The following is a 54488-nucleotide window of genomic DNA, read 5'->3' as shown; positions in this document are numbered from 1 at the left end:
TGCGCCGCATGGCGTGGTGGCCGCTGCCGCGCCGCCGGCCGCAGCACGTCCGTCGATCGCGCCTGGCGCGCGGTTCCGCGGCCGGAACAATCCCTGGGTCTACTGGCCGGGTGGTGGCGGGTTCTATAACGATGGCGCGACGTACAGCGAACCTTTCGCCGATGCCGGGCAGCCGATCTCCAACGACGTGCGCTACACCTACACCTATGACGTTCCCTGGGACTGGGCGCATCGCTTCCCGCCGAACGTCGTGCCGTCCGACCGGCCCTATGTGCCGAGCTGTCCGACGGAGTCCGTGACGGTGCCCGGCCGCGGCGGCGGCGAGCACACCGTCAACATCATGCGCTGCTACTGAGCGACGCGCGCTTCGTTTACAGAATACCTGCCGCGGCCGCGTGATCGCGGTCGGACTGCTTCTGCCTGACGATCGCGAGCTCGCCGCTACAGGCCGTGAACTGGGCCGTGCCCGGTCGCATCCCGAACTGTCCGCAGACATCCCGATCCTCATCCGCAATAAGGCGCACCAACTCCGCCCCGGCGGCCTCGCGCATCGCGGGACCCGAGACGAACAGCGTGTGCAGTCCAAAGGCCGCGACTACGGCAAGGACCAGCGCAGCTGCGAGTGCAGGGCGTGGCAGGTCGCCGGCCGTGGGCGAAGGAGGGCGGGCGTTGCTTCTGGCTTCGGTCATGAAATCCTCTCGTGAATGAAAATATCGACTGCCGAAAAAATGATGGTCGAGAAAATGGTGTTCGGACCGCTTTGAAAAATCAGCGGATCCAACACCAGTACACGCTGCGCAGCTGCGGTGATGTGAAACAGATTACTATGATCCAAGGCGGCGCTAGCCCAGCTCAAAACTGGTCACGCCGAAGACGCGGTCGAGCCGCAGTGACGGGATCGGTCCAGTATACATCCGCGCCGTTTCGAATGTCGGCTTCAGGCCCAAGAATTCCGCAAGCGCGATACCTTCGCGGTTCACCGCGGGGATGTCGAGGATAATCTCGCAACAGCTGGCGCTGGCCAGCAAGGCCTGCACGATCGCCTCCGCCGCAGCGCGGTCGTCGGCGACCAGTGGCCCGATCTTGTGTCCCGTTCGGCACGGCCGGATCACGCCCCATGCGGCGAGCTTGCCATCGCACAGCAGCGCGCGGCCAAGGTGGCCGGGCGTGTTGATCCAGGCCCGCAGGAAGGCGCTGCGTGCCGCCGGGAAAACGGTGGCGTCGTCCGCTTCCACCACCGTGAATGGAATCTTGTCGAGCGCGACGATATCGGCTGGCGGCCGAGGCGGCGCGACGACGACGCCACCATAGCGGATATTGGCGTAAGCAAGCTGGAAGCCGGATTTTTTGTAATTGTCCTGCTGCGCCACGACGCCGTCGAGCCCGATCACGCGGGCACCGGCATGCGCGATCGCCGCGTTCCAGATGCGCAGGCCATGGCCGGCGCCGCGAAAGCCTGCGCGTACGATGTAGAAGCCGAGGAAGGCGAAGCGCTCATCGTAATTGATGCAGGACACCGTCGCGACCGGCTCGCCGTCGATCTCGCCAACGAAAAAGCCCTGTGCGTCCGGGATCGCGAAGCAGGCGCCGTCTGCAAGGCCGGGATTCCAGCCCTCGGCCGCGGCCCAGTCGAGGGCGAGGGAAATTTCCTCGGGGCGCAGGTTGCGAATATGCAAATCGCTCATCTCAGAAGTCGCCATGATGGATGCCCTCGACGGTGGACCTGCCGGCAAGTCTGGCTGTAGAAAGCCCTGATGATAGGCCGGGCCGCCGGCTTGCCTCAACGGTATCACAAGGGATGATCGGTCATGGCAGTAGAGAAGGTCGCACTCGTCACCGCAGGCGGCAGTGGCATGGGGGCAGGGGCTGCGCGGCGGCTCGCGGCCGATGGCTTTCGCGTGGCGATCCTGTCGTCCTCCGGCAAGGGCGAAGCGCTGGCGGCCGAGCTCGGTGGGCTCGGCGTCACCGGCTCGAACAAGTCGAACGACGATCTGAAGCGCCTCGTCGATGGTGCGATGGCCAAATGGGGGCGCATCGACGTGCTCGTCAACAGCGCCGGCCACGGGCCCCGCGCGGGGATCACGGAGATCACCGACGAGCAATGGCACACCGGCCTCGATACATATCTGCTCAACGTGATCCGTCCGACCCGGCTGGTGACACCGGTGATGCAGGCGCAGAGGTGCGGTGCCATCATCAACATCTCGACCGCCTGGGCGTTCGAGCCGAGCGCGATGTTTCCGACCTCGGCGGTGTTCCGCGCAGGCCTGGCGGCGTTTACGAAGATATTCACCGACACCTATGCCGCGGACAACGTCCGCATGAACAATGTGCTGCCGGGCTGGATCGACAGCCTGCCGCAGACGGACGCGCGTCGCGACAGCGTGCCGATGAAGCGCTATGGCAAGGTCGAGGAAGTCGCGGCGACGGTCTCGTTCCTCGCCTCCGATGGCGCTGCCTACATCACCGGCCAGAACATCCGCGTCGACGGCGGGCTGACGCGCTCGGTCTGAAGCGCGCCCTCCTAGCAAGAGCAGATTCGAATCCAAGCTCTCGCGCGCTTGTCCTCATGCGACGCGTGCCGCCGCAGCGGGGAGATGCGTGGCACTTGGGTCACACTCGTCACACTTCGCGGGCCCTCGGACCGCACATTGCGTTACAGTCCCTGCGAACTTCGCCGCAGCCCAAGACGTTGAGTGGTGTGCCGCCTATGCCTCGCCCGTGCCGGATCCACTTGGCCGGCGCATTCGAGAACGCGAGCTTCGATCGCGTGGGGCAAGGAGATTGCAATGAAGAAGTTTTTGCTGGCGGTCGCGTCGGTTGTCTTGGGCACCGCGTCCGCCTTCGCGGCGGACCTCGCGCCGCAGTACACCAAGGCGCCGGTGACGGCGCCCGGCTACAACTGGACCGGGTTCTATGTCGGCGGCAATGTCGGCGGACAATGGGGCAGCGCTGATCCGACCACATCGACCGTGTTCACTCCAACCGGCTATTTCGCAGCCAGCAGCGTTCCTGCCATCGCCGCGGTCGGCGCCCAGAGCGTCAACAGTTCCAGCGTGACCGGCGGCTTCACCGCCGGCTACAACTGGCAGGTCAATCACGCCGTGTTCGGCCTCGAAGGCGACATCAACTATTTCGGCTTCAAGGGCAGTGCGACCGGCTCGGCGCTCTATCCCTGCTGCGCGCCGACCGGTTTCACCGTGTCGTCACAGGTTTCGGCCGACTGGCTCGCCACCATCCGCGGCCGCATCGGCTTCCTCGCCACGCCGAGCTGGCTGCTTTATGCCACGGGCGGTGCTGCGATCGCCGAAGTGAAGGGCAATTTCAACTTCACCGACACGTTCGCGGCCGCGACGGAATCCGCGGCGATCCGCGATACGCGTGTCGGCTGGACCGTCGGCGCCGGCACCGAATACGCCGTTGGCAACGGTTGGTCGCTCAAGGCCGAATATCTCTATGTCGATCTCGGCCGCGCCAGCGCGACCAGCACCAACCTGGCCGCCTTTGTCGGCGCGGGGGCCTTTCCGGGCAACGTCTACACCCACTCGGTCGACATCAAGTCGAACATTGTGCGCGTCGGCGTGAACTACAAGTTTGGTGGACCGGTCGTCGCCAGATACTGATCATCATCCCGTTCCGGTTCTCGCGTGGAAAGCCCCGGCTCAGCCGGGGCTTTCTGTTTTGAGGCTCAGCCCGCGTGCGACGCCAACAGATGCGCCAGCGCCGGGAGGATCTTGTAGCGGGCGATCTCGTGCGGATATTCACCGCGATTGGCCAGCAGCACGATACCGATCCGTTGTGCCGGCACGAGGCCGATATAGCCCGAGGCGTTGTTGAGGCCGCCCGGCTTGTCGACGACGGTGACACCGGGAACGTGCACGGTCTCCCAGGCCATCGCTTGTCCGAATTTCTCGTCGACGCGAAAGCTTTCGTGCTGCGTCATCCGCAACGCTTCGTGCAGATGCGGATCGATCGACCGGCCGTCGACGCTAGCCGCCATGAATGTCGAAAGATCGCGCACGGACGAGAACATCTGCCCTGTGCCGGGGAAGTCGAAATAGCTCTGCTGGTCGCCCGGCGGCCCGATTGCCGTGCCCTGGTCGGAATAGCCTTGCACCACGCGTCGCATCCACGCCTCGTCCATGATCGCGCGATTGTCCGGTCCACGCTCGGGAATGAACGTTGCGTGCATGCCGAGCGGCTTGAGAATGCGGCTCTCGATCAGCTCCTGGATCGGCGTGCGATAACAGCGCTCGAGCACAAGCTGGAGCAGCACGTAACCGGCATGGCTGTAGATGCGCTGCTTGCCGGGCGCCACGCCTGCGGGCGGAATCCAGGCGTTGAGCATCGCGACGAATTGTGCGCGCGTGAAGGATTCGTTGGGCCAGGGCGGATGGTCGGTCGGCAGCAATAGCCCCGAGGTGTGCGTGGTCAGCTCGCCGATCGTGACGCGACGGATATAATCGCCGTCGAGCTCCGGCAGATATTTCGGCAGGGGATCGTCCAACCGCAACTCGCCGCGGAGCTCGCCGAGCGCTACCAGCGTCGCCTCGAATGGTTTTCGCAGAGAGGCGAGATTGAACAGCGTGTCCGGCGTCACCGGTCTTCGCGTGGCGTCATCGGCAAAGCCGTAGCAGCAGAACTCGACGTGGCGGCCGGCATAGAGCGCCGCGGCCAGGCCGCCCGGATGATCTGGCGTCGCGGTCGGCGCGAGTTCGGAGGCAACGATGTCGCGCATCTGCGCGATCATGTCGGAATCGGCCGATGCGCGACGCGGCCAGGCCAGCGCGGCCGCGAAGGGAATGAGCGCAGCCCGGGCGAGGGACCGCCGGGTGATTGGTGATGAGATGACAACAGGTGGCACGTGCTCTGACGAATGATGCGATGCGCCCCCAAGGCTCTTTTTAGCGGGCGGAGCCCTGCGTCCCAATTCACGATTGCGCGTGGTGGGTTCCACAGCAGCGACCCTGCCGAGAAATTACTTAGCCTTAGAGCTAACAATTATTGACGTTGGATCGCGATGGGTTTATAGTTAGCTACATGGCTAACCAATTATCCCAGCTCGACCAGATTTTCGCAGCGCTTGGCGACCCCACAAGGCGGGCGATCGTGATGCGGCTGTGCGCCGGCGAGGCCTCGGTCGGCGAGCTCGCCGATCCCTTCGACATGGCGCTGCCGAGCTTCATGAAGCACATCCACGTGCTGGAGCTGAGCGGCCTCGTGCAGTCGGAGAAATCGGGCCGCGTGCGCACCTGCCGCCTCAGTCCGGATGCGCTGGTCGGCGCGGAGGACTGGTTCCAGCAGCAACGCGCGATCTGGGAAGCGCGGCTCGACCGGTTCGAGGCTTATGTGATGAAGCTCAAGACAGAGAGGGAGGACGCCAAGCGTCCGTCCAAGAAAGCCGACAAGACAACAAGCAAGACAACCAAACGGAAAGGTTCTGAGTGATGACGAGTTCTGCCAATCCCGCATTGTCGCAATGGTCGCTCGACCGCGAGATCGTGATGTCACGCGTGATTGACGCGCCACGCGAGCTGGTGTTCGAGGCGTGGTCCGATCCGAAGCATCTGCCGCAATGGTTCGGTCCGAAGGGCTTCAAGATCGAGACGTTCGAGATCGATGTGCGCGTCGGCGGCGTCTGGCGCTTCAACATGGTCGGCCCCGATGGCACCGTCTATCCGAACCGCATGTGCTTCCGCCGCATCGAGCGGCCGAAGCTGATGGAGATGGACCATGGCGGCGACCAGGACGATGATCCCAGCATGTTCCGCTTCATCCTGACCTTTGCCGAGCAGAGCAACGGCAAGACCGTGCTGATGATGCGGCAGTTGGCGTCGACCGCGGCGCAGCGCGACCACATGATCGGCTTCGGCGCCGTTGAATACGGCTACCAGACGCTGGACAAGCTGGCGGCCTATGTGGCCGACATGAAGAGGTAGGGTGAACGTGTCATTCCGGGGCGCCTGGAGCGGCAACCCGGAATGACCCTGGAGCTGCACGCGGGCTCCCGACCGTCTTCGCAATTATGACAGTGCCGTCACGCAGATTTTTGTCGCGACCAGCTACCTTATTGTGACACTATTGCTACCGTTGGATGTCAATCCAGTTACAACGGAGCGGTCGATGAGGTTGATGTTGCAGGCGCGGTCAAATCCCCTGGCCTGGTGGTGGGGATCGCTGACGCTTGTGAGCAACGTCAACATCCTGGTCTGGTTCATGCTGTACCGGGAGTTCTATCAGCCGGCCGGTGGCAGCATCACTGGACCGTCCGGCATCGGCGTGATGCTGCTGCTCTGCGCCGGCTATGTGTTCGGCTGCGCATTCCGTTCGTTCCTGCCGCGCGCCGACGTGCAGCGCATCTGCCTGTTCGATACCTGGCTCTCCAGCGTCTTCGTCGGCCGTACTGTCGCGACCGTGGCCGAACTCTGCTTCGCCGCGCAATGGGCCGTCATCCTGCATCAGCTCGGCAGCATGGCCGGTGCGGAGACCACGGTGAACGTTGCCTGGGTCATCGTGCCCGTGATCATCATCGCGGAGTGCTTCTCCTGGTACGCGGTCGTGACCACCAACTATCTCTACAACGCGATCGAGAATTCGCTGTGGGCGGTGACCTTCTTCCTCGTTGGGATCGCGCTGTGCCGCTTGATGCCGGAATTCCATGGCCCGGTACGCTGGGCGCTGATCGCGGGCATTGTCGGCATTGCCTGCTTCCTCGCCTTCCTCGTCACCGTCGATGTGCCGATGTATCTCAGCCGCTGGCGGGCAGGGCATGCCGAAGGCAACAAGTTGCTTGGCTTCCTCGAGGGCCTGCATGACGTCTCGACGCGCTGGGTGGTGACCCACGACGTCGCCCACTGGAAGGGCGAACTTACCTGGATGTTCCTGTATTTCAGCGCCGCTGTGTGGTCGAGCTTGGCTCTCTGCGCGCTCTACGCGATGGACGGGTATCTGACGCGCTATCTGACCTGAGGCGTCAAGCCTCACCCAGATCGACCTGCGTCAAAATCCCCTGGCGCAGCGCAAGCCGGACCAGCTCGATGTCGGAGCCGACCCCGAGCTTGTCCTTGATCAGGGAGTGCAGGTTCGCCACCGTCTTCGGGCTGACGTGCAGCGTCTCCGCGATCTCGTCGGTCGTCCGTTCAGCGAGCAGCAGGCGCAGCACCTCGAACTCGCGCGCGGTGAGGACGTCGGCGGCGGAGCTTTCGCCGGCGAGCCGGCTCAGTGCGAGCTCATGGTCGATGTCGGGACTGATCGCGATCTTGCCCGCGAGCACGTCCATCACGGCGCGCACCAGCGTTTCCGGCGGGCTGGTCTTGGTGACGTAACCCCTCGCGCCGGCGCGGATCGCCTGCACGGCGAAGCCGGCATTCTCGTGCATGGTGAAGACGAGGATCTTTGCGCCCTTGTCCCATTGCCTGATCCGCCTGACAGCCTCGATGCCGCCGATGCCGGGCATGCTGAGGTCCATGATGACGAGGTCGGGCCCCTCGGATTTGAAGAGACGGTAGGCCTCGGCGCCGTCGGCGGCTTCGGCGATGACGCGCAGGCCCGGCTGCTTCTGGAGCACCGAGCGATAGCCCTCGCGGACGACGGAATGGTCGTCGACCAGCAGAATGGTCATGTCGGCAGCGCTCATGCCGCGCGCTCCAGAGCCTGCCGATCGGCGGCCGCGAGCGGAATTGCCACACGCAACGCGGAGCCGCCGTGCGATCCAGCCTCGAAGGTCAGGCGGCCGCGCAGAGCGGCGACACGCTCGCGCATGCCGAGCAAGCCCATTCCGGATTTTGCCGCAGGATCGCTCGAGCGTCCGTCATCGTCGATTGCAAGCGCGATCTCGTCGGCGCGCATCGACAATTCCAGGCTGACGCGCGTGGCGCCGGCATGCTTGGCGGCGTTGGTGAGTGCCTCCTGCACAATGCGGTAGAGATTGGCGCTGATCGTGGCCGGCAGGGTCTCGAAGGCGCCGTCGAAACGAATCGAGAAACGCGTCTCGCCGCGGCTGCGCCCATTCCAGCCCGCAACCAGGCCTTCGAGGCTCGCCACGAGTCCGAGCTCCTCGATGTCCGGGGGACGCAGTCGGAACAGGGCGCCGCGCAGCGTCTCCATCATGCCGGTCGCGGTCCGCGCGATGCCGTCGCATTCAGAAAGCAGGGACGGGCAATCCTGTACGGCGGTCAGGCGGGCGGATGAGGCGAGTGCGCGAATGGCGGCCAGAGACTGGCCGAACTCGTCGTGCAGCTCGCGCGCGAGATGGCGGCGCTCCTCGTCCTGGAGTGCGATCAGCTTTCGGGTCAACTCCGCGCGTTCGGCAAGCGCGGTATCGAGACTTTCGGCGAGATGGTTGAAGACGTCGCGAACCGCGGAGAGCTCGGCGAGGTCGAACGGCGGCAGCCGCGCGGTGAGGTCGTTGGCTGCGATCCGCTCGAGGCCGGTGCGGATCAGGCGCGTCGGACGTAGCGCGCGCGCCAGCGCAGCGTAGACCAGCGCGCACAATAACGGCAGCGCAATCGCAAGCGCGATCATCAGGCGGCCCGCTTCGTGCCAGGCCTCCGCTGTCTGCACGGCCGGATCGACCGAGACCACGGTCTCGCCGAGCTTCGCTCCGCGCACAATCACAGGCCGTGCCGCCTCGCGGCCGGGGTCGAACAGGCTGCGATAGAAGGCCGTGAAGGCCTGTGGCGGCAGGTTCGCCGGATTGGGCGCACCGCTACAGAACCGCTGGAGCATCTCGCCGCTCGTGCCACGGAATGCCAGACACAGGCCGGGCGTCATCACGAAGGCCGCAACGGGGTCGAGGTTCGGAAAGTCGGAGCGCGGGTTGGCCACCCACTGGACTTTGCCCTGTTGCAGCTCCAGCGTTTTGGCCACGATGGCGGCGATACCGTCGATGCGCGCATGCGCGGCGCGGTCAGCCGTGATCAGGAAATAGGCGGAGATCGCGGCGAAGCAGGCGGCCGTTATCGCGGCCACGCGCAACGTCAGACGGACCTTGAGATCGAACCTCGGGCGGTTCCACATCGGCGGGCACCTGGCGCGAACGGGTTTGTCGCCTCCGCATTAGACGGCAGAACGCAGGCGACGGAAAGCGCCAGGCTTACTGCGGTGCAACGTCGTGAAATTTTCCCGGCTCTGGTCGGGACCGACGCTGCTGCATGGCCTGAGGCGGCCGTCCAGATTGCCGCGCCGCTCCATCACACGAGGTCCGTATGCGCCGCTCCCGGTTGATCTTCTCCGCATTTCTCCTGCTCGTCCTCCCGGCGGCCTCTTCGCCGGCCAGCGCTGAGACCGCCATCGGCGTAGCCATGGATGACTTCAGTTACACCGATACGTCGGCCGAGCCGGCCAACCAGACCGCTGCCCACGAGCGGCGGCTGTCGGCGTTCATGGCCGCGCTCAGGCGGGATATCGGCGCCGACGAGCGCTATCGGCTCGCGTCATCCACCCAGAACGGCGCGGCGTTCAAGGTCATCGGCGGCATCCAGAAGACGAGCACGCTGGTGCAATGGGCCAAGATCGCGGTGATCGACGTCGGCGCCAAAAAGATCGTGATGGACAAGCTTTACACTTTCCGCGGCGACAATGATGAATCATGGGAGCGCGCCGAGATCTTCGTGTCCCGCGAGATCATGGCCGCGCTCGCGCCGCCGCCGGTCGCACTTGCCGTGTTCGATTTCGAGCTCGAGGATACGACCGCCGCCTCGGCGGGGGCTTCAGCCACGTCCGATGCATCGTATCTGGCGGAGGTCACCGGCAGCGTACGCGAGGCGCTGGGCCAATCCGGCCGTTACCGCATCATCGATGTCGGCACCGCGAGCGGAGAGGCGGCGAAGACGCGCGCCTTGCGCGACTGCGATGGCTGCGAGGCCGTGATTGCGCAAAACCTCGGCGCGGACCAGTCGCTGATCGGTGTCGTGCGGCGGGTCAGCCGCACCGAATACACGCTCGGTTTCCAGGTGCGTGATGCGAGGACCGGCGCGGTGCTGTCACGCGGCGACAGTGGCCTGCGCATGGGGGCCGACTACTCCTGGAAGCGAGGCGCGGTCCGGCTGGTCAGCGACCGCCTTCTCGACGGCGCTGCGCAGCCCTGAGAGTTCAGCCTCAGAACGTCAACTGCACCTTCATCGACTGCGCGCGGTCGCTGGCAAGCTCGAACGCGGCGACCGCGTTATCGAACGGCATGGTGGCCGTGATCAGCGGCTTGACGTCGATCAGGCCTTCGCCCATCAGCCGCACCGCGAGCTCGAACTCGGGGTCGAAGCGGAAGGTGCCGCGGAGCTGCAACTCCTTGGCGACGATGGAGTTGATCGGCAGCGTCATCTCGCCGCCGAGGCCGAGCTGGACGAGTGTCGCACCGGGCCGTAGCACGTCGAGGGCGGTGCGGAGCGCGGCCTGGTTGCCGGAGGCTTCAAAGAGGGTGTCGAACACGCCCTTGCCGGCGCGCCAGGGATCGAGCGCGGCAGCGTCGGTCGCGACATTGATCGCGTGGGTGGCGCCGAGCTTTCTGGCGACCGCGAGCGGCGCGTCGGCGACATCGGTCACCACGATCTCGGCGGCGCCGCCGAAGCGCGACACCAGGATCATCAGCGCGCCGATCGGGCCGCAGCCGGTGATCAGCACGCGCTTGCCGAGGAGGGGGCCGGCCTGCTTGCCGGCATGCAGGCACACCGCGAGCGGTTCAGCGACTGCGGCCTCGGCCAGCGAGAGCTTATCGGCGATCGGCACGGCCTGCGTGGCATCGACCGTGAGGAATTCGCGAAAGCCACCCTGCACATGGGGAAAGCGCATCGCACTGCCGAGGAAGCGCATGTCGAGGCACTGGTTGCGCATGCCTTCCTGGCAATGCAGGCATTGGCCGCACGGCTTGCTCGGATTGACCGCGACGCGCGTCCCCGACCTTACGCCAGTGACGCCGTCACCGACGGCCGCGACGACGCCGGCGATCTCGTGGCCCAGCGCCATCGGCTGCTGGATGCGCACGACACCGAAGCCGCCGTGATGGTAGTAATGCAGATCGGAGCCGCAGATGCCGCCATTGGCGATCTTGACGCGGACCTCACCCGGGCCGGGTGCCGGATCGGGATAGCTGTCGATCCGGAGGTCCTTCGGGGCGTGAATGACGACGGCGCGCATGGGTTCGTTCCCTCAGAGTTTCGCGATCACATCGCGGCGATCATGCCGCCATCGACATAGATGATCTGGCCGTTGACGTAAGTGGAGGCGTCGGACGCGAGGAAGATCGCCGCACCGACCAGCTCGTCCGGCCTGCCCCAACGCTTCGAGGGAACGCGGCCCATCAGCCAGTTGTTGAAGTCGGTGTTGTTGACCAGCGCCTCGTTCATGTCGGTGAGCATGTAGCCGGGTCCGATCGCGTTGGCCTGGATGCCGTGCTGGGCCCATTCCACTGCCATCGAGCGGGTCAGGTTCTTGATGCCGCCCTTGGCTGCGGTGTAGGGCGCGATGGTGGGACGCGCGAGCTCGCTGCCGAGCGAGCCGATATTGATGATCTTGCCATGCTTGCGAGGGATCATGCGCTTGCCGGCCTCGCGGCCAATCACGAAGGCGCTGGTGAGATCGGTCTCGATCACCTTGCGCCACTCGTCGGTGGTGAACTCGACCAGCGGCTTGCGATGCTGGATGCCGGCATTGTTGACGAGAATATCGACATCGAGCCCTTCGCGGTCAAAACGCTCGAAAGCCGCGATGATCGCGGGCTCATCGGTGACGTTGAACGCCGCGCCTTCGGCCTGATGCCCGGCGGCACGAAATTCGGCGACGGCCTGCTCGACGCGCTTGGGGTCGACGCCGTTGATAATGATCTTGGCGCCGGCCTTGGCCATGCCCTCGGCAATGGCGCGGCCGAGCCCGCGGGAGGAGCCGGTCACGAGCGCGGTGCGGCCGGAAAGGTCGAAGAGGGCGGTGCTCATCTCAAGAAATCCTCAGACGTTGGAGCGGCGCACGGTGAGATCGCTGCGGTCGAACACCGCGGGCAGGAGATCGACGCCAAGGCCGGGGCCTTCCATCGGGAAGACATAGCCGTCCTTGATCGTCGGCATGGTGGTGACGAGCTCATTGTACCAGCCCTTGTAGAAGGCGCGCACGGATTCCTGGATCAGCGTGTTGGGCTGGCTGAACGACATGTGGATGGCGGCGATGAAGCCGATCGGTCCGATGCAATCGTGCGGCGCAAACGGCCGGTGATAGGTCTCGGCCATCGCGGCGATCTTGCGGCCTTCGGTGAGGCCGCCGGTCCAGCACAGATCCGCCATCACCACATGCATGGCGTCGCGATCGAGCATGTCCTTGTAGGGGAAGCGCGAGCCCAGCGTTTCGCTGGCGCAGACCCAGACATCGGTCGAGCGCGCATATTCGGCAAGCGCCTGCGGCGAGTTCATGCGGATCGGATCTTCATACCAGGTCGGCTTGTAGGGTTCGAGCGCGCGAGCGATCTGCTTTGCGGTCGGCAGGTTCCACAGCGAATGGAGTTCGACCATGATCTCCATCCTGTCGCCGACGGCTTTCCGGATCTTTTCGAACGGCTCGATCGCCTGTTTCATCTGGGCAGCGGTGATGTAGAGGCCCTTGTTCTCCTGCGCCGCCGGATCGAACGGCCATATCTTCATCGCCGAGATGCCGCTCTCCAAAAGGTTTTCGGCGAGCGCATCGGCGCGGTTCATGAAGCCGTCGAGATCCTCATAGGGACCTTTGTTGGCGCCGAGATTCCAGTTCGACACCGGGCTGATATTGGTCGAGCGGACATATTGCGTGCCGGCGCAGGTGTTGTAGATGCGCTGCTTGTCGCGGCAGAGGCCGCCGAGCATCTGGTGCACCGGCTGATTGCAGACCTTGCCGAACAGGTCCCACAGCGCGATGTCGATCGCGGACGCTGCGCGGTATTCGACGCCGGTGGAGGACTGCGCCATCGGCAGGTTCAGCATGTCGCGATGGATGGCTTCGATGTGCAGAGGATTGCGGCCGAGCAGGCGGCCGGCAAAGGTGTCGTGGATCTGCGCCTCGACTGCGCCTGCACCATAAAAAGTCTCGCCGAGACCGATCATGCCCGTATCGGTGTGGACGCGCACCCAGATGACGTTGGAAAATTCCTCGGTGCGCAGCGTCTCGATCGAGGTGATCTTCACGGCAACTCTCCTCCCGTTACAGGCGCCTCGCGCCCTCGTGTTTTCATTCCGCACCGCAACATGTCGCGCGCCGGCGAAAGTCTTACCTCTGCTTGTAATATATCACAACATGTTTTAGGAGTTTCACAAATAAGGCGCCGCCCTGCAACGAGCGCAGGCCGACGGGAGGAAATGGAAATGGCACGGCGCAAGCGCGCGCTCGAGTTGGTGAGGACGGAGGACGACGGCGAGGGCAAGCCCTCTCGGCGCAACCGTCTCAACTTTTTCGAGTTGGCCTATCAGAGGATCGAAGAGCTCCTCGTCCATTGCGAACTCAAGCCCGGCCAGTTCATGACCATGCTGGAATTGCAGCAGATCACGGGCTTCGGCCGCACGCCGGTGCATCACGCCGTCAATCGTCTCTCCAACGATACGCTCATCATCATTCGCCCGCGCCATGGCCTGCACATCGCGCCGATTGATCTGGCGCGTGAGCGCATGCTGCTCGGTCTGCGTCGCGACATGGAGCGCTTCGTGATCCGCCTTGCGGCTGATCGCGCCAGCCTCTCGCACCGCAATCAGGCGCTGCACATCGAGCGTTTGCTGCGCGAGCGCCGCGCGAGCCTGACCCTCGACGAATTCAACAGCATCGACCGCCGCATCGACGCGCTGGTGCTGGAGGCGGCGGGCGAGCCCTTTCTCGTGCATACGCTGCGGCCGCTGCACACGCTGTACCGCCGCATCGGCTACATCCACCACCGCTTCATGCCTGGGCAAACCGATTTGTCAGGCACGATCGATCACCACCTCGCCATTCTCAGTGCGGTCGCCGGCCGCCACGTCGAGGGCGCCGTGAAGGCGAGCGATGCACTGATCGATTACATGGATCACATGTTCACGGGCATGGAGGCGGGGATCGACCCGCGCCTGCTCGATTGCAGCATCGAGCCGCTACTCGGCGCGTAAAGAGTTTTGAAGAGAGGACCAGACATGTCAACGATGGCCGTGCCACAACCGACCGCGAGCGAAGCCGCGGTCCGCTACCTCATCACGAACTACAGTCCCAAGGGTAACAAGGTCGGCTGGCTGATGATGGCCTCGATCCTGGTCGAAGCCTGGGATCTCTATTCGATCGCCTTCGTGCTGATCTTCATCCGCGAGCAGTTCAATCCCGATCCGCTGATGCTCGGTCTCGCCGCGGCCGGTACCCAGGGCGGCGCCCTGGTCGGTGCGCTGCTCGGCGGTTGGCTCTCCGACAAGATCGGCCGCCGCGTCATGTTCCTGATCACGATGGTGATGTTCATCGTGCTCGCATTGGCGCAGGCCTTCGTGCCCAGCGTCGGCTGGCTCGTCGTGATCCGTTTCCTGCTCGGCGTCCCGCTCGGCTCCGACATCTCGACCGGCTACACCTACATCATGGAATCCATGGCGAAGGGCGAGCGTGAGGTCATGGGCAATCGCTGGCAGTTCATGTTCGCGGTCGGTGAAGTTCTCACCATCGGCGTCATCGTGATCTTCTTGCTGCTCGACATTCAGCACGAGATGCTGTGGCGCGTGACGCTCGGCCTCGGCGCGGTGCCGGCACTCATCATCCTGATCATGCGCCACGACGTGCCGGAGACGGCGGTGTGGCTGGTGCAGAAGGGGCGTTTCCGCGAGGCCAAGAAGGTCGCGCGCGAGATGTTCAACGACGATCTCGCCATGTTGCCCGACCAGGACGTGGTGATGCCGAAGGTCAGCACCAGCGCCTTCATCGCCGATCTCAAGAAAGATCCGATCCGCTGGCGAGCCACGATCTACGGCTGGATCGCCTGTTTCGCCCAAGGCAGCGAGTTCTCGACCTTTGCGTTCTATTTGCCGGTGCTGTTCGTGATGGTCGGCGTGTCGAGCGTGCTCGGCAATAACCTGGTGACGATGGCGCTGTTCTGCTTTGCCGCAGTGTCAGGCTGGGTAGGCCCGCTGCTGACGCCGAAGATCGGCCATCGCGGCATCGCGATCGCCGGCTTCGGCATCGTGCTGGCCTCGCTGCTGGTTGCCGCCTTCGCGCTCTACACCGACAACAAGATCCTGCTGCCGTTCGCGGCCGCGGCCATGCTGTGGGGCCATTACTGGGATGCGTCGAACTGCATGACGATCCCGACTATGGTCGCGAAGCCGAAATACCGCGGCACCGCCAGCGGCTTCGCCTACATGTTCGTGAAGTTGCCGTCGTTCCTGGCGATCTTCCTGTTCCCGTCGCTGTTCGCCGCGATCGGGCAGGCCGGCGCCACGCTGTTCGTCGCGATCTTCCCGCTGATCGGATTGCTCGCCGCAATCTTCATCCTGCCGGAAGTGTACGGCTACGAGAACGACTAGAACGCCTACCTGATCGCGGCCGCCAATGCCGCGATCAGGGCCGGCGGCGTCACCAGCATGCCGAGCTTGAGGAACGGCCAGGCGCCGACCTCGATCTTTTCCCGGCGAAGCGCGACCAGCCACAGGATGGTCGCGAGCGAGCCGGTCACCGACAAATTGGGCCCGAGATCGACGCCGATCAGAATCGCGCTGACCACGGTCGCGGGCAGATGATCGCTGGTCGCGACCGAGCCCGCGACGAGGCCAACCGGCAGATTGTTGCCAATGTTGGTGGCGATCCCCGTCGCAATGCCGACGCTCCAGGCGGCTTGCGGGACGGATTGCGCGACCGCCTCATGCAGTAGCGCGCTGAGCTGCCCGATCACGCCAGTCTTCACCAGCGCTTCCACCATCACGAAGAGGCCGCCGACCAGGGGCAGCACGCTCCAGGAGACGCCTTTCAGCACGGGCAAGGGCGATTGCCGGCTGATCAGCAGCACGATGCCGGCCGTCACCACGCCGCAGATGAAGGTCGGCAGGCCGAGCGGCTTGTCCAGCGCGGAGGCCGTGACCAGTATGACACCGATGGCCACAATGCCTACGGCCGTCAGCTTGCCGCCGCGGCCGAGTTCTGGATGCGGCACGCTGCGCGCGATGGTCTCTTCCTTTAACGCGCGGTGCTGGGTCAGGCGCAGCACGACATAGGTCAGCAGGATCGAAGCGGCCGAGGGCAGGGCGAACAGGCGCAGCCACTCAGTCAGATGCGGCATGCGCGCGCCGAACACGACCAGATTGGCGGGGTTCGAGATCGGCAGCACGAAGCTCGCGGCGTTGGCGATGAAAGCGCAGACGAAGAGATAGGGGAGCGGCTTGGCGCCGGCCGCGCGCGTCGCGGCGTAGACGGCGGGCGTCAGCACGATCGCGGTGGCATCGTTGGAGAGCAGCACCGTCACGAGCGTGCCGACGAGATAGATCAGCAGGAACAGCCGCTGCGGCGAGCCGCCGGCATATTCCACTGCGAGTGCTGCGAGATAATCGAACAGGCCTTCGAGCCGCGCCAATTCTGCGATCAGCATCATGCCGATCAGAAAGAGGTAGACGTCGACGCCCTTCTCGATGCCGGTGAGCGCATCCTGCCAGGGCAGCAAGCCGAGCAGGACCAGCGCGGCGGCGCCGATCATGGCCCAGATCGCCTCGGGCAGGCGGAAGGGGCGGATGATGACGCCTGCGGTCGCGACTACGATGATGCTCCAGGCCCAGATGGCGTCATGCGGCACGCTCGGCACGTTCAGTCCTTGCAATGAGGTTGGCTCATTCGGCAGCGATAGCCGATGCCGGCGCCGGTGTCTTCCCCTCCGGGCGCGGTCCGCCATCGGCGATTTGCCGCGTCTCGGGCAGGGCGATAAGGCAGACGATGGCGCCGATCGCGGCCACCGCGCCGAGCGTGATGAACGCAGCGCTGTAGCCCGCGCCGACCACGACGAAGCCGGCCAGCGTCGTCGACAGCGCCGCACCGATGCTCTGCGCGGTGATGACGGCGCCTTGCGCGACGTTGAAGCGGCCGGTGTTGCGCATGAGGTCGGCGACGATCACCGGAAAGATCGCACCAAAAATGCCGGCGCCGACGCCGTCGAGAAGCTGCACGCTGACCATCCAGAACGGATTGTCGGAGAACGTATAGAGCGCTCCCCGAAGAGGCAGGATCAGCAACGCGGCGAGGAAGAAGCGCTTGTGGCCCCAGCGGTCGGCCTTCGCGCCGACCAACATCGCGAACGGCACCATCACCAATTGCGCCGCGACGATGCAGGCCGACATCAGGCTGGTGCCGATGTTCTTGTCCTGGAGCGCGAGTTTTTGCCCGACCAGCGGCAGCATCGCTGCGTTCGAGAGATGGAAGAGCAGGGCGCAGATCGCGAAGACGAGCAGCGGGCGGCAGGCAAGGAGCACGCCGAGACCGGACGGCTGGTCGTTCTGTGTGTCGGCGTCGTCGAACCCGCGGGCAAGATCGTGATCGATAGCGCGTTCGGGGATCATGAGGATGCTGACGAGGCTTGCGACCGCCATGGCGCCGAGAAGGTAGAACACGACGGTTGGCCCGAACCAATAGGCCGACAGTCCAGCAAGGCCCGCAGCGACCGCGTTGCCGGCGTGATTAAAAGTCTCGTTGCGGCCGATCCGCCGGGTGAAGGCGGCATGGCCAAAGATGCCGAGCGACACGGCGGCGATTGCAGGCGGAAAGACCACGGCGGCGCCCTGTGCAACGCCTTGCGAGATCGCAACCGGCAGGACGCTCGGAAACAATGGCAGCGACAGCGAAGCGAGCGTCACCAGGATTGCGGCTGCGGCCATCACCAGCCGCTTCGCCCGTGTCGTATCGATCAGCGCACCGGCCGGCGTCTGCGCCACGATGCCGGCGATGGTTGCGATCGACATCACGAGGCCGATACGCGCTTCGTCCCAATGCTGCTCCGTGAGGAGATAGACGGCGAGATAGGGCCCGAGACCGTCGCGGACGTCGGCAAGGAAGAAGTTCGCTGCGTCCAGCGCACGGCCGGCCTGTCTCGCTTGGTCGGGGTTTTGGCTCGACATCGGTTTCTCGATCGAGGCTGGAAGCGCCCCGGCAGAAACTGATCTCGCGGCAGCTTTGTTCCGCCTCAAAACTTCACGGCCAGCAGCACCGCGCCGGCGCCGATCATGGCGATGCCGACCCAGCCCTGCGTGGTCGGACGTTCACCAAGGAAGGCGAAGGCAAAAATAGCAACCAGCACGACGCTGAGCTTGTCGATCGGCGCCACCAGCGTCGCAGGCCCGAGTTTTAATGCGCGGAAGTAGCAGAGCCAGGACGCTCCGGTTGCGAGCCCCGACAGCACCAGGAACAGCCACGTTTTTGACGAGACAGCCGACGGCACGGCGAACTGGCCGGTGAAGAACAGCAGCACCGAGAAGGCCAGCAGCACCACGATGGTGCGGATGAAGGTCGCAAGATCCGGATTGATGTTCTCGACGCCGATCTTGGCGAAGATCGCGGTCAGCGCTGCAAAACAGGCCGAGAGCAGCGCCCAGGTTTGCCAGGCGGAGAGGAGGGCGGGTTTCATGAATTACACACTCCGCCTTCGCCGGGACGACAGTTTGCGTTGTAGCTTGCACTCACCGCGCCACCGACAGCTTCTCCGTGATCGCCTTGCGCAAAATGCGCGACAGCGACTCCACCGAATAGGGCTTCTGGATCAGCTCGAATCCGCGATGCGCGTTTTCGGCGAGCACGTTGCTGTAGCCGCTGGTGAGCACGACGGGGAGACCCGGATAGCGCTCGCGGATGATTCCGGCGAGCTCGACGCCGTTCATGCCGGGCATGATGACGTCGGAGAAGACGAGGTCGACGGCGAATTCGTTCTCGCCGAGGATGGCCAGCGCCGCATTGGCATGGGCGACTCGGCGGACGACGTAGCCGAGATCTTCCAGAAGCTCGGTCGAGAATTGGCCGACATCGTCATTGTCCTCGACCACCAGCACGCGATAGCCGCGTCCGGTGGTGGCAGCCTCGTGGGTCAGGGCTGCTGCTTCCTTCTCCGCGGCGGGGCTCTGCGCCTGCGGCAGATAGATGGTGAAAGTCGCACCCTTGCCGGGCGTGCTGGTCACCGCGATGTCGCCCTCGGACTGCTTTGCGAAGCCAAAAGCTTGGCTCAGGCCAAGGCCGGTGCCCTTGCCGACTTCCTTGGTGGTGAAGAACGGCTCGAAGATCGAGTCGAGGTGTTCCGACGCGATACCGCTGCCGGTATCGGCGACCGAGATCGCGACATAGTCGCCGCCGCGCGCCGATTGCGCGCGCAGGCTCGGGATGCCCAAGACCTTGCGGACCGCAATGATGAGGCGGCCTTCGCCCTCCATGGCGTCGCGGGCATTGATGGCGAGGTTGATCAGCGCGGTCTCGAACTGGGCGATGTCGGCGATGGTGAAACAGTCGGCATCATGGACCTCCACAGCGATCTCGATGCGGCCGCCGACCAGCGGCCGGACCAGCTGCGCCACGCCCTCGACCTGGCTGCCGACGTTGAAGATCTGCGGCTTCAGGGGCTGCCGGCGCGCAAAGGCCAGAAGCTGCGCGGTCAGCTTGGAGGCGCGCTCGACGGTGTCGGAGATGGCATCGACATAGCGGCGGCGGCGTTCCTCCGGCAGTTCGCGCCGGCGCAGGAAGTCGGTCGCCGAGCGGATGATGGTGAGGAGATTGTTGAAGTCGTGGGCAACGCCGCCGGTGAGCTGGCCGATCGCCTCCATCTTCTGCGACTGCCGCAGCGCTTCCTCGCCGCGCCGGCGCTCGGTGATGTCGACCATTTCAGGCACGGCACCCGTGATGTTGCCGTGGCGGTCGAGCACGGGGCGCATGCCAAACTCGAAATCGCGCTCGCCGATGGGAAGGCGTAGACGCATCTCCATCCGCACCGCTTCGCCCTTGAACACGGTCTCGAAGGCCTCGCGCACGGTCGCGCTCATGCCGTGAGAACCGGTGAACCAGGGCGTCTCCCAGAACGGCTTGCCGATGACGTCCTGCGCTTCCGCGCGAATGCCGGCGAGAGCGGTCTTGTTGGCGTAGAGCAATTCGCCCTTGAGATTGACGAGGCCCTGATACTGGTTGCTGGTCTCCAGGATGGCGCGCAGCCGGGCCTCGTTGGATTCGAGCTCGACGGTACGCTCGACGATGCGCTCTTCGAGCGTCTCGTTGAGCTGCCGGAGTTCGATCTCGGCCTGCTTGGCGGCGGTGATGTCGTGGGCGACGCCGATGAATCCGATATGCTTGCCGGTCGGGTCCCAGCGCGGCTGGGATTCCGAGCGCAGCCAGCGCCATTCGCCTTTGGCGTCCTTGTAGCGCGCTTCCAGCACGAAGGGCTTTAGCGACGCTTCGCCCTGGACGGATTGTTGCAGCACATGCGGCAGGTCGTCGGGATGCAACACCTTGCGCCAGTCGAAGGCGATGGCCTGGTCGTAGGGCAGGCCGACGAAGTCGACATAGGCCTGGTTGGCGAAGGACCGGGTGCGGTCGAGTTTTGTGACCCAGATCGGCACCGGGGCGCTGTCGGCGATCAGCCGAAAGCGCTCCTCGCTCTCGCGCAGCGTCTCGCGCGCGACCATTTGAGCGGTGATGTCGATATGGGCACCGACGAGGCGGATGGCGCGACCGTCGGCATCGCGCTCGAGCTTGGCGACGACACGGATCCAGCGGGTCTCGCCGTCGCTGGGGCGGACGATGCGGTATTCGGCGGTGTAGTCTTCGCTGGTCCCGGCCAGGGCCTCCAGGAAATGTTTGACGGTCGCATCCCGGTCCTCGGGATGGATGCGATTGACCCAGTCGTCGTGGGACTCATCGGCGGCCTCGGACGGCAGCCCGTGGATCATCAGATATTCCGGCGAGCGGCGGTTCTTGAAACCTTCGCGGAAGTCGACCTCGAGCCCGCCGACCTTGCCGATGCGCTGGATCCGTGCCAACTCCGCCTCGCGCTCCTGGAGCGCGCGATAGGCATTGTCGCGCTCGCGCGCGATCTCTTCGAGGTGCTGGCGCAGCCTTTCGGCGGCGATGGTTTCGGGCAAAGGATCGTTCAAGGCGTTGGCCGTTGTGATGCGTGTGCGCACGTGCCGGACCGATATTCACACAGACGGGGCGTGATGACCATTGCTCGAAGGGGAAAGAGCCTCAGGAACGGTCCCACGCCCTGCCAGACGCGGGAAAAGGTCCATCCGATCAACGTCCGGGCTGGCATTTTGTTCCGGATATTGGAACGATCGGCGATGGGGCGAGTCTTTGCGAGGCACCATAACTCTCATTGATAAAGCTCCCTTTCGGAAGAGGCTAAATCTTGAAGCTCTTTGTCTGCCAGGCCTGCGGCAACGTCCTCTATTTCGAGAACCGCGCCTGCGAACGCTGTGGCCACCGGGTCGCCTTCCTGCCGGAGAAGGAGACGATGTCGGCGCTCGAGCCCGATGGCGAGGCTGATGGTGTGGCTTGGGCGACGCTCGCCGACAAGGGCAAGGGAAGGATGCTGTGCCGCAATGCCGAGCATGATGCCTGCAACTGGCTGACGGATACGGGCGATGGCACCGGTTATTGCCGCGCCTGCCGCCATAACGGCATCGTGCCGGACCTGTCCGATCCCGCGCAACTCGCCGGCTGGCGCGAGCTGGAGATGGCCAAGCATCGGCTGTTCTATTCCCTGATCCGCTGGAAATTGCCGCTCCAGACCCGGCAGGACAATCCCGAGCACGGCCTGATCTTCCACTTCCTTGCCGACAATCTGAACAGCGGTGAGAAGATCATGACCGGCCATGACAACGGCCTGATCACGATCGCGCTCACCGAGACCGACGAGATCGAGCGGGAGCGACGCAGGCTGGAGATGGGCGAGCCGTATCGCACGCTGCTCGGGCATTTCCGCCACGAGGTCGGACACTATTTCTGGGACGTGCTGGTGCGCGACGGCGACAGGCTCGAAGAATGCCGCGCGGTGTTCGGCGACGATTCGGTCGATTACGGCCAAGCCTTGCAGCGCCATTATGCCGAAGGCGCACCGCCGGACTGGCAGCAGAACTATGTCTCGGCCTACGCCACGACGCACCCCTGGGAAGACTTCGCCGAAACCTGGGCGCACTATCTCCACATCGTCGACACCCTGGAGATGGCTTCCGAGTTCGGCATGGAGGTTCGGCCGCGGGTGGACCGCGATGGGGAGTTGTCGACGCGCATCCGCTTCAACCCCTATGAGGCAAAAGACGTCCAGACGCTCGTTGACGCATGGCTGCCGTTCACCTTCGCCATGAACAGCGTCAACCGCGCGATGGGGATGCGCGACCTCTATCCGTTCATCCTGTCGCCCGCGGTGGTTGCCAAACTGGGTTTCATTCACGGCCTGGTCCGGGACGCGGCCAAGGCCAAGGGGCGTTAGAAGCTGGGGGCTCGGCAGGGCCGGTTAGGCCCCGGTCTGGTACCCAGGGAGGTGGATTTTGACCGTTGCCTCCGCCCCATTTTGATGTACCACGGGAGCCACACGGCCCATCCCCATAGGCCCCAACGGTCAGGGAAGGGTCCCGCCCAAGGTCGAGACTCAAGAAAAGCATGTTCAAACGCATTCTGATCGCCAATCGCGGCGAAATCGCCTGCCGGGTCATCAAGACCGCTCGCCGCATGGGAATTCAGACGGTTGCGGTCTATTCCGAGGCCGACCGCGATGCCCTCCATGTCGAGATGGCCGACGAGGCCGTTTTGATCGGCCCGCCCGCTGCCGCCGAGAGCTATCTGGTGATCGAGAAGATCGTCGAGGCCTGCCGCAAGACCGGCGCCGAGGCCGTGCATCCCGGTTATGGCTTCCTGTCCGAGCGCGAGGCGTTTCCGCGCGCGCTGGAGGCGGCCGGCATCGTCTTCATCGGCCCGAACCCGGGCGCGATCGCGGCGATGGGCGACAAGATCGAATCCAAGAAGGCCGCCGCCAAGGCCAAGGTCTCGACCGTGCCCGGCTATCTCGGTGTGATCGAGGACGACAAGCACGCGGTGCGCATCTCCGACGAGATCGGCTATCCCGTGATGATCAAGGCCTCCGCCGGCGGCGGCGGCAAGGGCATGCGCATTGCGCATTCGAAGGCCGAGGTCGCCGAGGGTTTTAATCTCGCCAAGGCCGAGGCCAAGGCCTCATTCGGTGACGACCGTGTCTTCGTCGAAAAATTCATCGTCAATCCCCGCCACATCGAGATCCAGGTGCTGGGCGACAAGCACGGCAACGTCATCTATCTCGGCGAGCGCGAATGCTCGATCCAGCGCCGCAACCAGAAGGTCATCGAGGAAGCGCCGTCGCCGCTGCTCGATGAAGCCACCCGCCGCAAGATGGGCGAGCAGGCGGTCGCGCTGGCCAAGGCCGTAAATTACGATTCTGCCGGCACCGTCGAATTCGTCGCAGGGCAAGACAAGAGCTTCTTCTTCCTGGAAATGAACACGCGTCTCCAGGTCGAGCATCCCGTCACCGAGCTCGTCACCGGCGTCGACCTCGTCGAGCAGATGATCCGCGTTGCCGCCGGCGAGAAGCTTGCGCTTGCGCAGAAGGACGTCTCGCTCAAGGGCTGGGCTGTGGAATCGCGCCTCTACGCCGAAGATCCCTTCCGCAACTTCCTGCCGTCGATCGGGCGCCTGGTGAAGTATCGCCCGCCGGCGGAAGTGAGCAAGGACGGCATCACCGTCCGCAACGACACCGGCGTGCAGGAGGGCGGCGAGATCTCGATCCATTACGATCCGATGATCGCCAAGCTCGTCACCCATGCGCCCTCGCGCGCCGCGGCGATCGAGGCGCAGGCGACCGCGCTGGACTCGTTCTATGTCGACGGCATCCGCCACAACATCCCGTTCCTGGCGGCGCTGATGCACCATCCGCGCTGGCGCGAGGGCAACCTCTCGACCGGGTTCATCGCGGAAGAATTCCCCAAGGGATTTGCTGTGCGCGCGCCGGAAGGCGAGGTCGCGCGTCGCATTGCGGCGGTCGGCGCCGCGATCGATCACGTGCTCGGCGAACGCAAGCGGCAGATCTCGGGCCAGATGGGCGGCCGCGTCGTGCAGCGCGAGCGTCGTCGCGCGGTGTGGCTCGACCGCCAGGAGATCCTGCTTGAGGTCGCGCGCGAGGGCGATGCGATCGCGGTGCGCTTCGTCGATGCCGACGGTAAGACCGGCAATGCGCATCTGTTGCAGTCGCCGTGGAAGCCGGGCGATCCGGTCTGGCAAGGCACCATCGACGGCCACGTCGTCGCGGTGCAGGCGCGCCCGATCGCGAACGGCATCCGCCTCGCGCATCAGGGCGTCGAGGTGCCGGTCTATGTCTGGACCGAAGCGGAAGCCGCGTCGGCACGGCTGATGCCGGTGACGACGGCCTCCGACACCGGCAAGAAGCTGCTTTGTCCGATGCCCGGCCTCGTGGTCTCGATCGCGGTGACCGAGGGGCAGGAGGTCAAGGCCGGCGAGACGCTCGCGGTCGTCGAAGCCATGAAGATGCAGAACGTGCTCCGCGCCGAGCAGGACGGCACCGTGAAGAAAGTCCACGCCAGCGCCGGCGCAACGCTCGCGGTGGATGCGCTGATTTTGGAGTTTGCGTAGGGTGTGAGTGGGGTAGGCGGTCGGTCTCCCCAAGCGCCGTCATTGCGAGGAGCCCTTAGCGACGAAGCAATCCAGTCTGTGTCCGCGGATGCATTCCTGGATTGCTTCGCTTCGCTCGCAATGACGGAGTATGCTGCGGCCTCCGTGACCCAATCGAGACAGCACCATGGCCTTCCGTTCCCGCCGCGAAAAACTGCGATCGATCCTGTCGGGCTCGGCCTGCATCCATCCCGGCTCGGTCTACGATGCCATCTCGATCCGCATTGCCGAGGACCTCGGCTTTCCGCTCGGTATGTTCGGCGGTTCGGTCGCTTCGCTCGCCGTGCTCGGCGACCCTGATATCACGCTGATCACGCTCACGGAGCTTGCCGAGCAGATGCGGCGGATGTCGCGGGCGGCGGCGCTGCCGGTGCTGGTCGATGCCGACCACGGCTATGGCAATGCACTCAACGTGCGCCGCACGGTGCAGGAGCTGGAGACGGCGGGCGCTGCCGGCCTCACCGTCGAGGACACGTTGCTGCCGGGGGCTTTCGGCGAGACGAAAGCGCAGTTGATCTCGCTGGAAGAAGGCGTCGGCAAGATGAAGGCGGCACTCAGCGGCCGCAGCGATCCCTCGCTTGTCATCATGGGCCGCACCGGCGCGGCCTCGATCAGCTCGCTCGACGACACCATCCGCCGCGCGCAAGCCTATGAGGCCACCGGTGTCGATGCGCTGTTCTTCACGGGCATCAAGTCGCGTGCCGAGTTCGAGGCGATTGTCGCCGCTACGAAGCTGCCAATCGTGCTGGGCGGCGCGCCGGAGGAATTGAACGCGCTCGACTATCTCGCCGCCCAGCGCGTGCGCATCGCACTCCAGGGCCATGCGCCGATCGCGGCCGCGACACAAGCCGTTTACGACACCCTGAAGGCGCTGCGCGAGGGCACGCCGCCGAAAGCGCTCAGGGGTCTCGCATCGTCCGAGTTGAATGGCCGCGTCATGCGCGAGTCTGACGTCAAGGCGCGCAGCGCCGACTTTCTCGGGCTAAAAAAATGAGCCGGGTGATCCTCCAGGTCATGATCAGCGGCCGCGTCCAGGGCGTCGGCTATCGGGCTTGGGTCGAGTCCCAGGCAGTGGCCTGCGGGCTTGAAGGTTGGGTCCGCAACCGCCGCGACGGCAGCGTCGAGGCACTGTTCGCTGGCGTGCCGAATCACGTCGCCGACATGGTGGCACTGTGCCGCCACGGCCCGCCGTCCTCGCGCGTCGACAATGTCACCAGCGAGACCGCCAATGTGGACGAGTTGAACCTGCGCAGGGCAGGGGAAGCATTTTCGGTGTTACCGACGGTGTAGCAGCTTTATCGCGGCAGCTTCGAAATCGCCTCGCTCAGCTCGTGGATCTCGTAAGGCTTGCGCAGGATCGGAAAATCGCCGCGGACGTCGGCTGCGGCTTCGCTGTAGCCGGTGGCGAGCAGGATCGGCAGGCCGGGGTGGATCTGGCGCAGATGATGGGCGAGGCCGAGCCCATCCATCTTGCCGGGCATGACGATGTCAGAGAACACGAAGTCGACGCCGTTGTGCTCAAGCTCGCGCAGCGCCGATTCTGCATCGGAGACGCGGCGGACGCGGTAGCCGAGCTGCTCCAGCAAGCCGATGCTGACAGTCGCGACCTCGGGATTATCCTCGACCAGCAGCACTGTGCCACTGCCGCGGAACGACGATGCCTCTGCCGTTTCCCGCACCGGCGCGTCCGTTCCGCGCGGCAATAGGATGGTGAAGGTGGTGCCTTTGCCGAGCTCACTTGCGACCTTCACGGTGCCGCCGGCCTGGTGCGCGAAGCCATGCACTTGGGATAGACCGAGACCCGTGCCCTTGCCGATCGGCTTGGTGGTGAAGAACGGCTCGAAAATCTTGTCGATGACGTCGGAGGGAATCCCGAGCCCGGTGTCGGCGACGTCGATCGCGACGAATTCGCCGGTCGGCAGCGTCTCGTCCAGCGCGACGTTGCGGGCGCTGATCGTCACCGTGCCGCCGTCGGGCATCGCATCGCGGGCATTGATGACGAGATTGAGCAGCGCCGTCTCGAGCTCGGAGGCGTCGGTCCTGATCGGCCAGACATCGCGGTCGATGTCGAAAGCAAGACGCACGGAACTGCCGACGCCGGCATCGAGCACCTCGCGGATCGCCGCGATGCGATCGGTAAAATCGATCGCCTGCGGATTGACGCTCTGACGCCGCGCGAAGGTCAGGAGCTGACTGGTCAGCGCGGCGCCGCGCTTGGTCGCGGTCTCGATCGCCGAGATCGCGCGCTGAAGCTTGGCGTCGTCGGCGGCGTCCCTCTTCAGGATGTGAAGGCTGCCGCTGATGATCATCAGGAGGTTGTTGAAGTCGTGCGCAACGCCGCCGGTGAGCTGGCCGAGCGCGTCGAACTTCTGGGACTCGGCGAGCTGTTTCTGCATCACCTCGAGCTTGACCTGGGTGTTGCGGCGTTCGGTGATGTCGCGCGTGATCTTGGCATACCCGATGAGCCGGTCGTCCTCATAGATCGGGTCGATCACGACGCTCGCCCAGAAGAAGGTGCCGTCCTTGCGGACGCGCCAGCCTTCCTCCTCGTAGCGGCCCTTGTCCCGGGCAATGCCGAGCGCCCGCGCAGGCTTGCCGTTGGCCCGATCGACCTCGGTGTAGAAGCGGGAAAAATGCTGACCGACGATCTCTTCGGATGAATAGCCCTTGATGCGCTCGCCGCCGATGTTCCAGCTCGTGACGATCCCCGAGGGGTCGAGCATGTACAGGGCGTAGTCGGCAACCCCTTCAACCAACAGCCGGAAACTGCGTTCGCTTTCGAACAAGTCTCGCAGTTGACTGGACTTTTTGAACATTCCTGAAACCCCGCCTCGACCGGTGCAAACGTGGGATGGACCCATTTGTTCCCGGTCCCTGGAACAATTTTAGGCAAGTACGCTGGTCCGTATGCATGGAAAGCTGTGCGCGGACCGCTTGACATCGGCACAGTCTCGTCAGATATTTCTGTTATGACAGAAACAACCGGAAAGAAGAAACTCCCCGTCGCCGTCGAGCGCTTCATCCTGCATTGGGGCGATATGGGCGACGGGTGGGGCGTCAACCGCTCGGTCAGCCAGATCCACGGGCTGCTCTATCTGGCGGAAGCGCCGATGACCGCCGAGGACATCGCCGACACGCTCGGCATGGCGCGCTCCAACGTCTCCAACTCGATCAAGGAGCTGCTCGCCTGGAACCTGATCCGTCGGGCGCCGATCCTCGGCGACCGCCGCGATCATTACGAGGCCGAGACCGACATCTGGGAGGTCGCGGCGCGGATCGCGGCGCGGCGCAAGGAGCGGGAGCTCGATCCGGCGATCACGGCGCTCAGGGCCTGCGTGTCCGACGCCGCCGACGATCCGGCCATCAGTCCGGTCGCGAGCAAACGGCTGAAGGAGATGCTCGCCTTCACCGAGCTCGCCGACCACTGGTTCATGCAGATGCTGAAAGTGCCGCGGCCGCGGCTGGTCGCCTTGATGCGGCTTGGCGAGAAGATCGCCAATTTGCTGCCGCTGGGCAAAGCCAAATAGCGTTGGGGAGGGTTGCGATGACGTCGGCAAGATTATCAGGCTCCAACGCACCTCCTTCCGCTCACATCAAACTGCTCGACGATCGGCGTTTTCGCGCACTGTTGTCGGACGAGGATTGGGGCCGCCTGCCGCTCGCGACCTGGCGGCGCTTTTCCAAACGCGTCGCCGATGGCGACAGCGTCGTCTATGTCGGCGTGGTCGACGAGGTCGGCTTCAGCGACATCGGCTGGTGGTTCGCCCAAGCCGCGCGTCTGATCGGCGGTCCGCTGCCGACCGGCCGCGACACCGGTGTGCCCATGATCGTCACCGTCACCGAGGACGGCGCAACCGGCGGCCAGACCTGGACCCGCATCTGCGCGCGCAAGCGCGGCTTTCCGCAAGTGATCCATTCCGCCAAACGCTCCGGGCTCGAAGAGTATGTCGGCTTCGGCGTCTCGATGGCGCTGCGCATCGTGGTCGAAGGCCAGACGCTGACCTTCCGAAGCGCCGGCTACGGCCTCCAGTTCGGAAGCTTGTGGATCCCGCTGCCGCAATGGCTCACGCCGGGCGATCTCACGGTGACGCATAGCGATCTCGGCGAGGGCGCCTTCCGCTTCACTCTCGATGTCGTTCATCCGCGTTACGGCGCGCTGATCCACCAGTCCGCAATGTTCAGGGAGGCCGTATCATGACGCCGCTGTTGTGGACCCTCATCGCTATTCAGATCGTGATGGGCGTGTTCGACACCTTCTATCACCACGAATTCACCGAGCGCCTGGCCTGGCGCCCCTCGCAGCGTTTTGAACTGAAGCTGCACGGCATCCGCAACATGCTCTATGCGCTGTTGTTCCTGCTGCTAGGCTGGCTCGAGGTTTATGGCTTGCTGGCGCTGCTGATCGTCGCAGTCCTGGTCGCCGAGATCGTCATCACGCTGATGGATTTTGTCGAGGAGGATCTGAGCCGGAAGCTGCCGCCGAGCGAGCGGATCAATCACACCCTACTGGCGATCAACTACGGCGCCATCCTGGTGCTGCTGTTGCCCGTGCTGATCGATTGGGCGATGCAGCCCTTCGGGGTGACCGTCGTGTACCAGGGCCTGCTTAGCGTTGCCGCGACGGCCTGCGCGGTCGGCGCGGCGCTCTGTGGTATCAGGGATTTTGCGGCGATGCGCCGGCTCGGCCGCATGAAGAGCGTGCCCGCACACGGACTTGTTGACAAAATTCCAGGCCGCAAGACCGTGCTGATCACCGGCGCGACCGGCTTCATCGGGAGCCGCCTTGCAGCAAGCCTCAGCGGGGCAGGGCATCACGTCATCGCGGTGATCCGCAACCCCGCCAAGGCCGAGATGTTGCCGCCGCCGGTTACGCTGATCACTAGCCTCGATCAGCTCGTCTCGGACACGCATATCGACGCCATCGTCAATCTCGCCGGCGAGCCGATCGGCAACGGTCTGTGGACCGAGGCGAAGCGCGCGAAAATTATCAACTCGCGCATCGACATGACCGGTGAGATCGTAAAACTGATCGCGCGGCTCGACCACAAGCCCGATGTGCTCGTCAGCGGCTCCGCGATCGGCTGGTACGGCTTGTGGGCCGACCAGGTGCTGACGGAGTCCGCGAAATCGCACGCCTGCTTCAGCCACGAGCTGTGTGCGGCCTGGGAGAAAGCGGCGCGGCCGGCGGAGGAGCTCGGCGTTCGCGTAGTCTGTTTGCGCATCGGCCTCGTGCTGGGCACGGAAGGAGGCTTCATCACGCGCATGCTGACGCCGTTCGAGTTCGGCCTCGGCGGTCCCCTCGGCACCGGGCGGCAGTGGATGTCGTGGATCGAGCGCGACGACCTCATCCGGCTGATCGCTTATGTGGTGGCAACGCCCGATCTCGCCGGCCCCGTCAATGCCACCGCGCCGATCCCCGTCACCAACGCAAAATTCACCGAGGAGCTCGGCCGCCGCCTGCATCGGCCCGCCGTGTTCCGCATCCCCGGCGGCCTGCTGCGCCGGATCGGCGGCGGCCTTGCCGACGAACTCCTGCTCGGCGGCCAGCGCGTGCTGCCGAACAAGGCGCTCAGCCGCGGCTTTGTGTTTCGGCACGAAACGTTGCGCAGCGCGTTCGAGGCGATCTTGTGAGAGCGCGCGGCGTCATCCTGCTGCCACACTGCGAAACGTCGCTGCCACCGCGCGCAGCGCCGCCAGCTTTGCGGGATCGCTGACCTTCGAATGCAGCATCACCTTGGAGCTGCCGAGTTTCGGCAGCTTGTGTGCAGGCCCGATATCGACCAGCCCGGCTGGCGCGATCCGTCGTGCCAGTGGTGCGATCGCAAGTCCGGCGAGCGCAGCCGCGACCACCGCCGTGACGCCGCCGCCGACAAAGCGCTCGCGCCAGGCGATGCCGGCCTTGTCGAGCGCGCGCACGGCGATGGCGCGGACGCCGCAGGGCGGGGCGAGCGTCGCAAGCGGCAGCGGCTCACCAAGGGGCAAAGTGAAACGTCGTGATGCGAACCAGCCGAATTCGTCCTCGGTGAGCTTTTCACCGCCGCGCCGGCTGCCTTCCTGGCGGACGATCACCGCATCGAGCTGGCCTGCGTCATAGGCATCCTGCATCTCGCGCGAGAAGCCGATTGTGACGGCCAGCGTGAGTTTTGAGGACATCGCGTGCAGGCGTTCGAGCAGCGGTACCAACTCGGGACCTGCGGCATGATCGGAGATGCCGAGCGAAAGCGACTGTACCGCCGAAGCCTCGCCCGACAGCGCGCGGTCATGCGCCTGCATCAGCGCACGGGCGCGATCGAGGAACGCCGCGCCGTCGGCCGTGAGCCGGACCGCGCGCGGCGACCGTTCGACCAGCCGCTTGCCGAGCAGCGTCTCCAGCCGTTGCAGCTTGAGGCTGACGGCCGCCTGCGTCGTGCCGAGTGCCTCGGCAGTGCGGGTAAAGCTCTGGAGGTCGGCGACCAGGAGGAAGGCCTGGACCGTGGCGATGTCGAGTGTTGCTGTCATTATGAATGATTATCACTGATATCAATAGAGATAAGATACCAAAATGATGGTGGGAGGTCTAGCTTCTCGTCAACGCCGCACGAACCCCGCGCGACATTCTGAGGAGAACGACCATGCCGCTGATCACCGTGTCCTACACCAGCTCCCGCCAATCGCCGTCGCTGAAGGCCGACATCGCCAACGCCGTGTCCGAGCTCACCGCAAAGATCCTGCACAAGGATCCCAAGGTCACCGCCGTCATCGTGAAATCGGTCGAGGCCGGCGACTGGTTCGCCGGCGGCAAGTCGCTCGCCGAGCAAAAGCTCGCGAGCTACTGGATCGACATCCACGTCAGCGAGGGCACCAACACCAAGGACGAGAAGGCGGCCTATCTCGCCGCGATGTTCAGGCGGATGGCCGAGATCCTGGGCCCGCTGCATCCCGAGACCTATCTTCACGTCGACGAGGTCAAGGGCGATGCCTACGGCTTCGGCGGCCTGACGCAGGAGCGCCGCTACATCGCCGGCAAGCTCGAGGTTTCGCTGAAGGCGGCGTGATGCCGCAAGCCGCGGGTGAGCATCTCACCCGCGGCCCAAGCTCGCAGGGAGCGTCAGGTCGCCGCCCGGAACTGAACTTCGGAATTGTTCAGGAAACAGGTCTTGTCGAACAGCTTCAAATCCAGCGGGTTCGGCAGCCGGACATCGCTGAGGTCGGGGCAGGGCTTGATCGAGGGATCATAGGATCGATCGATCTGCGAGATGAAGACGACGATCAGCCCCTTGTCGCGTGCGAACGACTTCAGCGCGCGCACCTGAACGGTCAGGTCGGGGTTTTCCCGCCTCTGGTCGAGCAGTTGCAGATAGTCGATCACCACGACCGTGCCGCGGGGAGCCGCGGCCATCTGCTTGACGACGTAATCGGCGCTGATGGCATCGGAGCAATCGACTTCGAACATGTCAGCGAATTGCGCCGGGTCCACGCCGATCGCGCGCAAGCGGCCCAGAACATCCTTCTCAGTGTATTCGAGCGAGAAGAATGCGGCTCGACTTCCCGTCCTCATCGCCTCGACGGCAAGTTCGAGGCTCATCAACGTCTTGCCCTGACCCGGGCGCGCCCCGACCAGTACCAGATCACCCGGTTGAAATTGCGGGAAAAGTCGATTGGCCGGCGTCGCTGCGGCGGCTTTCGCTGCGAGCATGCTCCAGGCGGAAAACCCTTCCGTCGTGGCGATGCGGTCAAGCGCATCGTGGAGCGGAATGCCTTCCTCGCGCGACATGCGTTTCGCCTTGCGCTTCAGATGATAGATGGGTGCAGACAGTCTCATCGTAAAAACCTCCCATTGCGAGCAGAAGCGCAATCCCTCCTTATGCCTGGCGCTCGAACAGTCGGTCCGATGATCAACTCGCCCGGCATGAAGTCTACTTTCCCGGCGGAGGGGGGAGGCGTGGGCGACACCGGAAACAAGCGTAGCCGATTCCGCGCTCACGGAGAACGGCGCCTGTGCGTGTCCAACAAGAAAGCGCTAGACGGCCGCTTCCGGCACCAGCGCGCGGGTCGGCCCGAACAGCTCCTCAAAGGCCTGCCGGAGCGAAATGTCGACGTCGGCCAACGTGACGAGCTGGCCGAGATCGACCAGCGAGGTGACGCCGTAGCGGGGATCGGCGACGCCGCAGGGCACGATCCCTGCGAAATGCGCAAGCTCCGGCTCGACATTGATGGCGATGCCGTGGAACGAGACCCAGCGCTTGAGCCGGACGCCGATGGCGGCGATCTTGTCCTCGTGCCCCACGCCCTTGTCGGGCCGCTTCACCCAGACGCCGACCCGGTCCTCGCGCCGCTCGCCGCGCACGTTGAAGGCGGCAAGCGTGCGCAGGATCAACTCCTCCAGGCTCGCGACATAGGCCCGCACATCCGGCCGGCGGCGCTTGAGGTCGAGCATGACATAGGCCACCCGCTGGCCCGGGCCGTGATAGGTGAGCTGCCCGCCGCGCCCGGTGGCAAAGGTGGGAAATCGCGCATCGAGCAGGTCGGACGCCTTGCCTGAGGTGCCGGAGGTGTAGAGCGGCGGATGTTCGAGCAGCCAGACCAGCTCCGAGGCTTCGCCCGCCGCAATCGCGGCGACGCGCGCTTCCATTTCGGCCACGGCCTCCGGATAGGGGACAGGGGCGTCCGAGATTCGCCATTCGACGGGCTCGCCACCTGCGGCGGAAAACGACGTCAAATCCAAGTCTTGGCGGGGATTTTGGGGCGAATTAACCATTGGCTAACCATAACCGGGTGATGATCGCAGGCGCAAATACCAAGATGCCAAGTCCTTTGGCGTAAGTCCCAAGTTGCGGTGGTGCTGACAGTGCCTACTCTCGACAAAGTCACCGTGGATCTCATGGTCGTCCTCGGAACGACCACCATGCCGATCCATCAAGTATTACGTCTTTCCCGCGGCGCCATCATCGAGCTGGACGCAACCGAGGCCGACGAGGTCAAGGTTTTGGCGAATAATCTCCCGGTCGCTTCCGGCGTCGTGCTGGTCGACCGCAACCGGATCGCGGTCGAGGTCAAGCAGATGCTGCCACGCACGGCTGGCATGCGGTAGCGGCCCGGGGCACGCCGTAGCGGCCCGGGCACCCGGTAGGGCGGGCTCGGCGCTCAGGAACTTTCTTCCCAAGCTTGTGGAATTCGGGGCCTTTGCAGGCTTGTACCCCTCTGATGGATTTGTTAGATCGGCGCCGTTGATCCGGCAGGCCTCAAGCCTTAAGCCGGCATCCCCAAAGCGCTCGTGGCGGAATTGGTAGACGCGCTGCCTTGAGGTGGCAGTGAGTAAAATCGTGGGGGTTCGAGTCCCTCCGAGCGCACCAGCCTCTAAATTCAGTATTGATATTGTTGAGCTTTTTGCTCGACCGGGTCCCGTTTTGAACGCGGTGGGAACGTATCCCCGGGTTTGAGCGGCGGGGCTTGGATGGTGCTGCCCTGGGTTGGTGGCCGAGATCAGCGATCCGACTCCACTGTCACCGATTCATGCGGTTCCCCTTGGCTCGACGGGGCAACTTTGCGGTTTGCTTGTCGGGGCGCGAGCCGCTGGTCGACTTGCGCAAGAAGCGCACGAACGCCTGGGTGGCTGGCGCGACTTCGCGTCCGGATCGGGTGATGAGCGTGATGTCGCGTGCAATCGCCGGCTCCAGAGGCGAACCGGAAATATCGAGGGATTGCGCGCCGGACCAAGCGTATGTCGGAAAGACGCCGATGCCGAGCCCAGCCTCCACCAAGGCCAGCGCGGTGGTGATCCAGGTCACCTCATAGGCGGGCACAAGTTTGATGTGAGCAGCCTCGAAGCCGACCTCGACGAGTATCCTGATTCCGCTGTCACGCGTCAGCGTCACCAGGGGCAGACCTTCAAGCTCCTTCCAGTGCACGGACTTCCGTTTGGCGAGCGCGTGATTGGGCGCGCAGAACACCATCAGATTGTCACGGGCAAGCAGGGTCGACGTGATGCCTTCCTCGCCGGCGTGGAACGTCCCGACGCCACAATCGACTTGCCCTGAGCGTACCATCTCGACGATCTGGTCCGATCGTGCATCGATCAAGCGGACCGTAATCCCGGGATATTTCTCCTGGAAGTCGACAATCGCCTTGGGGACGACCGCAGCCGCGAGCAGGGGTGGGGCCGCGACAATGACGCGCCCGCGTTTGCGTTCCGCAAGGCCTTGCGCGTTGCGCGCTGCGATGTCGAGCTCTTCGATGGCCTTCGCGGCGATCGTGCGGAATTCGGCTCCGGCTTCGGTCAGTTCGACCCGGCGGGTCGTCCGGTCAAAAAGGCGGATGCCCAGTTCGGCTTCCAGATCGCGGACCTGCTGCGATAGCGCCGGCTGCATCGTGTGCAATTGTTCGGCGGCGCGGGTGAAGCTGCCGAGCGCGGCGACCTGGAGGAAAGCATTGATCTGGCGGATGGTGATGTTCATCATTCATATCGAATACGTTATCAATCGATAATAATTATAGCGATTGCCGCCTAGACGCCAGTGCCCCTTAATCGCGTCACGACATGGATCGGCCGCTCCGCGCGGGACATCTTTCGATCCATGCTGGTCTGACCGATGTCGAGGCGCCCAATGCTCCAGTATCCCGATCTTCAACTCTATATCGGCGGCTCCTGGCGACGGGGCACGCCCGGTCAGCCCGTGTTCAATCCAGCCGATGAGAGCGTGATCGGAGCCATTCCGGCAGCTTCGCGATCTGATCTCGACGACGCGATCGCAGCCGCGGCGGATGGCCTCAAGGTCTGGAGCAAGACGTCGCCGGCCAGGCGAGGGGAGATCATCCGAAAGGCGGCCGCGCTGATGCGCGAGCGGATCGAGGAGATCGCATTCGCGATCACACTCGAGCATGGCAAGCCGATCGCCCAGGCGCGTCTCGAGGTAATCCGGGGCTGCGAGTTTTTCGAGTGGGACGCCGGCGAAGGGCAGCGCACCTATGGCCGGGTGATCCCGAGCGAACCGGGGATCAAGTACATCGTCGTCCACCGGCCGATCGGGGTCGTCGCGGCGTTCTCTCCGTGGAATTTCCCGATGAGCCAGCCCGCGCGCAAGATCGGCGGAGCGCTCGCGGCGGGCTGTTCCATCATTCTGAAAGCGGCCGAAGAGACGCCGGCGGGCGCGCTGCACATTGCAAGGGCCTTTCACGATGCAGGCTTGCCCGCGGGTGTCCTCAACCTCGTCTTCGGTGTGCCGTCCGATATTTCGGAATACCTCATTCCGCAGGATCCGATCCGGCTGGTGGCTTTCACCGGCTCGACTGCCGTCGGCAAGAGACTGACCGAGATGGCGGGACGCCACGCGAAACCGGTGTTGATGGAATTGGGTGGGCACGCACCGGTCATCGTTTGCGACGACGTCGATCCGGTCGAGACCGCAATCATGTCAGCGGTGCGCAAGTTCAGAAACGCTGGGCAAGTCTGCACCTCGCCGACGCGGTTCTTCGTGCAGCAGCCTCTCTATGAGCGCTTCGCCAAGGCATTCGCGGAGAAGGCGAAGGCGATCACGGTTGGGCGCGGTCTCGATGAGGCCACGGAGATGGGACCGCTGGCCAATGGCCGCCGGGTGGAGGCGATGGAAATGCTGGTGGCCGATGCCAGGGCGAAGGGCGCCAGGGTTCTCGCCGGCGGCGAACGGCTCGGCAATCGCGGCTATTTCTTCGCGCCGACCGTGCTTGCGGACGTGCCGGATGACGCCAGAGCGATGCGCGAGGAGCCGTTCGGCCCGCTGGCCCTGATCAATCCCGTGGAGACGCTGGACGACGCCATTGCCAAGGCGAACGCACTGCCGTTCGGGCTTGCTGCCTACGCATTCACCAACTCTGCGCGCAACGCGGATCGTCTCGCCGAGGATGTCGAGGTCGGCAATTTCTCCATCAACACCCTGGAGGCGTCCGTCGCCGAAACGCCGTTTGGTGGCGTGAAGGAGAGCGGGTTCGGCCGCGAAGGCGGTGCCGAAGGTCTGTCGCATTACACGATCGTGAAGAACGTGTCGCATCGGCTCACATAAGGCGCCTCACCGGGGATCGCGGGGCGGGCAAAGATCGATAAGGATCGAACAGCCATGAAGTACGCAAAGAAGGACGCAAAAGCCTACGCCAGATCCCACATGAAGGGGATTTGGGCTGCCGTGCTGATGCCGTTCAAGCCGGATCTCTCGATTGACGAGGAGGGCTTCCGGAGCAACGTCGCGCACTGGACCGGTGAGCTCGGGATCGACGGGCTTTTCATCGCCGGCAAGCAGGGCGAATTCTTCTCGATGTCTCTCGACGAGCGCAAGCGCTCCTTCGAACTGGCGGTCGCGGCTTGCGAAGGGCGAGGGGCGACGATCATGTCGTGCTCGGATCAGAATATGGACGTCGTGATCGAACTCGCGAGGCACGCGCAGAAGATCGGTGCCGACTATATTGTTGTCCACGCGCCCGTGTTGCATTTCTTCAAGGCGCAGGAAGAGACGGTCTTCAACTACTACAAGACGATCGCCTCAAAGGTCGATATTGGCATCGCGCTGTGGAGTCATCCGGACAGCGGTTACCTGTTGTCGCCGGAGCTTTGCAATCGGCTCGCCGATATCGAGAACGTGGTCGCGATCAAATACAGCGTCCCGCGCCCGATGTACCAGGAACTGACCCGTCTTGCCGGTGATCGTATCCTGGTCAGCACCGCTTCCGAAGAGGAGTGGTTCGACAACATCGTGGAGCTCGGTTGGCAGCTTTATCTCTGTTCATCGCCGCCGTATCTCCTGCAGTCCGCCACGGACCGGCGCATGCGCACCTACACTGATCTGGCCTTTGCGGGCCGAATCGAGGAAGCGCGCGCCGTACGCGACAGCCTCAACCCGGTGCGCGCCGCTCTGCATCGCACGCGGCCGCTGGAAAAGCCGCAGGCGCATCAGAAGTATTGGCAGGAGCTGCTTGGACAGGCTGGCGGCGCGGTTCGGCCACCGCTGCTGCCGTTGACTGACGAGGAGCGCGCCGCGACCCGTCGCGCGTTCGAGGCGTGCGGTTTGCAGGTGACACCGCGGCAAGCGGTCGGTTGAATTCGCGAGCGAGAGCGCGAGGAAATTCGGTGGCGGTAGGAGAGAATCGATGAGCAAATTGGGACGGTTGCAGGCCTTCAATTTCTCCAAATGGATCGACGAGCACCAGCATCTTCTGAAGCCGCCGGTCGGCAACCAGCAGGTCTGGAAGGACGCAGATTTGATGGTCACGGTGGTCGGCGGCCCCAACCAGCGCACGGATTTTCACGACGATCCGGTCGAGGAATTCTTCTATCAGCTGCGCGGCAACATGGTGTTGAAGGTCGTTGACGACGGCAAGCACTACGACGTGCCGATCAAAGAGGGAGAGATCTTCCTGCTGCCGCCGCATGTGCGCCACTCGCCGCAGCGGCCGCAGGAAGGTTCGGTCGGTCTCGTGGTCGAGCCGAAGCGCCCCGACGGCGTGCTCGACGCATTCGAATGGTACTGCTTCGAGTGCGAAGGGCTGGTGCACCGCGTCGAGGTGGATCTCGATAGCATCGTCGACGATCTGCCGCCGCTCTACAGCGCTTTCTACGGCGACGAGGCGGCGCGCACTTGCCCTCACTGCAAGACGCTGCACCCCGGCAAGATACCCCCGGCGGGGTGGGTAAAACTCTAGGCGCGTTCGGGACAACACGGGGGATCACATGAAGAGCTTCAACGTTGCCGCCATGGCGGTTCTGGCTGTGCAGGCCGCCTGGGCGGCACCGGCGTCCGCGCAGGATGAGGTCAAGATTGGCGTCATCACCTCGCTGTCCGGTCCGGGCGGCTATCTCGGCCAGGATATCCGCGACGGCATTGCGCTTGCGGTCCAATTGGGAGGCGGCAAGCTCGGCGGGGTGCCGGTGCAGACCATCGTCGAGGACGACGGCGCCAAGCCGGGGCAGGGCAAGCAGATCGTCGATCGCTTGCTGAAGAACGACAAGGTCAAGATCTTCACGGGCATCGTGTTTTCCAACGTCGCGGGTGCCACCGTTCCCGACGTGCTCGACGCCGGCGCATTCTACGTCAGCCCCAATGCGGGACCATCGACCTTTGCGGGCAAGGAGTGCCACCCCAACTACTTCGTCGTATCGTGGCAGAATGACTCGCTGCACGAGAGCGCGGGCCAGCTTGCCAACCAGCTCGGATACAAGAGCGTCTACCTGGTGGCCGCCAACTATCAGGCCGGCAAGGATGCGCTCGAAGGCTTCAAGCGCTTCTACAAAGGCAAGGTCGCCGGCGAGAGTTTCACGCGTCTCGATCAGACCGACTTCGCCGCCGAGTTCGCTCAGATCCGGGCAGCCGGTCCGGAAGCGGTTTTCCAGTTCGAGCCCGGGGGGCTGGGCATCGCGTTTCTGCGTCAGTACCAGCAGGCCGGCCTGACGGACAAGATCCCGATGGTGGTCGCGGCGCCATCGCTCGACGCTGTGACGCTCTCGGTCGTGGGCGATGCAGCGCTTGGCGTCAACGTCACGTCGCACTGGAATTCGGACTTCGACAATCCCGCGAACAAGGCATTCGTGGCGGCCTGGGAACAGGCCTATCACCGACCGGCGACCTATTATGCGAGCCAGGGATACGACACGGCGATGGCGATCGGCGCCGCGCTGAAAGGCGTCGGCGGGAAGCTGGATGATGCCAACGCGTTTCGTCAGGCCATGATGAAGGCCGACTTTCAGTCCGTACGCGGCAGCTTCAAGTTCGGCCCGAACCGGCATCCCGTTCAGGACTGGTACGCCTTGAAGGTCGAGAAGGGCGCAGACGGCAAGCTCGCGCTCGTGACCAAAAGCAAGATCCTTTCGGATCACGGTGATGCTTACGCAAAGGAGTGCAAATTCTGATCGCCGGCGGCCGCGCATGTCACGCGCGCCGCTTGACTGTCCCGTTACGTCGAACCTGACGCGGATTGCCGCATGATCATCCTGGAGCAGATACTCAACGGCGTGCAGTTCGGCCTGACGCTGTTCCTGATGTCCGCCGGACTTACCCTGATTTTCGGGATCATGGGCGTGATCAATCTCGCGCATGGTTCGCTCTACATGATCGGCGCCTATGCGGCGGCGTTGACGGCTGTCCGCACCGGGTCGGTCTGGCTCGCGCTGGTGGGCGGACTTGCCGCGGCGGCGCTGGGCGGGATCGTCATCGAATTTGCCGTGGTGCGGCGTCTCTACGCGCGAAATCATCTCGATCAGGTGCTGGCGACCTTCGCTCTGGTCTTGATCATCAACCAGGGCGCCAACATGCTGCTCGGCCGCCAGCCGTTGTTCGTTGCGATGCCGCCGGCGCTGTCCGGATCAGTCACGCTGCTGCCCGGGCTGACCTATCCGGTCTACCGCCTGCTGGTCATCGCGGTCGGGGCCACCGTCGCCGCGGGATTGTTTGCAATGATCCACGGGACCCGCATCGGCATGCTGGTGCGTGCGGGCGCGACGCATCGCCAGATGGTCCGCGCGCTCGGCGTGAATGTCGCGCTGCTCTATACCGCCGTATTCGGCATCGGTGCGCTGCTGGCCGGGCTCGCGGGCGTGATCGCTGGGCCGATCACCTCGGTCCAGGTCGGGATGGGTGAGCAGGTCCTGATCCTGGCGTTTGTGGTCGTCGTGATCGGCGGCCTCGGTTCGGTGCGCGGCGCCTTCTTCGGCGCCATCGCTGCGGGCCTCGTGGACACGCTGTCGCGGGCCTTCCTGCCGACGCTGTTCCGCCAGATCATGGACGGCTCCAACGCCGACGCACTGGCGAGCGGCATGTCGGCGATCAGCATCTATCTCCTGATGGCGCTCGTGCTGTTGATGCGCTCGCAGGATCTTCTCGCGGAGAAGTCATGACGTCGGATACGCTGGAAGCGCGGCGCTCGGGACGGACATACGCTTTCCCCATGTCGCGTATCGTCATCTTCGTGATTGCGGTCGCAATCCTGGCTTTGGTGCCCGCTGGCGCGACCGCGTTGCACATGCCGTCGGTGACGGGCTTTGCGACGCAGGTGCTGATCTATGCGATCGCCGCGATGAGCCTGAACCTCATTCTGGGTTACGGCGGGATGGTTACCTTCGGCCACGCAGCGTTCTTTGGCGTTGGCGGCTATGTGCTTGGCATCCTGTACCAACATTCCGCCCAGCGCAGCGCCTTTCTCGCTCTGGTGCCGGGCACCGACAATCTGGCGGTCGCTCTGCTGGCGGCCGTGCTGATCGGCGCGGCGACGGCAGCGGTGATCGGCAGCCTGTCGCTCCGGACGAGGGGCGTGCCGTTCATTATGATCACGCTTGCATTCGCGCAGATGCTGTTCTTCCTGTTCGTGTCACTGAAGACCTATGGCGGCGACGACGGATTGATGATGCGCCGGCGCGACGTCGTTCCGTTCGTCGATGCTCGCGACGATATCAGCTACTACCTGATCTGTCTGACGCTGGCTGTCGGCTGGCTCGTCCTCACCTGGTGCCTGGTGCGTTCCAGATTTGGGGCCGTGCTGTCGGGACTTCGGCAGAACGAGCGCCGCATGATGGCGATCGGCATCGCGCCTTATCGCTACCGCCTGGTTGCGTTCGTGATTGCGGGGGCTGGCGCGGCTCTCGCAGGGGCGCTGATGGCGAACTATTTGCGCTTTGTCAGCCCGGACATGATGCATTGGACCAAATCGGGCGAACTGATGATGATGGTCATCCTCGGCGGCGCCGGAACGCTTTTCGGTCCGATTCTGGGCGCGGCTGCGATGCTTGCGCTGGAGACCGCGCTCGCGGCCTATACCGAGAACTGGCAATTCTATCTCGGCATCATCCTGCTGGCGGTCGTGATGACCACACGGGGAGGCCTCTCCGCGTTGCTCGATCGAGCGAGTGGCCGATGACGTCGCCGATGCTCGAACTGCGAGGGGTGTGCAAAAGGTTCGGCGGCCTGACGGCGACCGATGATGTCTCATTGGCGATATCGCCGGGTGAACTGCATGCGATCATTGGTCCCAACGGCGCAGGCAAGACCACGTTGCTCAACCAGGTGGCGGGCGAGTTGCGTCATGACGCCGGCGCCATTCTGCTCGACGGCCACGAGATCGGCACGCTGCCGCCTTGGGAGCGGGTAGGGCGTGGTCTCGCCCGGACTTTCCAGATTACCCAACTGCTGCCGGACGAAACCGTCCTGGACAATGTCACATTGGCGGTGCAGGTCCAACGCGGTCACAGCTTCCGTTTCTTCGCCGACGCGCGGAGCGATCCTGATGCGCATGCGCAGGCAACGCAGTTTCTTCAGGACGTCGGCCTCGCCGCGAGCGCTTCGGTGCGCGTGGCTGATCTCGCGCATGGCGAACGCAAGCAGCTCGAACTTGCGGTGGCGCTTGCCACTCGCCCGTCACTGCTCCTGCTCGACGAGCCGATGGCCGGCCTGAGCTTCGTGGAAAGCCAACACATGGTGGCGTTGCTGCGCAGGCTCAAGGGACGGGTCACCATGGTGTTGGTCGAACACGATATGGATGCGGTGTTCGCATTGGCGGACCGCATCTCGGTGTTGGTTTATGGGCGGGTGATGGCCACGGGCAGCAGCGACGACGTCCGGGCGAACCCGGCTGTCCGGACTGCCTATCTCGGCGAGGACGGCGACTGATGCTAAAGCTCTGCAACGTCCGCGCGGCATACGGTACGAGCCAGGTGCTGTTCGATGTCAATCTGGAGGTGCCGGACGGCAAGATCGTTACCTTGCTCGGGCGTAACGGCATGGGAAAGACGACGACCGTGCGGGCCATCATGGGGCTGCTGTCGCCCGGTGAAGGCGTGAGCTTCGACGGTCAACCGATTGGGCGCGCTGCTCCGGAGGCGATCGCGCGGCGCGGCATCGGACTGGTACCGGAGGGGCGTCTGGTCTTCCCGACCCTGACCGTGCGCGAGAACCTGGTCGCGACCGCGGCCAATCGTGCCGGGCGCGCCGAACCATGGACCGAGCAGCGGATCTACCGGCTGTTTCCGCGACTGGGGGAACGGGCGAAGCAATATGCCGGGACGCTCTCCGGCGGCGAGCAACAAATGCTCGCCATCGGCCGTGCGCTGATGACCAACCCAAAACTCCTGATCCTCGACGAAGCGACCGAGGGCCTCGCCCCGATCATCCGCGGCGAGATTTGGCGCTGCATCGCGGCGCTGAAGGCGCAGGGACAGTCGATCCTGCTGATCGACAAGAACATGGCGGCGCTGAAGCGGCTCGCCGATCACCATTACGTCCTGGAGAAGGGCCGCACCGTGTGGAGCGGCGACAGTGTCGCGCTTGAGCGCGATGCCGCCAGCGTCGAACGCTTCGTCGGGCTGTGATTGCCAATTCCTGCTGCTAAACCATTGAAACTGCGCGAAATGAGATCAAGCTCCCGGCGAGGGCGGGGCTCCTCAGCCATACTCATCGCCGATCCCGTACTCTTTGTAGATATCGAGCGGATCCGCCTCCGGGAACAGGCGGCATTTGGCCTGGGCCAGGTGCAGGCTCACGGCGGCTGGTTCCTTGCCATTCGCCAGCATCTTCCGGATGTCGTCCATATGCGCGCTCGGCTGGTGCTTCGCCTCGAGCTGCTCCAGCGCGACCAGCGCGGTCGCAAGCGCCTCGGTCAGGACCCAATCGTCGTGGCCCGTGATTCCCTTTTTCGGCATCGGCAGACCCCACATGCGGTGGCAGCGAGCAGTCTACCGTAGCTTCCGCGGAATCTCCATCGAGCCGCAGCGGGCCTCGTGGCGAGCCTGGGACAGCCCGATGACGATGCTCTCGCTTGCATTATGGCGACGCGTGGCTAAAAGGCGGCGGCGCAGGGGCGATGGTATCTTTGTTGAAACAAAGTTGGCGTAGACGGGCGTGCGCGGCATCCAGGCTGGCTGTTCCCGCCTGAATCCCACGTCCCCGAATTCGCAACACGCTTCCGGTTGCGCGCCTTCTCTCGGCTGGAGCCAGTATGGCCTTTCTAAGCATCATCTACCGCTTCCTGACCAACTTCGCGTTCATGGCGATGGTCTATTTCAGCCTGAACTTCATGGAGAAATATCCGAACCGGGCGATGCTCGCGATCCTGGTGCTGGTCTACAGCGCCATGCGCGCTGCCTCGACGCTGCGCTCGTTCTATTTCTTCCAGAAGATCGAGAAGCTCGAATCCGAGGTGCGGCGGCTTCAGGGCCCCATCAATGACGGCAGCGGCGGGACGAACGCGCGCAAGCAGGTCGTGACCGACGTTGCACGGCTGCGCCGCGACGGCGAGCTCAAGTCCTATATGGACCTGTTCTTCCTGGCGCTGATCGTGCTGCTCTGCGTCGCCAACATCATGCGGCAGTAAACAGGGCTTGCTGCAACAAGGCTTACTGCGCCCGCTTCTTCAGGCTGGCAACCCGCGTCGGGCGCGGTGGTGCGCCCTTGGCCTGGCTTACGTGTTTCGGCACGGCATGCGCAGCATGCGCCGTCCGCCGTGCCTGCACCCTGGCCGCCTTGCCTTTGGCAGCATGAGGCGTCTCGGCCGCCATGGCGAGCCGCGTCGCTGCGCGCCGCGATAATGTCGTCGACAGCAGCACCTCGATCGAGCCTTCGGGGATCGCGAAGAGATCGCGGCCGGGCGCGGGCAGGGTTGCCGCGACATCCGCCTGCGCGATGGTCTTGCGCGGCAATAACGGCTGGTGCGCGGCTTGCGCGTTGAGATCAGCCAAGCCGGGCGCGGGAAGCCTCTCGGTCTGCGTGAACACGAAATTCGGCACGGCTGGCCAGCGCGCGATCGGCGTCGTCTCCGTCGGCGGATGCAACAGCCACTCCACCGCCATGGTCGGCGTCGCCGGCCGGTCGGCCGTGGCGGGCACCACATGCACGATGCGATAGCCGCGCGCCTTGAGGTCGCGGATGATTTTTGGCAGCGCCGCCACCGTGCGGGCCTGGATGTCGTGCAGCAGCAAGATGCCCTTGCCCTTGGCCTCCAGCCGCTGGATCGCGAGCTGGTAGACGCGATCGGGCGACACATGACGCCAATCGTCGGCCGGGAAATCGGCGCTCCAGACCTGGATGCCGCGTGAGATCAGGAGGTTTTCGACGCCCTCGGCGCGCATCAGGCCGGGAATGCGGAAGAACGGCGCGAGCTTGGACGGATCGGTCATCGCCGCCGAGGTCCACTCGATGCCGCCGTTGATCTGCGCCTCGGCTTTGTCGAGCGGCATTTTGTTGAACGTCAGCGGATGGGTCATGCTGTGGGTGCCGACGGTATGGCCCGCCGCGACCAGCTTGCGCACGCCTTCCGGGTTCGCCTTGGCCTGTTCGCCGATGATGAAGAAGGTCGCCTTGATGCATTCGTCCGCGAGGATCTGAAGCACCTGGTTGGAATTTTTCGGCAGCGGACCGTCGTCGAAGGTCAGGACCACCTCGTGATCCTTCAGCGGCAGCGTCTCACGGTACTGCATGGTGCCGATGCGCGGATGTTCGTGCGGATCGACGACGATGGTGCGGGAGGTGCCGAGCGCGTCCGGATGGCCGGGGCAGTCGGCCGCGAAGGCCGCTGGCGACGCCGTGGTCAACAACCCCAGAAGCAGGACGGTCCACGATCGCGTCCGGAAAGCAACGCCAGTGCCGATCATGAATCTCGTCTGCCCTCACACGCGATGGCCGCAATATTCGTTGGTCGGAGCCGTCCCGAAACGGTTCAGGCTGGGGACCTCTGTCATCATTGCATGGGGTAGCATGAACAGAGTGTTAATAGGGCCCAAATCACCCCATTTTGCGCCGGCGTGACATTCCGGCATCAACGCGCGTCGGCGTTCTTCTGGGCCGCGCCCGCCGGCACCACATGAACGATGTGGTAGCCGTTCTCCCGCAAATACCGCAGGAAAGCCGGCATGATCGCGGCCGTGCGCGCCTTGGGATCGTGGAAGAGGATGATACCCTTGCCGGCGGCGGCGAGGCGCTCGGTGATGAGCTTCAGTTCCTCATCCGGCGTCATCTCGTTCCAGTCGCTGGCCCAGAGATCAGCCCCAAACACGACGATGCCGCGCGACTGGAGCAGGTCCAGCTCTGCCTGCGTCGATTCAAAATAGGGAAAGCGGAAAAACGGCGTCGAGGGCGTCGTGGTCGACACCCCGTGCAGTGCCGTCTCGTCGGCGGCGATGCCGCGGTCGATTTCGCCCTTCGCCTTGTCGAACGGGATTCGCGCCATGAACGGATGCGACCAGGTGTGGTGGCCGATGGTGTGGCCCTCGCGGGCGATGCGCTTGACCATGTCGGGGTGTTCGGAGGCGTGCAGGCCGATCAGGAAGAAGGTCGCGCGCACGCATTCCTGCGCCAGCGCCGCCAGCACCTTCGATGTCGTCGGGGGATGCGGGCCGTCGTCGAAGGTCAATACGACCTCGTGGTCGGCGAGCGGCAGCGTCTGCGGAAAGCTCTTCAGGCCCACGCGCGGCGTGGTCTTCGCATCGACGCTCAGGACCCGCGAGGTCCCCAGCGCGTCCTTGCGCGGGCACTCGGCGGCCGCGGCCGAGGCGATCCCGGCGAGGGCAGCGAAAGCCACGCCCACCGTTATCGAGGTCCATTTCGGTCGATGCATCTTTGTCATTGCGCTCGCGATTAGCATGTGGGTATTGCCTGACCCGTCAGCCCAAACCACCTGATCAACCCGTCAAACGGCGAGGCGTACCATGGATGACCATATGGACGGTACCGCTTCCGCCGAGGCCTCGGTACTCGACCACGTTCCGATGCGCAATGAAGACGGCCAAATCCGGCACGAATTCGTCGAGGAGATCGCGCATACGATCGAGGCCGGCGACAGCGCCGCACTGCGCGCCTGCGTTGCAGAGCTGCACGAGGCCGATCTCGGCGATCTGATCGGGGCGCTGGAGCCCGACGACCGCGTCCGCCTGGTCGAGCTCACGGGGCGCGACTTCGACTTCTCCGCGCTGAATGAGGTCGACGAGGCCGTGCGCGAGGAGATCCTCGACGAGCTGCCGCCGGAAACGGTGGCCGAAGGCGTCCGCGAGCTCGAATCCGACGACGCGGTCGAGCTGCTCGAGACCCTCGACGAGGACGAGCAGGAGGAGATCCTCGAGAAGCTGCCGCTGCAAGAACGCGTCGCACTCGAGCGCAGCCTGCTTTATCCGGAAAATTCCGCCGGCCGGCGGATGCAGACCGAGTTCATCGCCGTGCCGCAGGATTTCACCGTCGGACAGGCGATCGACTACATGCGCGATACGCCCGATCTGCCCGAGCGCTTCTACGAGATCTATGTCGTCGACAAGGACCGGCACTGGCAGGGCGCGGTCTCGCTCGACGTCCTGCTCCGCGCCCGCCGCCCGGTGGCGCTTGCCGAGCTGACCGACGAGGATCGCCGCCGCGTCTCCGTCCTGGAGGACCAGGAGGAGGTGGCGCGCATGTTCGGTAAATATAACCTGGTCGCAGCTCCCGTGCTCGACACCCAGGATCGCCTCGTCGGCGTCATCACCGTCGATGACGTCGTCGACGTCATCGAGGAAGAGGCGGACGAGGACCTCAAGGCGCTCGGCGGCGTCAACAGCGACGAAGAACTTTCCGACACCGTGTTCACCATTGCGCGCGCGAGGTTCAACTGGCTGCTGGTCAATCTCGCCACCGCCTTCCTCGCGTCCTCGGTGCTCGGCCTGTTTGAGGGCCAGCTCGAGAAGATGGTGGCGCTCGCGGTGCTGGCGCCGATCGTCGCAAGCCAGGGCGGCAATGCCGCGACCCAGACCATGACGGTTGCTGTGCGGGCGCTTGCCACCCGCGAGCTCGGTTCCTCCAACGCCTGGCGCGTGGTGGTGCGCGAGACCACGGTCGGTCTCGTCAATGGCCTGGCCTTCGCCGTGATCACCGGCATTGCGGCGGTGGTCTGGTTCAAGATCCCCGGCCTCGGCATCGTCATCGGGCTCGCGATCATCGTCAATCTCGTCGCCGGCGCGCTCGGCGGCATCCTGATCCCGATGGCGCTCGAGCGGGTGCGCGCCGATCCGGCCGTGGCCTCCGGCACCTTCGTGACGACCGTGACCGACGTCGTCGGCTTCTTCTCCTTCCTCGGCATCGCGACGCTCTGGTTCGGGCTGAAGTAGGGGCGCACTCTGGGGCGGTACGCGCCCGCTGCCACCTTTAATCCGAACTTAAGCGTACTGCCGCATCATCGCCCCGCTTGGGGGAATGAGCATGCGTGTGCGGCTGAAGGCGGACGGACGGATCGTCGAGTTGCGGGACGGGCAAGAGTTTCCTGTCCAGCCGTTTCCTGTCCAGCCGTTTCCAATCCAGCCCGCGACCAATGCCGCGCCGGCCGACGCCGGCTCGCTCGCGGTGCGCGACCTGCGCCGCCGTGCCTGCCTCACCCAGATGGAGTTCGCCGCCAAGCTCGGCGTGCCCGTCGAGACCATCCGCAACTGGGAGCAGGGCAAGCGCGCCCCGCGCGGCCCGGCGAGGGCGCTGCTCGCGGTGATCGCGCATGCGCCGGACATGGTGTTCCAGGCGCTCGCCAAAGCCTGACCTCAAGGCTTTGCGCGAACTTCCCGTTAGCATTGCACTGAATATCCGGCCCAACCACCGCGGCTTCCGTTGGCAGCCTCACGGGCCGGGTCCATAATGCGTTAGGGGCGACCGCAACAGAGAGGCTTCTCATGCTGTTCGTCGAGGCCAATGGCGCAAGCATCCCGGCGCTCGGGCTCGGGACCTGGGAGTTGAGCGACCGGACCTGCGCGCGCGTGGTCGAGCAGGCGCTGCGGCTCGGCTACCGCCACATCGACACCGCCCAGATCTACGACAATGAACGCGAGGTCGGCGACGGCCTGCGCGCCTCCGGCGTGCGCCGCGACGAGGTCTTTGTCACCACAAAAGTCTGGACCAACCATTTTGCGCCCCACGATCTCGAGCGTTCGGTCAAGGAGAGCCTGGTCCGCTTGCGGCTTCCGTCCGTCGACCTCTTGCTGTTGCACTGGCCCAATTCGCACGTGCCGCTGGTGGAGACGCTGGGCGCGCTGTCGCATGCCAAGCAAATGGGCCTGACGCGGCACATCGGCGTCTCCAACTTCACGGTGGCGCTGATCGAGCAGGCGGTCGCGCTGTCGCCGGAGCCGCTCGTCTGCAACCAGGTCGAATATCACCCCTATCTGGGCCAGGCGAAGGTGAGGGCGGCCTGCGACCAGCATGGGCTGGCGCTCGTTGCCTACAGCCCGATCGCCAGGGGCCGCATCAAGGCCGACCAGACGCTCGCCGCGATCGGGCGCGCCCATCGCAAGACGCCGGCGCAAATCTGCCTGCGCTGGCTCGTGCAACAGAATGTGTCTGCGATTCCCAGAACCTCGCGCGTCGAGCGTCTGTCGGAAAACATCGAGATTTTCGATTTCGAGCTTTCGGACGACGAAATGACGCAGATTGCTGCGCTGGCCAGTCCGAAGGGCCGGCTGACGGATTTCGGCTTCGCGCCGAAATGGGATTGAGGGGCGGGTGCCGTATGCCAAGCATGATCCGGAAAAGTGCTAAGCGGTTTTCCGACAAGATCATGCTCAAACAAGAGCCTAAAGCGCGATGACGGTTGATCCCGACCTCATCGCGCTTTAGGAGCAGGCCGGCAACCCAAGATCAGGCGATGGAACTGCAGAAGATCATACGGACGGACATTGCAGCGTCGGCGATCGCGCATCTGACGCTGGTGGGGCTGATCATCCTGATCAGCGAGGTCCATCCATTTCGTCCCGTGCCGCCCGAGACGGTTTCGGTCGATATCGTCACGCCGGAGCAGGTACAGGAGGAGATCAAGGAGCAGGAGGCCAAAGAACAGGTCAAGGAGAAGGCGCCGGAGCCACTCCCAGATCTGCAACTGCCGAAGATCGACTTCACCGACAAGGACAAGGCGGCGGTAGCGCCGAAGGCTGCGGCCAAGCAGCAGGCCGCGCCGCAATCATCGCAGAAGCAGGCGTCGTCCGAACCGCAGCAGAAACAGCCGCAGCCACAGCCCTCGCAGGCGCCGAAGCAGCGCGAGGCCAACGCGCAGCCGCAAACGCCTCAAACGCAGCCGCCGCAACCACAAGCTCAGCAACCGCAACAACAGCCGCCGCAATCGCAGTCGCCGCCGCAACAGCCCCCGCCGCAGCCTCAGCCTGAGCAGCAGCCGCCACCCGCGATGCCGCAGCCACAGGCCGCGCCCCCGGCCTATCAGCCGCCGGAGCCGGACGTCACCGTCAAGTACGGCGTCCTGCTGGGCCTGCCGCCCGAATTGCCGGCCGAGCCGAAAGACGCGCCCAAGGATGATGGCGGCGATGCCAAGGATTCGATCAGTGCGAAGCTGCCGCCCGAGGTCATCGCCGAGCTTCGCCGGCATTTGAGGAGCTGCGCCAAGCTGCCGGCCGGGGTCGCGCCGAGTGACAATTTGCGCATCAAGCTGCGCACGGTGCTCGCCACCAACGGCACGCTGGCGCGCCCGCCGATCCTGATCGAAGCCCCGCCATCCACCAAGGGGGTGGCCCTCGTGAAGTCGGCGATGAGCGCGCTCGAGGCCTGCCAGCCCTACACGATGCTGCCCGCCGACAAGTACCAGGAGTGGAAGGTATTGGACCTTCCGTTCACGCCGCAGGATTTTGGATCGTGACGCCCGTACAACCGGGCTACTTCTGCATCTGCAAGTCAAAGCCACGAACCGGCGCGAGACACGCCGCACAATATTCCACCCGCACTTCGCTACTGCCCGTACAGGGCTGACCCACCGCCATCAGGAAGCGCATCGGCTGGGCGATGAAGAAGCTGGAGGACTGCACCCGGCAAGTGGCCCGTGACTTCAGTTCATTCGTGAGCGCGTCGAGCCTCATGAAATGGCGAGACGTATCGGTGTAGCCGGCATAGTCGAACAGCTCGAATGGCGGCCTGTCCTCGCCGCGAAAGGCTTCGCGAAATGTCGTGACTTGCGCGTGGACGAATCCGGCGAGGAGTAGCGCGACGGCAGGCATTTTCCAGTTCGCGCGAAGTCCGTCGACGGCGAGCGCGATTGAAACGAACAGCAGGAACTGGGGTATGATGTAGTATCGATCGGCAACACTGGCGATCGAAAGCCGCAGCGCCGGGAAGTAGGCGATCGTCCACAGACAGAACAGCGGCAGCAGGAGCTGCTCTGCTTCGCTCGGTTTGGCGCGGAAGGATCGGAGTGCGACCGCCGCGAACAATGCGAGCAGCAGCGCCATGCGCAGGTGCAGCGCGATCATTTCGATCGGGCCGGGCAGGTAGGAGACGACGCGCTCGAGCAGGATCACGCCCGAGACCGTGCCGAAAAAGCTGACATCGCCGATCGGTGACGCCGCCAGCGAGAGCAACACGAAACCGACAAGCACAATGTTGGCAAATCTCGCGACACGCCGATTGGTCAGGGCTTTCATTGTGTGCGGAAGGAGCCGGTCCTCGATGCGAACATAGGCGTGGGTCGCGAGCGCAATCAAAGCGAGGCCGGCCAGCATCGCCGGCAAGGCCCGGGCCACAAAGGCGCCATCGCCGACATAATGCCTTGCGCACAGGACGAGCTGAACCAGCAGGTTCAGTTGGCCGATCAGCAATAGCCTTGCGCTGCTTTCGCCCGGCCATTTGAGCGCGACGAGGAGCGTCGCCGCGGCGAAGGAGAGCGCCGCAGCAACGAATATGGCGTGACTCCAGCAGCCCAATGAGAAGGCAAGCAGCAGCAGGAAGAGCCAGCGATGAGAGCTTCGGCTTTGGTCCAGCAGATGTGGCAGAGCCAGCAGCACGAGCGCGAGCAGCAGGTTCTGGAGTGCGTTCACCTCCCAGGCGACCCGGCTGTAGAACAGGAAGAGCAGCGAGGATCCCATCGCCAGCGCGAAATAGAGCGCGGCCGCGCCTCTTGTCCAGAGCGCGAGGGCCGTCAGGCCTAGGGCCAGTCCATTGAGGATGGCGCCCGCCAGCCGCAGGCTGCCGACGCTGGCCGGGACGACCGAGAAGACCTGGCTCACGATCTCGGGGAACAGCGAGCCGGTGTAGCCGTTCATGCCGCGAAGCGTGAACATTCCGCGGGCCTGCTGCTCGAGCGCGCGCAGTCCAACCCAGGCTTCATCGCCGTGCAAGCCGGGAAATGAATCCAGCCGCACCAGAAGGCCGGCGATGACTATGGCCGTGATCGATGCCAGCAGCCCGGCGTAGGCGATGTCGTTCGATCGTTTCGGCTTGATTGCAGTGTGTGCCGATGCCGGCCGAAGGTCAGGATCCATTGCGCCTGGCTGCCGCTGAATTCGCGGCATGAATACGTGGGAAAATATCCCACGTCAATGGCTACAGAAGCCTCGTCGTGGGCTAGGGCCGCCCGGTCCGAGGCGTCAGCCATGCGATCATCACGGCATGCGGCGTTCGCCGGCTGCGTGGCAGGCTGTGTCTTTCGACGGCGCGCCGTGCAAAGGCGGCGGCCTGCTCGGCGGATCGCCGCTGCTCGGGCGCCAGAGCCATCCACTCGCGAATGACGGCGCGTCGTGTCTTCGATTTCAGCATCTGATTAAATCTTCGAGGAGGTTGGCGAGGTGAGTGCTTACGCCGCCTGCTGAACGGGGATGGCATGCCAACGTTGCGCCAGAAGCACGCTGCCGCAGGGATGCTCGGCGCCTTGCAGGACGACGAAGCCGCGCTTCATCACCGCGGCACGAAGGGTGTCCTTCGCCGCCGCCTTCTGCGCATCGAGCCAGATCACCAGCGCGGCGCGGGGGCTCAGGAAGTCGTCGAGCCAATCCATTGTCGCATCGAGGGCGTGCAGCGTGCGTCGCCGCCAATCCACCAACGCGACTTCATATTGACCTGCCGGGAGGCCGCAATTGCCCGCTGCCGCGGCCAGCAGATATCCGCGACGATGCAACTCAATCATCAATTCCATGCTCTTTACGCCGACCACGACGATGCGCTGCCGCGTCGAGCAGTTCGCGATTGCCATCATCGGATCGATGATCCTGTTGTTGGTCTCTGGGGTAGACATCATTTTCACCAGCTCGTTGATTGCTGTCTGGCAGGATAGGACTGGGAGTCCGTCGTGGCGACGTTTCCACGGTCGGCACCCCGCGCATGTCCTGCGATATGTCGCGCTGCCTTGCGCGATGCCGCGGATATGTCGTGGGATGAGGTATGATTTCGAGACTGACGCAGCGATGATTGCATAAGATCGGCATAGGGACCGGCGTTGGGAGGCTCCTCGCTTCCGAGGCTTATGCCGCGCCTAGAAGAAGACGGTGCGATCCCTATCGAATTCAAATGCCGACAGCGCCATCTTCCGGACCGCGCTTGCCATCGCGCATTGTGTGGAGACCAAAATGTCCGCTTATCGTGCATTGATCATGGGACGACATGACCGCCCAATAAAAATGATCCAGATGGATTGCGTTGACGATGAATCCGCTATCACCTGCGCCGAAAGGCTCGTCGATGGCCGCGATGTGGAGCTTTGGCAGATGGATCGGCCCGTGGCCAGATTCGATGTCCGGTCCGGGAAGATGTGCAGGAAGTGAACCGTAATGCTACGCACTGTGGTTCGCGAGCCAAGTGAAAGCTGCCAGAATTCCCGGCAGTTGCAGATCGTGACGAAGCTTGCCGGACGCCGGCAGGAAGCGATGGTCGACGGCAACACCAACTCGGCGCAGCGCCTCGACATAGGCGGTTTGAACTGACGCCGACACACGCTGGTCGTGCGGATCGGTCAGCACGATGATCTTCTGCGGAGGATGGCGTGCCACCTCGGCGACATGGTCGATCGGATCGAGGAAGTCGGCGTGGCCGGTGATGTCGGCGGTCCAGCCGTTCTCGCGGTTGCGCTGCGCCACCGCCGTATTTCCAGAAGTGATCACCGCGCAACCGATATCGTCGCGGCGCGCGAGCAGTGCGGCCACGAGATGGCCGCCGCCGGATTGGCCGACGAGATTGAGGCGACGCCAGCCGAAATGCGCCTTGAGCCGGGTGAGCGCCGCATCGACCAACGCGACCTCGCGCGGCCGCCGCCGGTCGAGATGACGACCTGTGGACCCCAGGATGCCGGGGCGCGCCAGATGGACATAGGGGCGATGGAAGCTGGCGCTCAGCTGTTCGGTCAGCGCCTGCACGTCGTAAGCCGTCGCTGCAACGTACCACTCGTTGGCCACGACCTCGCTACCGCGCTTCTCCACGGCATCGCCGCGCAGAAAGATGACGGGGTCGGCCGGCGCACCTTCGGGCGTTGCACCATAGAAGGCGAGAACGTCCGGCTTGCCGTCGACCTCGACCAAAACGCGTCCCGGACCATCGCCATCGGATGCGGAGCATTCAACGCCGCGGACCACGTCTGTCCCGGAGAAGAGCGTGGTCGGCAGGTCCGCGATGTCTGGAAATCTAATCATGCTTTCAGTTGCACCCAGTCGCGCTCTCAATGTCAAGTAACGCACGCGAAATCTGCGGACAGCACGCGGCAAGAGGCTCCCGCCGGCAATGGCGTGCCCGACGGGCAAAACACCTGCGGGGCCGTCAAGCCGTGAGCGTATATATTCCACTTTACCGAAATTCGGAAATGTCGTATGTGTCGGCCATCCCGGCTTGACCTTGAGGGGCGATCATGTGTCGTCATTTTTCGCGAGCCGGGCTTGCGGTGGACGCAGCAGCGTCGGGCGTGAGATGTGCGGGCAGGGCGGATTGCTCTCCGTGAGCCCGAGGCTTCACGCCGACGAGCGGCGCTGAGAGTTCGTCTCGCCAATATCCCGGTGGCTGTGTGCACCACGCCGTCGGGCTCTGTGGCGAACAAGCGAACGCGCGTACGGCAAAACCGTGTGGTCCTGGCCGTCGTTGCTACGGTCAAGCTTTCGCGGAGGCGGCATTCGCGTCAACCGGCGCGGTGTCGGCGACTTTCGCGAAGGTGAGGGAGGCCAGAACGAACTCGGCTCCCGGGAGAGCACGGCATAAGCCGTCAACCCA

General features: G+C 64.4%; 56 protein-coding genes and 1 tRNA gene (1 of these 57 running past the window's edge). 33 read left to right on the top strand and 24 right to left on the bottom strand.

What is annotated here, in order from left to right; translation table 11 throughout:
- Positions 1 to 355, top strand: partial view of a hypothetical protein gene (locus UB31_RS15730; RefSeq protein WP_045011493.1) — the 3' portion only. 95 nt of this gene lie to the left of the window's left edge; 355 of the gene's 450 nt are visible here — the last part of the coding sequence; its start codon lies beyond the left edge, outside the window; its stop codon occupies positions 353 to 355.
- Positions 356 to 371: 16 nt separating this feature from the next.
- Here the strand turns inward: UB31_RS15730 and UB31_RS15725 are convergent, their stop codons facing one another.
- Together UB31_RS15725 and UB31_RS15720 are read right to left on the bottom strand one after the other, a co-directional pair.
- A complete protein-coding gene (locus UB31_RS15725; RefSeq protein WP_045011492.1) occupies positions 372 to 689 on the bottom strand; it encodes a hypothetical protein in 318 nt (105 codons plus the stop codon).
- A 153-nt stretch (positions 690 to 842) separates the two neighbouring features.
- Positions 843 to 1685: a GNAT family N-acetyltransferase gene (locus UB31_RS15720; protein WP_045011491.1), complete on the bottom strand. Its 843-nt coding sequence runs from the start codon at positions 1683 to 1685 to the stop codon at positions 843 to 845.
- A gap of 123 nt (positions 1686 to 1808) precedes the next feature.
- On the opposite strand from UB31_RS15720, the gene UB31_RS15715 reads away from it, so the two are divergent.
- Positions 1809 to 2513: an SDR family oxidoreductase gene (locus UB31_RS15715; RefSeq protein ID WP_045011490.1), complete on the top strand. Its 705-nt coding sequence runs from the start codon at positions 1809 to 1811 to the stop codon at positions 2511 to 2513.
- A 276-nt stretch (positions 2514 to 2789) separates the two neighbouring features.
- Complete coding sequence (locus UB31_RS15710; protein WP_045011489.1) at positions 2790 to 3623, top strand: outer membrane protein; 834 nt, start codon at positions 2790 to 2792, stop codon at positions 3621 to 3623.
- Between the two features lie 65 nt (positions 3624 to 3688).
- Here UB31_RS15710 and UB31_RS15705 read toward each other — a convergent pair whose 3' ends face one another.
- On the bottom strand, positions 3689 to 4750 hold the full coding sequence (locus UB31_RS15705; protein ID WP_045011488.1) for a serine hydrolase: 1062 nt from the start codon (positions 4748 to 4750) through the stop codon (positions 3689 to 3691).
- Between the two features lie 290 nt (positions 4751 to 5040).
- On the opposite strand from UB31_RS15705, the gene UB31_RS15700 reads away from it, so the two are divergent.
- From UB31_RS15700 to UB31_RS15690, 3 genes are all read left to right on the top strand, one after another.
- Complete coding sequence (locus tag UB31_RS15700) at positions 5041 to 5448, top strand: ArsR/SmtB family transcription factor (protein ID WP_045011487.1); 408 nt, start codon at positions 5041 to 5043, stop codon at positions 5446 to 5448.
- Positions 5448 to 5939: an SRPBCC family protein gene (locus UB31_RS15695; protein ID WP_045011486.1), complete on the top strand. Its 492-nt coding sequence runs from the start codon at positions 5448 to 5450 to the stop codon at positions 5937 to 5939. Before UB31_RS15700 ends, UB31_RS15695 begins: the two co-directional genes overlap by 1 nt.
- Before the next feature lie 184 nt (positions 5940 to 6123).
- A complete protein-coding gene (locus UB31_RS15690) occupies positions 6124 to 6969 on the top strand; it encodes a hypothetical protein (RefSeq protein WP_045011485.1) in 846 nt (281 codons plus the stop codon).
- Positions 6970 to 6973: 4 nt separating this feature from the next.
- Here the strand turns inward: UB31_RS15690 and UB31_RS15685 are convergent, their stop codons facing one another.
- Both UB31_RS15685 and UB31_RS15680 read right to left on the bottom strand, forming a co-directional pair.
- Entirely contained in the window at positions 6974 to 7636 is a 663-nt protein-coding gene (locus UB31_RS15685) for a response regulator (protein WP_045011484.1), read from the bottom strand.
- Positions 7633 to 9018, bottom strand: coding sequence for a sensor histidine kinase (locus UB31_RS15680; protein WP_045011483.1), 1386 nt, complete (start codon positions 9016 to 9018; stop codon positions 7633 to 7635). The genes UB31_RS15685 and UB31_RS15680 overlap by 4 nt, the downstream gene beginning before the upstream one ends.
- Before the next feature lie 188 nt (positions 9019 to 9206).
- Between UB31_RS15680 and UB31_RS15675 the strand changes: the two genes are divergently transcribed.
- The gene (locus UB31_RS15675; RefSeq protein ID WP_045011482.1) at positions 9207 to 10088 is read left to right on the top strand and encodes a DUF3280 domain-containing protein; all 882 of its coding nucleotides are present in this window, start codon (positions 9207 to 9209) and stop codon (positions 10086 to 10088) included.
- Between the two features lie 10 nt (positions 10089 to 10098).
- On the opposite strand, the gene UB31_RS15670 is transcribed toward UB31_RS15675, so the two are convergent.
- The 3 genes from UB31_RS15670 to UB31_RS15660 are packed head-to-tail and all read right to left on the bottom strand — an operon-like array spanning position 10099 to position 13136.
- The gene (locus UB31_RS15670; RefSeq protein WP_045011481.1) at positions 10099 to 11130 is read right to left on the bottom strand and encodes an L-idonate 5-dehydrogenase; all 1032 of its coding nucleotides are present in this window, start codon (positions 11128 to 11130) and stop codon (positions 10099 to 10101) included.
- A gap of 26 nt (positions 11131 to 11156) precedes the next feature.
- Positions 11157 to 11924, bottom strand: a complete 768-nt coding sequence (locus UB31_RS15665) for an SDR family oxidoreductase (RefSeq protein ID WP_045011480.1) — start codon at positions 11922 to 11924, stop codon at positions 11157 to 11159.
- Positions 11925 to 11936: 12 nt separating this feature from the next.
- Entirely contained in the window at positions 11937 to 13136 is a 1200-nt protein-coding gene (locus UB31_RS15660; protein ID WP_045011479.1) for a mandelate racemase/muconate lactonizing enzyme family protein, read from the bottom strand.
- A gap of 177 nt (positions 13137 to 13313) precedes the next feature.
- Between UB31_RS15660 and UB31_RS15655 the strand changes: the two genes are divergently transcribed.
- Together UB31_RS15655 and UB31_RS15650 are read left to right on the top strand one after the other, a co-directional pair.
- A complete protein-coding gene (locus UB31_RS15655; protein ID WP_045011478.1) occupies positions 13314 to 14081 on the top strand; it encodes a GntR family transcriptional regulator in 768 nt (255 codons plus the stop codon).
- A 24-nt stretch (positions 14082 to 14105) separates the two neighbouring features.
- Positions 14106 to 15470, top strand: a complete 1365-nt coding sequence (locus tag UB31_RS15650; RefSeq protein WP_045008116.1) for an MFS transporter — start codon at positions 14106 to 14108, stop codon at positions 15468 to 15470.
- Positions 15471 to 15475: 5 nt separating this feature from the next.
- Here UB31_RS15650 and UB31_RS15645 read toward each other — a convergent pair whose 3' ends face one another.
- From UB31_RS15645 to UB31_RS15630, 4 genes are all read right to left on the bottom strand, one after another.
- Positions 15476 to 16726, bottom strand: a complete 1251-nt coding sequence (locus tag UB31_RS15645) for an arsenic transporter (RefSeq protein ID WP_045011523.1) — start codon at positions 16724 to 16726, stop codon at positions 15476 to 15478.
- A 34-nt stretch (positions 16727 to 16760) separates the two neighbouring features.
- A complete protein-coding gene (locus UB31_RS15640; protein ID WP_045011477.1) occupies positions 16761 to 18038 on the bottom strand; it encodes an MFS transporter in 1278 nt (425 codons plus the stop codon).
- Between the two features lie 65 nt (positions 18039 to 18103).
- Positions 18104 to 18544 carry an EamA family transporter gene (locus tag UB31_RS15635; RefSeq protein WP_045008114.1) on the bottom strand — a complete coding sequence of 147 codons (441 nt, stop codon included), beginning with the start codon at positions 18542 to 18544 and terminating at the stop codon, positions 18104 to 18106.
- A 52-nt stretch (positions 18545 to 18596) separates the two neighbouring features.
- Positions 18597 to 21074 (bottom strand): PAS domain-containing hybrid sensor histidine kinase/response regulator, encoded by a 2478-nt coding sequence (locus UB31_RS15630; protein ID WP_045011476.1) that lies wholly within the window; start codon positions 21072 to 21074, stop codon positions 18597 to 18599.
- Between the two features lie 224 nt (positions 21075 to 21298).
- Between UB31_RS15630 and UB31_RS15625 the strand changes: the two genes are divergently transcribed.
- From UB31_RS15625 to UB31_RS15610, 4 genes are all read left to right on the top strand, one after another.
- Positions 21299 to 22381: a zinc-binding metallopeptidase family protein gene (locus UB31_RS15625; protein WP_045011475.1), complete on the top strand. Its 1083-nt coding sequence runs from the start codon at positions 21299 to 21301 to the stop codon at positions 22379 to 22381.
- 170 nt (positions 22382 to 22551) lie between these two features.
- A complete protein-coding gene (locus tag UB31_RS15620) occupies positions 22552 to 24567 on the top strand; it encodes an acetyl-CoA carboxylase biotin carboxylase subunit (RefSeq protein WP_045011474.1) in 2016 nt (671 codons plus the stop codon).
- Positions 24568 to 24733: 166 nt separating this feature from the next.
- Entirely contained in the window at positions 24734 to 25600 is an 867-nt protein-coding gene (locus UB31_RS15615; RefSeq protein ID WP_045011473.1) for an isocitrate lyase/PEP mutase family protein, read from the top strand.
- Positions 25597 to 25896: an acylphosphatase gene (locus UB31_RS15610; RefSeq protein ID WP_045011472.1), complete on the top strand. Its 300-nt coding sequence runs from the start codon at positions 25597 to 25599 to the stop codon at positions 25894 to 25896. Before UB31_RS15615 ends, UB31_RS15610 begins: the two co-directional genes overlap by 4 nt.
- 5 nt (positions 25897 to 25901) lie before the next feature.
- On the opposite strand, the gene UB31_RS15605 is transcribed toward UB31_RS15610, so the two are convergent.
- On the bottom strand, positions 25902 to 27422 hold the full coding sequence (locus tag UB31_RS15605) for a PAS domain-containing hybrid sensor histidine kinase/response regulator family protein (RefSeq protein WP_045008108.1): 1521 nt from the start codon (positions 27420 to 27422) through the stop codon (positions 25902 to 25904).
- A 153-nt stretch (positions 27423 to 27575) separates the two neighbouring features.
- On the opposite strand from UB31_RS15605, the gene UB31_RS15600 reads away from it, so the two are divergent.
- The 3 genes from UB31_RS15600 to UB31_RS15590 are packed head-to-tail and all read left to right on the top strand — an operon-like array spanning position 27576 to position 30237.
- Positions 27576 to 28133 carry a GbsR/MarR family transcriptional regulator gene (locus tag UB31_RS15600; RefSeq protein ID WP_045011471.1) on the top strand — a complete coding sequence of 186 codons (558 nt, stop codon included), beginning with the start codon at positions 27576 to 27578 and terminating at the stop codon, positions 28131 to 28133.
- A 17-nt stretch (positions 28134 to 28150) separates the two neighbouring features.
- Complete coding sequence (locus UB31_RS15595; protein ID WP_045011470.1) at positions 28151 to 28804, top strand: DUF4166 domain-containing protein; 654 nt, start codon at positions 28151 to 28153, stop codon at positions 28802 to 28804.
- Complete coding sequence (locus tag UB31_RS15590) at positions 28801 to 30237, top strand: TIGR01777 family oxidoreductase (RefSeq protein WP_045011469.1); 1437 nt, start codon at positions 28801 to 28803, stop codon at positions 30235 to 30237. Before UB31_RS15595 ends, UB31_RS15590 begins: the two co-directional genes overlap by 4 nt.
- A gap of 12 nt (positions 30238 to 30249) precedes the next feature.
- Here UB31_RS15590 and UB31_RS15585 read toward each other — a convergent pair whose 3' ends face one another.
- Positions 30250 to 31104, bottom strand: coding sequence for a LysR family transcriptional regulator (locus tag UB31_RS15585; RefSeq protein WP_045011468.1), 855 nt, complete (start codon positions 31102 to 31104; stop codon positions 30250 to 30252).
- Between the two features lie 113 nt (positions 31105 to 31217).
- Here UB31_RS15585 and UB31_RS15580 point away from each other — a divergent pair, with 113 nt between their 5' ends.
- Entirely contained in the window at positions 31218 to 31640 is a 423-nt protein-coding gene (locus UB31_RS15580; protein WP_045011467.1) for a tautomerase family protein, read from the top strand.
- A gap of 53 nt (positions 31641 to 31693) precedes the next feature.
- Here the strand turns inward: UB31_RS15580 and UB31_RS15575 are convergent, their stop codons facing one another.
- Both UB31_RS15575 and lipB read right to left on the bottom strand, forming a co-directional pair.
- Complete coding sequence (locus UB31_RS15575) at positions 31694 to 32407, bottom strand: DNA helicase (RefSeq protein WP_045011466.1); 714 nt, start codon at positions 32405 to 32407, stop codon at positions 31694 to 31696.
- 198 nt (positions 32408 to 32605) lie between these two features.
- The gene (gene lipB / locus UB31_RS15570) at positions 32606 to 33343 is read right to left on the bottom strand and encodes a lipoyl(octanoyl) transferase LipB (protein ID WP_045011465.1); all 738 of its coding nucleotides are present in this window, start codon (positions 33341 to 33343) and stop codon (positions 32606 to 32608) included.
- Positions 33344 to 33433: 90 nt separating this feature from the next.
- Between lipB and UB31_RS15565 the strand changes: the two genes are divergently transcribed.
- Together UB31_RS15565 and UB31_RS15560 are read left to right on the top strand one after the other, a co-directional pair.
- Positions 33434 to 33676 (top strand): FliM/FliN family flagellar motor switch protein, encoded by a 243-nt coding sequence (locus UB31_RS15565; RefSeq protein WP_045008771.1) that lies wholly within the window; start codon positions 33434 to 33436, stop codon positions 33674 to 33676.
- 177 nt (positions 33677 to 33853) lie between these two features.
- A tRNA-Leu gene (locus UB31_RS15560) sits at positions 33854 to 33938 on the top strand.
- A gap of 150 nt (positions 33939 to 34088) precedes the next feature.
- Here the strand turns inward: UB31_RS15560 and UB31_RS15555 are convergent.
- Positions 34089 to 35042: a LysR family transcriptional regulator gene (locus UB31_RS15555; RefSeq protein WP_063775631.1), complete on the bottom strand. Its 954-nt coding sequence runs from the start codon at positions 35040 to 35042 to the stop codon at positions 34089 to 34091.
- Between the two features lie 147 nt (positions 35043 to 35189).
- Between UB31_RS15555 and UB31_RS15550 the strand changes: the two genes are divergently transcribed.
- The 8 genes from UB31_RS15550 (at position 35190) to UB31_RS15515 (ending at position 42901) form a co-directional block, all read left to right on the top strand.
- Entirely contained in the window at positions 35190 to 36620 is a 1431-nt protein-coding gene (locus UB31_RS15550; protein ID WP_045011464.1) for an NAD-dependent succinate-semialdehyde dehydrogenase, read from the top strand.
- 54 nt (positions 36621 to 36674) lie between these two features.
- On the top strand, positions 36675 to 37649 hold the full coding sequence (locus UB31_RS15545) for a dihydrodipicolinate synthase family protein (RefSeq protein ID WP_045011463.1): 975 nt from the start codon (positions 36675 to 36677) through the stop codon (positions 37647 to 37649).
- Positions 37650 to 37707: 58 nt separating this feature from the next.
- Positions 37708 to 38250, top strand: coding sequence for a 3-hydroxyanthranilate 3,4-dioxygenase (locus UB31_RS15540; RefSeq protein WP_045011521.1), 543 nt, complete (start codon positions 37708 to 37710; stop codon positions 38248 to 38250).
- A 28-nt stretch (positions 38251 to 38278) separates the two neighbouring features.
- Positions 38279 to 39454, top strand: a complete 1176-nt coding sequence (locus UB31_RS15535; protein WP_045011462.1) for an ABC transporter substrate-binding protein — start codon at positions 38279 to 38281, stop codon at positions 39452 to 39454.
- Positions 39455 to 39526: 72 nt separating this feature from the next.
- Entirely contained in the window at positions 39527 to 40438 is a 912-nt protein-coding gene (locus UB31_RS15530; protein ID WP_045011461.1) for a branched-chain amino acid ABC transporter permease, read from the top strand.
- Entirely contained in the window at positions 40435 to 41454 is a 1020-nt protein-coding gene (locus UB31_RS15525; protein ID WP_245305994.1) for a branched-chain amino acid ABC transporter permease, read from the top strand. Before UB31_RS15530 ends, UB31_RS15525 begins: the two co-directional genes overlap by 4 nt.
- Positions 41451 to 42203: an ABC transporter ATP-binding protein gene (locus tag UB31_RS15520; RefSeq protein WP_045011459.1), complete on the top strand. Its 753-nt coding sequence runs from the start codon at positions 41451 to 41453 to the stop codon at positions 42201 to 42203. Before UB31_RS15525 ends, UB31_RS15520 begins: the two co-directional genes overlap by 4 nt.
- Positions 42203 to 42901 carry an ABC transporter ATP-binding protein gene (locus UB31_RS15515; RefSeq protein WP_045011458.1) on the top strand — a complete coding sequence of 233 codons (699 nt, stop codon included), beginning with the start codon at positions 42203 to 42205 and terminating at the stop codon, positions 42899 to 42901. The genes UB31_RS15520 and UB31_RS15515 overlap by 1 nt, the downstream gene beginning before the upstream one ends.
- 72 nt (positions 42902 to 42973) lie before the next feature.
- Here the strand turns inward: UB31_RS15515 and UB31_RS15510 are convergent, their stop codons facing one another.
- Positions 42974 to 43231, bottom strand: coding sequence for a hypothetical protein (locus UB31_RS15510; RefSeq protein ID WP_197087451.1), 258 nt, complete (start codon positions 43229 to 43231; stop codon positions 42974 to 42976).
- A gap of 296 nt (positions 43232 to 43527) precedes the next feature.
- Here UB31_RS15510 and UB31_RS15505 point away from each other — a divergent pair, with 296 nt between their 5' ends.
- Positions 43528 to 43902 (top strand): hypothetical protein, encoded by a 375-nt coding sequence (locus UB31_RS15505; protein ID WP_045008095.1) that lies wholly within the window; start codon positions 43528 to 43530, stop codon positions 43900 to 43902.
- 22 nt (positions 43903 to 43924) lie between these two features.
- On the opposite strand, the gene UB31_RS15500 is transcribed toward UB31_RS15505, so the two are convergent.
- The gene (locus tag UB31_RS15500; RefSeq protein WP_045011457.1) at positions 43925 to 45178 is read right to left on the bottom strand and encodes a polysaccharide deacetylase family protein; all 1254 of its coding nucleotides are present in this window, start codon (positions 45176 to 45178) and stop codon (positions 43925 to 43927) included.
- Between the two features lie 164 nt (positions 45179 to 45342).
- Complete coding sequence (locus UB31_RS15495; RefSeq protein WP_045011456.1) at positions 45343 to 46149, bottom strand: polysaccharide deacetylase family protein; 807 nt, start codon at positions 46147 to 46149, stop codon at positions 45343 to 45345.
- 82 nt (positions 46150 to 46231) lie between these two features.
- On the opposite strand from UB31_RS15495, the gene mgtE reads away from it, so the two are divergent.
- The 4 genes from mgtE (at position 46232) to tolA (ending at position 50169) form a co-directional block, all read left to right on the top strand.
- Positions 46232 to 47653 carry a magnesium transporter gene (gene mgtE, locus UB31_RS15490; RefSeq protein ID WP_045011455.1) on the top strand — a complete coding sequence of 474 codons (1422 nt, stop codon included), beginning with the start codon at positions 46232 to 46234 and terminating at the stop codon, positions 47651 to 47653.
- A gap of 85 nt (positions 47654 to 47738) precedes the next feature.
- Positions 47739 to 48071, top strand: coding sequence for a helix-turn-helix domain-containing protein (locus UB31_RS15485; RefSeq protein WP_045011454.1), 333 nt, complete (start codon positions 47739 to 47741; stop codon positions 48069 to 48071).
- Between the two features lie 131 nt (positions 48072 to 48202).
- Positions 48203 to 49021 (top strand): aldo/keto reductase, encoded by an 819-nt coding sequence (locus UB31_RS15480; RefSeq protein WP_045011453.1) that lies wholly within the window; start codon positions 48203 to 48205, stop codon positions 49019 to 49021.
- 149 nt (positions 49022 to 49170) lie between these two features.
- The gene (tolA, locus tag UB31_RS15475) at positions 49171 to 50169 is read left to right on the top strand and encodes a cell envelope integrity protein TolA (RefSeq protein ID WP_045011452.1); all 999 of its coding nucleotides are present in this window, start codon (positions 49171 to 49173) and stop codon (positions 50167 to 50169) included.
- A gap of 16 nt (positions 50170 to 50185) precedes the next feature.
- On the opposite strand, the gene UB31_RS15470 is transcribed toward tolA, so the two are convergent.
- The 3 genes from UB31_RS15470 to UB31_RS15460 are packed head-to-tail and all read right to left on the bottom strand — an operon-like array spanning position 50186 to position 52536.
- A complete protein-coding gene (locus tag UB31_RS15470; protein ID WP_156175358.1) occupies positions 50186 to 51814 on the bottom strand; it encodes a hypothetical protein in 1629 nt (542 codons plus the stop codon).
- A 52-nt stretch (positions 51815 to 51866) separates the two neighbouring features.
- Positions 51867 to 52058: a hypothetical protein gene (locus UB31_RS15465; protein WP_045011450.1), complete on the bottom strand. Its 192-nt coding sequence runs from the start codon at positions 52056 to 52058 to the stop codon at positions 51867 to 51869.
- 37 nt (positions 52059 to 52095) lie between these two features.
- Positions 52096 to 52536 (bottom strand): hypothetical protein, encoded by a 441-nt coding sequence (locus tag UB31_RS15460; RefSeq protein WP_045011449.1) that lies wholly within the window; start codon positions 52534 to 52536, stop codon positions 52096 to 52098.
- Between the two features lie 328 nt (positions 52537 to 52864).
- Here UB31_RS15460 and UB31_RS42405 point away from each other — a divergent pair, with 328 nt between their 5' ends.
- A complete protein-coding gene (locus UB31_RS42405; protein ID WP_156175357.1) occupies positions 52865 to 53059 on the top strand; it encodes a hypothetical protein in 195 nt (64 codons plus the stop codon).
- Between the two features lie 9 nt (positions 53060 to 53068).
- On the opposite strand, the gene UB31_RS39900 is transcribed toward UB31_RS42405, so the two are convergent.
- A complete protein-coding gene (locus tag UB31_RS39900; protein WP_050032479.1) occupies positions 53069 to 53920 on the bottom strand; it encodes an alpha/beta hydrolase family protein in 852 nt (283 codons plus the stop codon).
- Between the last annotated feature and the right edge of the window lie 568 nt (positions 53921 to 54488).

The organism is Bradyrhizobium sp. LTSP849 (assembly GCF_000938255.1).
Taxonomy (GTDB): domain Bacteria; phylum Pseudomonadota; class Alphaproteobacteria; order Rhizobiales; family Xanthobacteraceae; genus Bradyrhizobium.
Note: the sequence above shows the minus strand (reverse complement) of the source record. Positions and strands in the feature narration are given on the sequence as shown.

Excerpts from the sequence above, each read along its gene's own strand:
- UB31_RS15725 (WP_045011492.1), bottom strand. The coding sequence starts at position 689 with ATGACCGAAGCCAGAAGCAACGCCCGCCCTCCTTCGCCCACGGCCGGC.
- UB31_RS15720 (WP_045011491.1), bottom strand. The coding sequence starts at position 1,685 with ATGAGCGATTTGCATATTCGCAACCTGCGCCCCGAGGAAATTTCCCTC.
- UB31_RS15715 (WP_045011490.1), top strand. The coding sequence starts at position 1,809 with ATGGCAGTAGAGAAGGTCGCACTCGTCACCGCAGGCGGCAGTGGCATG.
- UB31_RS15710 (WP_045011489.1), top strand. The coding sequence starts at position 2,790 with ATGAAGAAGTTTTTGCTGGCGGTCGCGTCGGTTGTCTTGGGCACCGCG.
- UB31_RS15705 (WP_045011488.1), bottom strand. The coding sequence starts at position 4,750 with ATGATCGCGCAGATGCGCGACATCGTTGCCTCCGAACTCGCGCCGACC.
- UB31_RS15700 (WP_045011487.1), top strand. The coding sequence starts at position 5,041 with ATGGCTAACCAATTATCCCAGCTCGACCAGATTTTCGCAGCGCTTGGC.
- UB31_RS15695 (WP_045011486.1), top strand. The coding sequence starts at position 5,448 with ATGACGAGTTCTGCCAATCCCGCATTGTCGCAATGGTCGCTCGACCGC.
- UB31_RS15690 (WP_045011485.1), top strand. The coding sequence starts at position 6,124 with ATGAGGTTGATGTTGCAGGCGCGGTCAAATCCCCTGGCCTGGTGGTGG.
- UB31_RS15685 (WP_045011484.1), bottom strand. The coding sequence starts at position 7,636 with ATGAGCGCTGCCGACATGACCATTCTGCTGGTCGACGACCATTCCGTC.
- UB31_RS15680 (WP_045011483.1), bottom strand. The coding sequence starts at position 9,018 with ATGTGGAACCGCCCGAGGTTCGATCTCAAGGTCCGTCTGACGTTGCGC.
- UB31_RS15675 (WP_045011482.1), top strand. The coding sequence starts at position 9,207 with ATGCGCCGCTCCCGGTTGATCTTCTCCGCATTTCTCCTGCTCGTCCTC.
- UB31_RS15670 (WP_045011481.1), bottom strand. The coding sequence starts at position 11,130 with ATGCGCGCCGTCGTCATTCACGCCCCGAAGGACCTCCGGATCGACAGC.
- UB31_RS15665 (WP_045011480.1), bottom strand. The coding sequence starts at position 11,924 with ATGAGCACCGCCCTCTTCGACCTTTCCGGCCGCACCGCGCTCGTGACC.
- UB31_RS15655 (WP_045011478.1), top strand. The coding sequence starts at position 13,314 with ATGGCACGGCGCAAGCGCGCGCTCGAGTTGGTGAGGACGGAGGACGAC.
- UB31_RS15650 (WP_045008116.1), top strand. The coding sequence starts at position 14,106 with ATGTCAACGATGGCCGTGCCACAACCGACCGCGAGCGAAGCCGCGGTC.
- UB31_RS15640 (WP_045011477.1), bottom strand. The coding sequence starts at position 18,038 with ATGTCGAGCCAAAACCCCGACCAAGCGAGACAGGCCGGCCGTGCGCTG.
- UB31_RS15635 (WP_045008114.1), bottom strand. The coding sequence starts at position 18,544 with ATGAAACCCGCCCTCCTCTCCGCCTGGCAAACCTGGGCGCTGCTCTCG.
- UB31_RS15620 (WP_045011474.1), top strand. The coding sequence starts at position 22,552 with ATGTTCAAACGCATTCTGATCGCCAATCGCGGCGAAATCGCCTGCCGG.
- UB31_RS15615 (WP_045011473.1), top strand. The coding sequence starts at position 24,734 with ATGGCCTTCCGTTCCCGCCGCGAAAAACTGCGATCGATCCTGTCGGGC.
- UB31_RS15610 (WP_045011472.1), top strand. The coding sequence starts at position 25,597 with ATGAGCCGGGTGATCCTCCAGGTCATGATCAGCGGCCGCGTCCAGGGC.
- UB31_RS15605 (WP_045008108.1), bottom strand. The coding sequence starts at position 27,422 with ATGTTCAAAAAGTCCAGTCAACTGCGAGACTTGTTCGAAAGCGAACGC.
- UB31_RS15600 (WP_045011471.1), top strand. The coding sequence starts at position 27,576 with ATGACAGAAACAACCGGAAAGAAGAAACTCCCCGTCGCCGTCGAGCGC.
- UB31_RS15595 (WP_045011470.1), top strand. The coding sequence starts at position 28,151 with ATGACGTCGGCAAGATTATCAGGCTCCAACGCACCTCCTTCCGCTCAC.
- UB31_RS15590 (WP_045011469.1), top strand. The coding sequence starts at position 28,801 with ATGACGCCGCTGTTGTGGACCCTCATCGCTATTCAGATCGTGATGGGC.
- UB31_RS15585 (WP_045011468.1), bottom strand. The coding sequence starts at position 31,104 with ATGACAGCAACACTCGACATCGCCACGGTCCAGGCCTTCCTCCTGGTC.
- UB31_RS15580 (WP_045011467.1), top strand. The coding sequence starts at position 31,218 with ATGCCGCTGATCACCGTGTCCTACACCAGCTCCCGCCAATCGCCGTCG.
- UB31_RS15575 (WP_045011466.1), bottom strand. The coding sequence starts at position 32,407 with ATGAGACTGTCTGCACCCATCTATCATCTGAAGCGCAAGGCGAAACGC.
- lipB (WP_045011465.1), bottom strand. The coding sequence starts at position 33,343 with ATGGTTAATTCGCCCCAAAATCCCCGCCAAGACTTGGATTTGACGTCG.
- UB31_RS15555 (WP_063775631.1), bottom strand. The coding sequence starts at position 35,042 with ATGATGAACATCACCATCCGCCAGATCAATGCTTTCCTCCAGGTCGCC.
- UB31_RS15550 (WP_045011464.1), top strand. The coding sequence starts at position 35,190 with ATGCTCCAGTATCCCGATCTTCAACTCTATATCGGCGGCTCCTGGCGA.
- UB31_RS15545 (WP_045011463.1), top strand. The coding sequence starts at position 36,675 with ATGAAGTACGCAAAGAAGGACGCAAAAGCCTACGCCAGATCCCACATG.
- UB31_RS15535 (WP_045011462.1), top strand. The coding sequence starts at position 38,279 with ATGAAGAGCTTCAACGTTGCCGCCATGGCGGTTCTGGCTGTGCAGGCC.
- UB31_RS15530 (WP_045011461.1), top strand. The coding sequence starts at position 39,527 with ATGATCATCCTGGAGCAGATACTCAACGGCGTGCAGTTCGGCCTGACG.
- UB31_RS15525 (WP_245305994.1), top strand. The coding sequence starts at position 40,435 with ATGACGTCGGATACGCTGGAAGCGCGGCGCTCGGGACGGACATACGCT.
- UB31_RS15520 (WP_045011459.1), top strand. The coding sequence starts at position 41,451 with ATGACGTCGCCGATGCTCGAACTGCGAGGGGTGTGCAAAAGGTTCGGC.
- UB31_RS15515 (WP_045011458.1), top strand. The coding sequence starts at position 42,203 with ATGCTAAAGCTCTGCAACGTCCGCGCGGCATACGGTACGAGCCAGGTG.
- UB31_RS15510 (WP_197087451.1), bottom strand. The coding sequence starts at position 43,231 with ATGCCGAAAAAGGGAATCACGGGCCACGACGATTGGGTCCTGACCGAG.
- UB31_RS15505 (WP_045008095.1), top strand. The coding sequence starts at position 43,528 with ATGGCCTTTCTAAGCATCATCTACCGCTTCCTGACCAACTTCGCGTTC.
- UB31_RS15500 (WP_045011457.1), bottom strand. The coding sequence starts at position 45,178 with ATGATCGGCACTGGCGTTGCTTTCCGGACGCGATCGTGGACCGTCCTG.
- UB31_RS15495 (WP_045011456.1), bottom strand. The coding sequence starts at position 46,149 with ATGACAAAGATGCATCGACCGAAATGGACCTCGATAACGGTGGGCGTG.
- mgtE (WP_045011455.1), top strand. The coding sequence starts at position 46,232 with ATGGATGACCATATGGACGGTACCGCTTCCGCCGAGGCCTCGGTACTC.
- UB31_RS15485 (WP_045011454.1), top strand. The coding sequence starts at position 47,739 with ATGAGCATGCGTGTGCGGCTGAAGGCGGACGGACGGATCGTCGAGTTG.
- UB31_RS15480 (WP_045011453.1), top strand. The coding sequence starts at position 48,203 with ATGCTGTTCGTCGAGGCCAATGGCGCAAGCATCCCGGCGCTCGGGCTC.
- tolA (WP_045011452.1), top strand. The coding sequence starts at position 49,171 with ATGGAACTGCAGAAGATCATACGGACGGACATTGCAGCGTCGGCGATC.
- UB31_RS15470 (WP_156175358.1), bottom strand. The coding sequence starts at position 51,814 with ATGCCGCGAATTCAGCGGCAGCCAGGCGCAATGGATCCTGACCTTCGG.
- UB31_RS15465 (WP_045011450.1), bottom strand. The coding sequence starts at position 52,058 with ATGCTGAAATCGAAGACACGACGCGCCGTCATTCGCGAGTGGATGGCT.
- UB31_RS15460 (WP_045011449.1), bottom strand. The coding sequence starts at position 52,536 with ATGATGTCTACCCCAGAGACCAACAACAGGATCATCGATCCGATGATG.
- UB31_RS42405 (WP_156175357.1), top strand. The coding sequence starts at position 52,865 with ATGTCCGCTTATCGTGCATTGATCATGGGACGACATGACCGCCCAATA.
- UB31_RS39900 (WP_050032479.1), bottom strand. The coding sequence starts at position 53,920 with ATGATTAGATTTCCAGACATCGCGGACCTGCCGACCACGCTCTTCTCC.